Source organism: Mucilaginibacter sp. GW821-FHT07G05 (genome assembly GCF_059418565.1).
In genome coordinates, this window is the sequence record NZ_JBWKQC010000003.1 from 1 (window position 1) to 57,671 (window position 57,671).

Here is a 57,671-nt window from a genome sequence, read left to right on the forward strand (position 1 = left end):
TTAGTTTTTAACACCCCCTTGGATCCCCCATTTCAACAATAGTAATTAGCCTTAAAAGATATTAATAAGACCAAAGGCAGGGCAATGGCCTCGTGCGGCAAAGAAGCCTTTTTGCTGGACAAGCCTTTTTGTTACTTTTGTGGCTACAAAAGTAATGGGGCCCTGCGCCCAAGAGCAGACTAACGTTAATCACAGCACAAGCACAGCCTACGTAGAGATTGCTTCGTTCCTCGCAATGACGACTATGATAGAAAACGGGCTAAAACGGGACGAGATTGCTTCGTTCCTCGCAATGACGACTATGATAGAAAACGGGCTAAACGCGATGAGATTGCTTCGTTCCTCGCAATGACAATAATAACTAAATTAGGCTTAATTTAACTTTATAGCCGTTAACTCCATCGGATTATCCCCCGCCTTTTCACCGTATTTGTTTTGGGCGTATTCTTTATTGAGTGGGGTAACGCGCCATGCCATATCCTTACCAAGCAGATAAGGTTTTTCGCCGGCCTCGTTGCCGTTAACAACGAGGAATGACGCCCGGATGTTTACATGCTTAACATCCAATTTAATAATGGCTTCGTTTTGACTGTTGTACTGAATTACGTGGCCTGTTAAAACAATCGCTTTGTTTGAAGTCTTCCACAGCAGCGAATCGGCAGTTAAGAAGACTGTATTTTTCTCGTCCTTTCCTGGGTTTTTATTAACAGCGCTGTTAAGTTTTGTTGGGTATTGGGGTGCGGTAGAAGAGATCGTCTTATCGGATAGCGCCCCATAAGTAATTGCTGTCTTCATGTTGGTTTTCCAAGTTACCGAATCGGCCCGTAGCACAGTAGTGGAATAAACTTTCTGTGTGGCCGAAACGTTAGTTTTTACAGTGGCCTTTTTGTCTGCGGCGAATGTTTTTACTTCCACCACTCCGTTAATACCTCTTTCTCCAAATACCGGTTGTGCTTTGGCCGGGCCGAAAATAAATACTGTTTGAAGTTTTTGCGCTGACAGCTTTTTTAATTCGTCAAACGTAGTCTCCTTATTATTGATCAGGATTAGCGCGTTTTTGAGCGTCTTCAACGAATCCTCAATTTGGATCACATTTGCCATCAGCCTGATATCGGCGCTGTTGTAAATCGCGTTTCCTACTAAAGTTATCCTGCCTTTTGTTTTATCCGTTATTACAGAATCCTGGGCAATTAATTGGGTAGCCGGCACTGCTTTCTGCTTTACAATGGTATCCGCTTTTTCGGCAGAATCCCTCTTCATCATTACTTTTACAGCTTTTGATCTAAAGCCTTTGTATGATTTGTAAAAGGCCCAAGCCTCTGTATTCAGGCTATCATTGTGGATCGCGGTCGACATGGTAGCCAAAAAATCATAACAACTCTTGCAATTTTTACTCGCTGTTTTACGTAGTCCGATCAGCTCTATCAACGAAGATGGTTTCTCTTTATTAAAAGGATATGCAAAGCGTCTTTCCGCATAAATATAGCCTTGCTTATTAAATTTCAGGCTCACGTGTAAAGTATTGTCTTTACCAACAGTGTAAGGCACAGTTATGTATCCGTCTCCCTCTGACGATGCGTCAACGGGTTTGTAAATGCCCTTTACCTCAACATTAGGTATGGGCTGATTCGTTTCCAAATCGTAAAATATAATGGCGTATTTAATGTTATTGTCGGTAGTGTTTAGCTTGTTGCGACAGGCTAATAGTATCACCGCCAGCAAAGGCAGCACGAACATAAATTTCAGCAGGTGTATTTTGGCGGTTCTTACTTTGTTCATCATCATGATGCGTTTTTTTAAGGATGAAAAATTAAACTGATTTGCAATCCGGTATTTGGGTATCCCCACCACTTTAAGCAGGTGGTATTGATAAGCCTTTTTATCGAGCCCGGCATTAAGCACTTCATTATCGGCTATAAACTCCAGGTTTTGGCGAATGCTATGCCTGATCAGCCAGGCGAAAGGATTATACCAGTTGAGCGCGCACAGGCATTCGCCTATAAAAATATCAATGGTGTGCTTTTGTACCACGTGTACATACTCATGCAGAATAATCTCTTCCAGCTCCTGCTCGGTGTGCATCTCCCGGTTAATGTATATTGACTTGCCGAACGAGAAAGGCATAATCTGCTCGTCCACATGGTAAATAGGCGTATCGCTATCATCATTCAGCAATACTGCCCGCTTTTTTATCCGGTTGAAGGATATCAATTGCATCACTATCCTGATGGCCATTGCAGTGATACCTATAAGTATGGCAGCCATCAACATATCCCAGGCATCCAAATGCAGGCCGGTATCTTGCACAATAGTCCCCGTTTGTTTACCGGCGGCAATATTTTGAATGGCAGGTATATAATTTATCGCTTCCTCCTTTAAGGCCACCTTTTGCACCATGGGCGATACATTGATGAACGGTATGGCAAAGCTTAACAACGAATAACCAGCCAGGTACCAGCGGTTCCAGTTATAGAAGGTTAACCGGCGCAATACCAGGTAATAGAACAGGTAAATGGCGCTCAAACAGAGCGACAGTTTTAAAATATAGGTGATTAATGCAGGCATAATGTTTAGGTTTTATATTTATTTTTTATCGCCCTTTTCAATCATGTTGATGATCTCTTTCAGTTCGTCGGCGCTTATTTTTTCTTCTTTGGCAAAAAACGCGATCAGCTCTTTGTATGAACTTTTAAAGTAATCGTTCACAAAACCCTTCATAAATTTCTGCTTATACTCTTCCGCTTTTATAGCGGGCGAATACCGATATGAGTTGGCCAGTTTTTCGCCTTTTACAAATCCTTTTTTCTCCAGGTTCTTCACGGTTGAAGCGAGGGTAGTGTAAGGAGGTTTAGGTTCGGGCATAATTTCCAGTATATCTTTTATAAAACCCTGCCCCAGTTTCCATATAACCTGCATGGTTTCTTCTTCCTGTTGTGATAATTTTTCCATAGCAATTACTAATTATTCGTAAATCTACGAAAGTTTCGTAATTGTCCAAATGTTTTTTAATTATTTATTCAAAGCATATTATTTAGCTGTATTTAAACCTCGGATGAATCCTATTTATGAAGGGGGCGGTGGTGTTTTTGGAAAATCAGTGCCTGTGGTACTCGTAACCGATAGCCCCGTGATCCGCTCATACGCGCACAAGGCATTAGGCACGGGCCGGTATCCGCTACTCCCGGGTTTAGGTAGGGGAGGGCAGTGCAAATCTACTGGTGTAATCGCCGTGCCATGTTAGTTATGTATTTGCAAATGAGGCATAGGGTAGGTATAGTGTAAAAAAAAGGATAATCCATTTTATTGGTTTTTATTATTACTATATTTATTAACCATTTATACTGAGCCAATTAACCTACTTAAATATTGTTATGTTATGAAGACAAGAAAATTGCTTTTTATACTTTTTTTGATGCAAGTAGCATTCGTAACTGTATCATACATTGCAAAGTTTAATCATATTGAGTACACGCAGTTAATTATATCAGTATCTATAATGGGCTTCGTGGCTTCATTTATACTTTGCCTGCTCATTACCCTACGCAGAATATCGAAACGACTTAACGTTGGCAGTTAAGTTTTTTTAATCAGTATAATCCATTAGGTATAAATTATATTTCTTTTTGTCGACAAACGGATTTGGACAAAAGCGAGCGGAACTTTAGTGCCGGTTGCGCAAATGCGGAGCGGTTTAATAAATGATAAGCATTATAAAAACACACTTGTCATTGCGAGGGAACGAAGCAATCCCATAGTTATGCGTGTTCGCTCTGTATAGTTCGCGATTGCTTCGTGCCTCGCAATGACACGATTTTTAGAGTAAGCCTCGTTCCCCGTCAGCAAAGAGCTTCGGACGAAAGCGGGCAGAACTTTGCAGGCCAGGAGCGCAAAGGCGGGCATAGCGAACTTGTTGCATGTGGGGAGGAAATGAGCGGCGGGGCAAAAGTTCCAGCCCCAAGTTCTGCGCGGTTTGCAGGGCATAGGCCCTGTGTGGCAAAGAAGCCTTTTGCTGGACAAGGGTTTTGTTACTTTTGCCCTCAAAAGTAATGGGGCGCTGCGCCCAAGAGCAGACCAACGTTAATCACAGCACAAACACAGCCTAAGTAGAGATTGCTTCGTTCCTCGCAATGAGGCGGGTTGGATATGACCATGGGCAGAACGCGACGAGATTGCTTCATTCTTCGCAATGACAAGGGGTAATAAAAACAAAAAAGGCTTACCCATTAGGTAAGCCTTAGCTATATCGTTAGCGTATGTTATTAAGCTAATTTACGTTTTACTTCAACATTTTCGTAAGCTTCAACAATGTCACCTACTTCAATATTGTTAAAGTTTTGGATGTTCAAACCGCACTCGTAGCCGGTTGCAACTTCCTTAACGTCATCTTTAAAGCGTTTAAGGGATGCAAGCTCACCGGTGTAGATAACCACACCTTCGCGGATGATACGGATCTTGCTGTTACGGTTAATCTTACCATCCAATACCATACAACCGGCAATTGTACCCACTTTGCTGATCTTGAATGTTTCGCGGATCTCCACGTTAGCAACAATCTTCTCTTCAAAGGTTGGTGCAAGCATACCTTCCATCGCGGCTTTTATCTCGTTGATAGCATCGTAGATGATCGAGTAAAGCCTGATATCAATTTGCTCTGCTTCGGCCAGTTTGCGGGCACCACCTGAAGGGCGTACCTGGAAACCGATGATGATCGCATCAGATGCAGAAGCCAGCAATACGTCGGATTCGGAGATCTGACCAACGGCTTTTGATATGATGTTAACCTGTATTTGCTCGGTAGACAGTTTCAGCAATGAATCTGACAAGGCCTCGATTGAACCATCCACGTCACCCTTAACAATAATGTTAAGTTCCTTAAAGTTACCAACTGCCAAACGACGGCCGATCTCATCAAGCGTGATGTGTTTTTGTGTACGTAAACCTTGTTCGCGTTGTAATTGCAAGCGTTTGTTGGCAATTTCACGTGCCTCCACTTCGCTTTCAAGTGCGTTAAACCTATCGCCCGCTGTAGGTGCGCCCTGCATACCCAATACCTGTACAGGTGTTGATGGTCCGGCAGATTCTACACGCTGACCGCGTTCGTTGGTAAGCGCCTTAACACGACCGCTGTAACAGCCTGCCAGTATCGGGTCACCCACTTTTAAGCGGCCGGCCTGTACCAATATGGTGGTAACAATACCACGGCCTTTATCTAAAGCAGCCTCAATAACGGTACCTACGGCACGTTTGTTAGGGTTAGCTTTCAGTTCAAGCAATTCGGCTTCAAGCAATACTTTTTCTAACAGCAGCTCAACATTTAAACCTGTCTTAGCTGATATCTCCTGGGTTTGGTATTTACCGCCCCACTCTTCAACCAAAATATTCATGGCTGATAGTTGCTCACGTACTTTATCGGCATTTGCTCCCGGCTTATCAATTTTGTTGAAAGCGAAGATGATAGGGGCGCCTGCGGCCTGCGCGTGGTTTATGGCCTCGCGGGTTTGCGGCATCACGCTATCGTCGGCAGCAATTACTATAATAACTATATCGGTTACCTGTGCACCCCTGGCACGCATAGCGGTAAACGCTTCGTGACCCGGTGTATCCAGGAAGGTGATCTTTCCTTTATTTTCAGGCAATGTAACTTCGTAGGCACCAATATGCTGGGTAATACCCCCGGCTTCGCCGCCTATTACGTTGGTTTTGCGTATAAAATCCAGCAACGATGTTTTACCGTGGTCAACGTGACCCATAATGGTTACGATTGGCGCACGTGGTATTAAATCATCCGGATTGTCTTCTTCCTCCAGATTGGCTTCTTCATCCTGCGGCTTAACAAACTCTATCTGGTAACCAAACTCGTCGGCCACTATAGTTAAAGTTTCAGCATCAAGCCTTTGGTTAATGGATACGAACATACCCAGGCTCATACAAGTAGAGATGATCTGTGTAACAGGTACATCCATCATTGATGCCAGCTCGTTAGCGGTAACAAACTCGGTAACCTTCAGTACTTTTGATTGCAGTTCCTGCTCCATTGCCAGTTCTTCGGCACTTGCAGCTACATCATCACGTTTCTGACGGCGGAATTTTGCACGTTGTGCAAATTTACCCGATTTACCTGCACCACTAAGGCGGGCCAATGTTGCCTTAATCTGGTCTTGTATATCTTTTTCTGTAGGTTCCTCTTTCGGGGTACTTGGCGGAGCGTTACGGTTGTTCCTGAAATCGGGACGGTTACCACCACCCTGACCCGGGCCGCGGTTGTTATTGTTGTTCCTGAAATCGGGACGGTTACCGCCACCTTGACCACCCTGGCCTGGTCCGCGATTTTGTCCGCCCGGATGGCCTTGACCACCCTGACCGCCTTGCTGACCCTGACCTTGTTGCTGGTTAGGATTATGTCCCTGGCCGCCTTGCGGTCCGCCCGGGTTATCTTTACGCTTTCTTTTGCGCTTGTGATCTGCGTTAGTATTTGATGATGAAGCTACCGGGTTACGCTTAGGCTCGTTAACAGGCAGGGTAATTTTACCTACAATGTTAGGGCCGGTAAGGCGTTGCGCTCTCGCGCGTATTACATCCGGTTCATCATTTGCCGGTGCAGCAGGTTTAACCGGCTCCTCAGCTTTTGGTGCAACGGGCTCCGGTTTAGGCGCTTCAGCTTTTGGTTGTTCAACCGGTTTTGGCGCTTCAATTTTAGGAGGTTCCGGGGCCGGCACTTCTTTCTTTTCAACCACAACAGGTGCTGGTGTTGGTATCGGTGCAGGCTCTGGTTGTTTTACCTCTGCCTTTGGTTCAGGCTGCGGGGTAACAACAGGTGCCGGTGCAGGTTCCGGTTTTGGCGCTTCGGCCACCGGGGCTTTTTCTGCAGGCGCTACAGGCCTTGCATTAAGATTGTTAAGGTCAATTTTGCCAACAACCTTTACACCCGGCAGGGCATCGTTACGGTCGTCTGTTTTTTCGGGCGCAGGCTCTGCGGCCGGTTTAGGTTTTTCAACCTGCGGCGATGCAAACTGGCCGGCATTCTTGATCAGGATCTCTTCGTTCTCAAACTCGCGTGAGCGCCTGTTTTCAACAGGTTTTTCAGGCGTTTGAACGGTTTCTTCCTTTCTGATCTTGCCGATGCTGATCTGTTTGGCTTCTTCCTTAATAATCTTGTCAACAGCAAATTCCTTCAACAGGGCATCGTACATGTCACCGTCAAGCTTAGCCGCCGGGTTTTTATCAATTTTATAACCCTTCGATCCAAGGAAATCGACAATTGTACCTGTTCCTATATTCAGCTCCTTTGCTGCCTTAAATAATTTTATTGATTTGTCTTCTGACATTTATTACTCTTTTCTCTGCTTATAAGTTGTGCAAAAATACGATTTTAATTCCGGTTAATCATTTTTATTCAAACTCGGCTTGTAATATTGACATAACTTCTTTGATGGTTTCCTCTTCAAGGTCGGTACGCTTCACCAGCTCACCAATTGTTAAGCCCAGTACAGATTTTGCGGTATCTAAACCAACACGTTTAAATTCGTCAATAATCCAGCTGTCAATCTCATCTGAAAATTCTTCAATATCCACATCCTCATCCAATTCATCTGCCTCGCGGTAAACATCAATTTCATAACCGGTTAGTTTACCTGCAAGCTTAATATTGTGCCCGCCGCGGCCAATGGCCAGTGATACCTGGTCTGGCTTTAAGTATACCGCTGCCGTTTTCTTCTCATCATCTAACTTAATAGACATGATTTTGGCAGGTGATAAAGCACGCTGTATATATAACTGAATATTGTTGGTAAAGTTTATAACATCAATATTTTCGTTCTTTAACTCGCGTACAATACCATGTATACGTGATCCTTTCATACCTACGCAGGCACCTACAGGGTCAATACGGTCGTCGTATGATTCAACCGCAACTTTGGCCCTTTCGCCGGGTTCACGTACAATTTTTTTGATAGTGATTAAGCCATCAAAAATTTCAGGCACTTCCAATTCAAACAAACGTTGTAAAAACTCAGGCGCGGTACGTGATATAATAATTTTAGGATTGCTGTTCAGCATATCCACTTTATGTACCACCGCTTTTACGCTGTCGCCTTTTTTAAAGTAGTCGGCAGGTATTTGCTCGGTTTTAGGTAATAGCAACTCGTTACCTTCATCATCAAGCACAAGCGTTTCTTTTTTCCAAACCTGGTAAACTTCGCCTGTTACAATTTCACCTACTCTATCTTTATATTTTTTGAATATTTCGTCTTTTTCAAGTTCTAATATCTTAGAAACAAGCGTTTGGCGTGCAGCAAGTATAGCACGGCGACCAAAGCTTTCCAGCGTGATCAGCTCTACATATTCGTCGCCCACTTCAAGGTCGGCATCAAATTTATGCGCTTCTGCCAGTTCTATTTCCAGGTCATCATCCTCACTAAAGCCATCTTCCATAACTGTGCGCGTGCGCCATATTTCAAGGTCACCGTTATCCGTGTTCACAATTACGTCGCAATTCTCATCAGTGCCATATTTTTTCCTGATCATGCTTCTGAAAACATCTTCCAGAACGCTCATCATGGTAGGGCGGTCAATGTTCTTGAAATCTTTAAATTCCTGAAAAGAATCAATTAAATTAATATTGCTCATTTCTTTACTTGAATGATATTATAACTTTTGTTTCTGTTATTTGATCAAAGGGGATGGCGCTTTCAATATTTTCAGCCTTCTTCCCTTTTTCTTTTACTTTTTCTTCAATGGTGATAGTGTTTTCATCAGCCGCTATCAGCTTGCCTTCTCTTTTGGTACCAACGGTGGTTGTAATGGATAATTGCCGCCCAATGTTTTTGTTGTACTGCCTTAAGGTTGTTAATGGTGTATCGATACCGGGTGATGAAACCTCCAGGTTATAGGGTGTTTCTATCACGTTTTCTTCTTCGAGATGAAAGCCTACGTGTTTGCTAATCTGCACGCAATCATCAATTCCGATGCCGTTATCACCATCAACCAGTACTATAAGTTTGCCACCCGGCTGAAATTTTATATCAACCAGGAACAGGTTGGGCTTATCTGCAATTTTCTCCTCAACCAGCTCGGTAACACGTTTTTCAATATTCATTGTCCGTTTTCCGTTTGATTGGTAAAATAAAAGAGGGGGCTAAGGCCCCCTCTTTTTAATTCGACTGCAAATATAATAATTTTTATCTGTTTTTCAAGTGCTTTAGGGCTTAAAAATCAAATCGGTATAAGGGTGTTGGCCGGGTTTGTTTTTGCGGCTCAGCATATCCCAGCTGGTGCCGCCCTCGCTGTAATGGTAAAAGCGTACAAAATAAGTTTGTCCGGTTACAAAGGCTGTATCGGGAGTGAAAAATACATGGTTTTGCACCAGTTTATACACGCCGGGCTGCTGGGGCTGAAAATCTTTCAGATCGGTATCGGCCGGCATGCGGTAAACCGGTAGGAGGTTTTGCCATTTGGCTATTGTTGTATCACGCTCTATCTCATGTGCCACATCGCCGTTAAGGCCTGCAAACTTTGCCGTTTTATGATCATTGGTCAGGCTTATTTGTATGGTTTGATTGGCCTGCTTTTCGGCACAACCCATGCAGCATAACAATAAAAACGGCGCTATCTTTTTCATGATTTTTACCGCGGCAATTTAGCCAATTAATTATTTTTATACCCATACAACAATAGCATGATACTTACCGGTGCCAATTTTATTTTACGCCGATGGCAAACAGATGATGCCGTCGCCTTACAAAAGCATGCGGATAACCCCAATGTATCGGGTTGCCTGCTTGACAGGTTTCCGTATCCCTATTCGCTTACCGACGCGATAACTTTTATCGGCCTCAAAAAAGATGAAACCCCGATAACCAATTTTCCGATAGTGGTTGACGGAGAAGTAGCCGGTGTGATCGGGCTCGATTTTCGGCATGATGTATATCGTAAAACGCCGCTGTTAGGATATTGGCTGGCCGAACACCACTGGGGTAAAGGCATAATGCCCCAAGCCATCAGGCTCATAACCGACTATGCCTTTCAAAATTTGGACATTATTAATATACTGGCCTTTGTGCTGGGCGGCAATCCAAAATCAATGCGGGTACTTGAAAAGGCCGGGTATAAAAAACAGGGCGTCATCAATCAATCGGTAATTAAAAATAATGTGGTGATGGATGAACATGTTTACGCAGCACGATAAATTATATATATTAAGTATTAAGAAAAATATCATTATTTTTAGACCTTAATAACTATTTTCTATTAACTGACATGAAGAAAACACTTACTTTTTTTGTTATCGCTGTAGCTCTCATCACTCAATTTACAAGTTGCAGTAAAAACAACGATCCGAATGCTAATAAAACATCGATAGTTATATTGGTGCAGGACATCGATACATGGAACTCTGCCAATAATTCATTTCAAGCTGTAACAGGTGCTACTGTTAAATTTTATGACAGCGAGGCTGCTTTAACCAGCGACAAACCGGTTTACACACAAAATACTGATGATGCCGGCCAGGTGGTTGTTGATGTTGCTTTTAAAAGCAAGTATTATGTTAAGGTGATTAAAAACACATCAACAAACATATTTGAAGGTTATCAAATAGCGGGTGTTTTAAAAACAGATGCTGAAATTGCTGAAATAAGCGGTCAGCCGGTTCCGTATATTGGCTGGCCAAAAGCTGCCGATTTAAATGGCGATGGTAGCATTACAACTGCCGATCAGTCTGCCGCCACTATAATTGAGCCTGTAGAAAACAGAGGCGTTGCCGGAACTATTTATATTGCAAAACCTGTAACTGCGCAGAAAGTTACATTGTTAACCGGAACTTACCCTGTAGTAAACAGCAGTATGCAAACACCGGGTACTTGCTTTGGCAGTTTAACCGCGGCCTTTACTTGCCCGGAAAAACTATGGGACAAAAAAACAGGCACCTTATTATTTGTTGATGATAATAAAGCTATACGCCAGATTAACGGCATTATTATAGTGACCGGTACGGGAAATGGTTACACCCTTGATGGCAAGGTAAATGCCGGCACTAATACAGCAGAAGGCAAAATGTTAACATACAGCAATATCAGCACCTCTAAAGGTGTAGTAACCGGTAATGTGAGCGTACTGATAGAGCCGGGCGCTTGTTCTGATACACCTAATTATACCGATACTTACGTACGTACTTTAAAGGCTGCACTTTGCTTCACAACTTTAAATAACGTTATACATGCTACAGGCGGTACAAGTTTTGTTGAAGGCAGTAACGAATTAACTTTAACCAGGAACGACTAAATGAACCGCTAACTTTTATAAGGTTAACAAATAAAAAAAAGGGTTTCGCATTAATCAATGTGAAACCCTTTTTAATTACTGCAATTCCTTTAATTGATCACCCTGCCGGTGATATCAACTTTGCGGGCAAACGGGTTTAAAAACTTGTTAGTTAAGGCCGCGAACTCGTAACGGGTTACCGGTCTGTTTACGTCAAAGTCGGTTTTGAATTTATACTTGGTTTTCCATGTTTTTTGCAGGGTGGCCTGGAAAGTTTCCGGATCGTTCAGCGTGATCTCGCAGATGAAAGACAGCAGGTTACCCAGCGTAAACTTCTCTGCTGTTTTGTTTTTGTTGAACCACAAAAAGGTACGTGTATAAGTTTCGGTAAGTATGGGCTTTATGTCTTCGGTGTTTACCGGGGCATCGGGCTCAAAATAAATTTGCGCGCTGTTGCCGTTTACCTTCTGTATACCTTTTAGTAAACCGGTAACACAAATTTGCTGTATCGAACGGAAATAAGGATCGTCAAACGCCACATCGGCCAGCGGGAATATATAGCCTTTATGATCTAACACCTCGCCCTGTATTATTCTTACGTTTAAGTTTTTAGTATCCGTTTTAAAGAAAGCGAGGTAAGCGGCAGTGGCGCCCACGCCTTGCCCTAAAGTCATTTGTACGGCCGGGTCGGCGGCGGATGCGTTTACAAGGTGTGTTACTGATAGCGCTTTTTCGGTAAGCAGCAAGTTGCTTTGGTTAGCCGCCACTATAGCACCCAAAGGTATAGTATAAGCAGGGAATGGGAGATAGTTAACTGTTAGTCCGTTTGCGCTATAGGCCTGCGTTGGCAGTGCATCGGCCACTGCTATCGCGGTACGGTATAGTTTTGTTGGCCTGTCGTACGGGGTATAAATATCGTTAAGCGTTAACTGGATAATACCCTTCGCTCTTTTATACTCACGAATGATGGGCATATATGGCAGGTGATCTGGTGTTGGGTATTCCTCCAAACTCATATTTTTATAACCCAGCACTGTTTGCAGGTAATACACCATGCCCAAGGTATGCAGCCTTGCTTTGGCAAAAGTGGCGGCTCTGTTTTCGGGTTTCAACGCATCAGCCGTTACCGGGTATTGGTTGGCGCAGCAGTTAAGCAGGTATTTATCGTTCAGGATCTTACTATCGTTTAAAAGCTTTTTTATATCGATGCCTTTTAAGCAGCTGTATGCTTCGGGGTTGTAGCCTTCTGGTTTTTTGATGGTTCTGTCGGCAGCCCGGCCGTTATCTTTCAGTATGGCTAAAAAGTTAATGTTCTGTATTTGGTCTGTCGCGGTTTCGGGTGCTAAACCTTCGCCTGTCGCGGCGCGACTGTCAGTTCCTGTATTAAAGACAGCGCCGGCCATGGTGGCAACGTCGGCGGTTTCGGTTCCATCTATCAGTACGCGGGCTTTTATGGTTACCGGTTTGTTGTCGACCGTAATTTCAACCTCCCAGCCTGTGCCATCTTTTTTTACGGAGGTGAACGGCGTGTTTAATTTTACGGTAAGTCGCTTTACGGTATCTGTGATCTTTTTCAGGATGGCCGCGCCGGTGTATGGCTCAAAGCGGAGAACGGCGTTTTGAGTGGTATCATAACCCGGTGTTTTTTTATAAAAATTAACCACATGTTTACGAAACTCGGCCCAGATGCCGGTTTTAACATTGCGGTTGGCATCCAGTATGCAGAAGCCTCCGCTGGTCATGCTGCCGCCAAGCCATGGGCCTTGCTCTACCAGCATGGTTTTCAGGTTGCTTCGCGAACTTTGTATGGCTGCCGCCACGCCCGCCGCGCCGCCGCCAATAACCAGTACATCGGTTTTAATGGTTTCGGCATAACTGATAGTACATTGTAGAAGGAAACACAGCAGGAGTAACTTTTTTATCATCAGGTTTTAATAATAGATACAAAACGCTAAATTGCTTAAAAGCTTACTTAACCACAAAATATATTTATGGCACTTACCGACGAGCAAATGCGCTACCCCATAGGAAAATTTAGCCCACCTGCATCTTACACCGTTGATGATATACGCAAATGGACCAATGATATACGTATGTTGCCCGGCCTGCTGCGCCAGGCGGTTATTGGCCTTAGTGAAGACGAGCTGAACACCCCATACCGTACCGGCGGCTGGACATTACGCCAGGTTGTACACCATGTTGCCGATAGCCATATGAATAGCATCACCCGTATAAAGCTTGCCCTTACCGAAGATAACCCCACCATAAAACCTTACGAGGAAGCCTATTGGGCACTGCAACCCGACTATCGCCTCGCTGTTGAACCATCCCTGAAAATGCTGGAAGGCATCCATCAGCGCATGATAGCCCTCTTTGAAAGCTTTACCGAAAATGAATGGGAACGCACCTTCATTCACCCCGAAACCGGTGCAAGCAACTCACTCAAAAAAACACTGGCCACCTACTCATGGCATGGCCGGCACCATTTAGCGCACATAACGGAAACGAAGAAAAAGTTTGTTTGAGAGGCAAGAATCGAGATTCAAGAAACGAGATTAAAGAATCAGGACATAAGATTACGCCATTCGTCCTGATTCCTGAATCTTAACTCTTGTTTCTAAACAATTACAGCCCGAAAATATTATACTCCAGCCTGATCAGGTACATATTCTTGCTGTTTCTTTCCATACTATTGTATACAGGTGTACGATACGATAGATCGACCCGGAAGATACTGTTAAAGATGAACTGCACCGATGGAGCTACATCCAAATAGCTTTGGCCGTAACCGGGATTGTTTTTACCTAACAGCTCAACATAAAGGTTGACGTTGGTTTGGTCGTAATCTTTATACGTTTTGGGTAACAAAAGGTAACCGGCAGATAGGGTATAACCTATACTGCTCGCCGCGTTTGCCTGTGGCAGGTGGTAATTACCCCGGTTATCAAATGCCCGCAAATAACTCGCGGAACCCGATATGGCCAGTTTATGTAACAGTTGAGTGAACACCAGGCCGGTTTGGATGCCGGTATTATCACCTTCGAGCGAAATTTCCTGGTTAACAATGGGGTTATTAATGGTAGACGCCTTGGCGAAAACAGCCCCGCGAAAATGCCGTTGCACAGTATCTATCGACAGGAAACGGTATTTGGCATATACGCTGCCACCTTCTAAACGCTGCTTGCTTTGATAATAATCAGAAACATAAGCGGAGCCATGCACCATCAAACTTTTGCTGGCACCGTACATCACTTCGAGCGTGGTGCGATTTTTATAATCGGGTTTAAAAAAGCCCTGGTTCTCTAACCGTATACCTAACGATCGCGTGGCCATATTGCTGGCAGGTTCGGTATTTACATAAAGTTCCTGCGCATGCAGGATATGGGTTAGCAGCATTAACAGGCTTGCTAATAGTATTTTTTTCATGAGGAATGGGGGTAACCAATGATGGGTAGCTCCTTATGAAGCATGAATAAATGTAAATAAGCATCTACAAATCGGTAGCCAATATGAGACAATGTTAAGGGGTTAAAATCGACGATGATTACTCATCCGGTCTTAGCTTCGCTCGACCACCTTCTCTGCTGCGCAAAGAAGGATTTTTGATTTTTTCAACCCTCTTTGCGCTTGCGCAGAGAGGGTCGACCAGCGAAGCGTAGTCGGGGTGAGTTAATTAAAGCGGTTTCAACCTAACAACATTGCCCTTCGGAACAAACCGATACATAATGCAGATAGATTGCGTGCTATATTATATAACCACACAATACACCTTTTTACCATCGCCCACGGCTGGTTTATGCCCCATGTATTTTTTGGCGACCGCGGTTGATGCAAGGCCTTTATCAACAAATGTGATAGCTACCGGGCCATTAAGCTGTTTGTTATCGGCATTAACAAAATGGAAATGATTACCCGAATAGTTGAACATGTTATCGTTAACCTGGGTATTGGCAAAGTTGAATGTAGCTTTTAGGGTATTTACCGCGAAGCCGGCATTTTCTACCTTTTTGCTTAGCATATCAAAGTTTACGGGGGCATCCTTTTTAAAGGTGATCACAAAGATGTTGCGGTTAAGGTCGGGTTTAATATCGCTGATGAAATCGAGCGAGCGCAGGGCTTTTTCGGTAGCTCTTGAACACATGGAGCAGGTAAGGCCGCTAACTTGTAATTCGGCTTTGGTGAATTGGGCGTTGGCCACGCCAACAGATATAGCCATAATGGCTAAAAATATTTTTAGGGTTTTCATTATCAGTAATTTTTAAAATGGAATAAATAGTTAAGCGCATGGCATTATGCCGCGCAAATAATTTTGAGCCAATAAAAATTACTGATCAGATACGGAGATTGCAATTCTTGATGAATACAGGGACTTTTGCTGCTTTGTCGGGCGGGGGAGGGCCGCGGTCAAACAGTTTTTGTGATAATGCTTTTTGCGATGAGAAGATGAAATCTTCAAACGGCAGAGCAGGCATATCGAACGAGAAAAGCTTGGCAAAGATGGAGGTCGACTTTTCGGCCTGGTGTACATCTTTTACTTTAACGTCTATCTGCTTATCCTGGCAGCATTTCATTTTGCTTTTAGCCTCGGTTGGGCCGCATTTTTTGGCAGGCAGATCTATCTTTACAGATGCTATCTTTTTACCGCAATAATGCAAATTCAGGGCAAAGCCGGGCACTGTAGCAATGTACAGCAGCAGCAATAATATGATCCCCGATTTTTTGAGCATGTACAAATTTACTATTATAATAGTTTATAGCAAGTTATTTAACATTTAAATGCAGGTTGTTATACAACAAAAAAGCCCTTGCCAAAATGGCAAAGGCTTCACAATTAACAATGTATTGATTAAAAAGATTATTGACCTGATTGTGTTTTTGCTTCTTGTTTCAAAGCGTCGTTAGCCACAATTACAATCTCTACCCTACGGTTTTGAGCACGGCCCTCAACTGTTTTGTTATCGCCGATAGGCTCGCCTTCACCTTTACCAACTGTGCTTAAGCGTGAGCCCTCAACACCGTTTGATGTAATATATGATTTTACAGCTTGCGCCCTTCTAACCGAAAGATCCATGTTGTGGCTGTCAGAACCGGTATCATCAGTATGACCGATAACCGATATATTGGTTTGCGGGTTGTTTTTTAATGAGGTAGCTAAGTTTTGCAGGTTAGTTTGCGCAGCCGATTTTAAAGCTGTTTTATCTACATCGAACAAAATACCCGAATCAAATTTTACAATAATACCCTCACCTTCGCGGGTTACGGTAGCGCCCGGTACAGTTTGTTTAATTTCGGCAGCTTGCCTGTCCATTTTACGACCGATAAAAGCACCGGCTGTACCACCCACGGCACCACCAATTACGGCACCCAAAGCAGTATTACCTGCCGCTTTACCTATAAATGCACCTAAAGTACCACCGGCACCTGCACCAATGGCCGCACCTTTCTGAGTTTTGGTCAAAGAATCGCATCCTGAGAAAATTACGCCTAATGACGCTAATGCGATGCTATACGTAGCTATTTTTAATCTTAGAGTTTTCATAACGATATATGTATCTGATCTGGTTATTTATACTACTACATTGACAAAGCCAATGCCAAAAAGGTTTAAAAGTCTGTTCAGTATTTATTTTAGGGTATTAAATACTATCACTTTATTTTTTTAATATTTACGATAAACTTTTAAGAGCCTAATGCCTGACAAATTAGCCGTAGCTGAAATTGTGGCTATATTTTAGTACAACATATTAGTTTTTTTAATGCGCCACCAAATTGCGCGGGATGATCAATTTGAATACGCTGCCCTCATTTTTTACAGACGTTACCTCGATCTTTATCTGGTGAAAATCGGCTATGGAGCGTACAATGGGCAGGCCCAAGCCAAAACTATCCTGCTGTAAAGATTGCTTGAGCTTTTTAAAACGGTTGAATATATATGGCAGGTCTTCTTCGCTTATGCCTATACCGGTATCGGTAATGTTAATGCTCAGGCCTTTGCTGTCCATAGTTCCGTTGATGGTGATGCTGCCCCCTTCGTGGTTGTACTTAATGGCGTTATTTATCAGGTTGAAAAATAGGTTGAACAGCAAGAACTTGTTAATATGGTAAAGCACCCAGTTATCGGGTACATCAATATTCAACTGAACATTTTTTTGTTCGAGGCGAATGGAAATCTCTTCATAAACCTCTACCAGCAAATCTTTAACCGGGATGGTATCTTCCTTGATAAACTGCTCGTTCTCAATTTGCGATATCAGCAGCAGCGTTTTGGTGATACTTTTTAAACGGTTGAGGATCTTTTGCATCTCCAGCAGGCGCACTTTCATATCGTCGGCAATGCCTTCCTCATCTACCATGTTCTCAATTTTTGATTGCAGTATAGAGATTGGCGTCATCAATTCGTGCGAGGCATTGCTGATAAATTCGCGCTCTTTCTGAAATTTATCGGCAAGGGTTTCAATCATGCGGTGAATGCTGATATCGAGGTGCTGAAAATCGGCCGTGGTAGTCCTGATCTTTCGGTACGAACCAAAGGACGGGAATTTAGTGCCCACCAGTTTGGTTTTAATAATGAGCCGCAAAGGGCGCAGCACATAGTTGGAGTACAGTTGATCGGCCAAAATAGTCAGCAAGATCATACTCACCAACACCTGGAAAGCGATATTTTGCAGCGGACCGCTGGTGTCGTCGAGCGTGTCCACGCTTTTACCAACTTCCAGCAGGTAGTTCTTTTTATTTACATGGAAGGTGTGGCTTAAAATGCGGTATTGTATGGTATCGCCCTCCACAATGCGGCGTTCGTTTTGTATAGTGTCCATCCGCTGGTCTGGGGCCACTTCATCCAAACTGATGTATTCTTCCTTTAAAAGGGTATAGCTGCCGTAGCTTTCGCCATCGGTAATGTAGTTGCCAATACCAAGGGTGTTTACAATTTGTAATACCTTTTCTTTTTGTTTGATCAGCTTACTATCGGTATAGTTAATGTTGATCTTGGTGATGAGGGTAGGCAGTAAAGCAACAAAGAACACCACTATTACCAGTTTTGATATGGTATTAAACAGGGTGAGTTTGGTGTTCAGCTTCAAGGTGCTACTGGTTTACGGTGATCTTATAACCCAGGCCCCGTACGGTTTCGAGCCAGTTGGGCGGGGCGAAGGCATTTAATTTTTTGCGGATGTTTTTAATATGCGCGTCAATATAATTAGAGTCGTAATCATCATTAACCACGCTGCCCCAAATATGTTCGCTCAACTGGTTACGGGTTAGCGTGCGGTTTTTATGCAGAATAAGGTAAGCTATCAGGTCGAACTCCTTTTTAGTAATGGTGCTGATGGGCGCGTTGTCATAGCTGATCACCCGTTCGGTAAGGTTGATCAAGAAATCGCCCAGCGAAACAATATTATGCTTAATGCCGAATTTGCGGCGGGTAATGGCCTGCATACGGCTTTGCAATTCAAGCAGCGAAAATGGCTTTGGCAGGTAATCATCGGCCCCCAGATCAAGCCCTGTAATGCGGTCGCTGATCTCGGCACGGGCGGTCAGAATAATGCAGGCTGCTTCGGGGTTATTTGTTTTGGCCTCTTTCAGCAGATTCAGCCCCTCATAATCGGGCAAACCAAGATCGAGCAGGATGAAATCGTACAGGTTTACCGCTATCTTTTCAGATGCCGATGCCCCGGTATGGCATATCTCGCAGATATAATTATAATTGGTCAGGAATATTTCGAGCTCCCTGGCCAGCGCTTTTTCATCCTCTACTATCAGTACATTCATCAGCCCTAATAAAACAAATAATAAAAAGTTAAATTAAAAAATGATGCGTGTTTATTCATCAGCATGTTTTCAACATTAACGGGTATTGAGTAGCGGTAGGCGGCCTCAATGGTATAATGGGGCATGTTGTAAGCTATAGGCACTTTTATGTAATAGTTAAGCACCGCGAAACGGCCGTTGTCCTGGTCTTTAGGCGGCCCTTTGGTGCCGTATATGCTTGCCAGGTTGAGCCTGTAAAACCGGTCGTTCGAGTATTTATCTACAAAATTTTGCGTACCGAAAATTACGTTGAACGATGGGTTAATGGTAAGGTAATCGTTATCGCTGAAAATGCTCCAGTTGGGCTCAATCATTTTCGACTGGCTCAGCGTAAGGAAAAAATCATGCGATTTACCGAACAGGAAATCGGCTACTACACTGGTTTTGGCAAACTTCCAATCGTACGAGTTTTTAAAGTTGATATCGTTTGATGCCGACGATTTAATGATACGTGCCGAATTATTGAAGATAAAGCGGGTGTAACTGATAGAACCCGAAAACTTTTTATTGAACTTGTAAAAATATCCGCCACCCAGGTCAATTTCATCAAACAGCGGATCGTAACCTAAAACCTTAAGCCCCGAACCGTAAATAAACAAACCCGACTTATCATTATAAATAACATCGGTAGTTACAAAAGGGTATTTTACAGGGCCGGTACGACCGAAAAATATAGCATCGTTACCATAGCTTACCCCAACAGATATTGATTTTTTGCGGATGATGGTATCGCTGTCGGCAGCAAAACGTACGGTATTTTTTAGAAAAAGCGATGGCTCGGCTGCGGCGTTAGCTGCAACGGTAAAGGTTGTTAATAAGAGTAATAGGCCAAGATGCTTCATCTGTAAAAAAAATGGTTCTGTAATAATTATCAACCTCCGTTACGCCTGATAATTTCTGGCGGACGCTCCATACCATCCGGGCGGCGTTCGCGTTTCTTCTTCTTATCTTCAGTATCGTCATCAACCTTTTCGGGCTTTGTTTGCCGCTTAGCTTTAGCTATCTCCTTAATTTGGTTCTTCTCGTCTTCTTCGCGTTGCTTTTTGGTCTTTTTGTTGATGATTGTATCGCCCCTAAGTTGCTGAGTAAAAAGCAAACGTATGTTATATTCATGTAAAAATGAATGTTTGCTGCCATTTTTAATTTCAGCAATCGATAAACATGGCAGTAATACCAGTAACAGTATAATATACGTAAACCACTTTATCATTCAGGAGGGAGGGAGTATAATTATTTCAAATATCGTTTAAGTTATGATAAAATCAACGACTGATGAGGTTATTTTATGATTAACCGCCATAAGTAATTTACCTATGGCGGTTAAGTATTTGTAACGCTTATTTTAAAGCGGAGTAAACTATTTGCTTACGCTTACACCTTTTGAGGTATAAACGCGGTTATGATCGTCAATGATGATGCAAGCCAGTTGGTTTAACTGGTTAATGAGGTACATGCCTGCATTAATGCCAATGCTTAAAACAGGAGTGGCCATAGCATCTGATAGTTCGGCAGTTGGGCTAATGATGCTTACGCTTTTTATGGCGCTCACCTCAAAGCCGTTTTTAGGGTCGATAGCGCCGGGGATACGTTTGCTGTCAATAACAGCGTATTTATCGGTATTTACCGAAGTGGCTACGGCCATGTTGCTGATCTCAATATCGGCATACGGGCGACCTTCCTGTTCAGGATCGGCAGTGCCAATCGTCCATGGTTCGTTATCAGGCTGTAAGCCCCAGGTAAGTAAATCGCCGCCTGCGTTGATAACGCCGCTGCTAACACCCTGCATTTGCAGCATTACCTTAGCCTTATCGGCCGCGTAACCTTTGCTTGTAGCCGCGAAGCTAATGCGCATACCTTGCTGTGTTAAAAACACGGTTTGTTTAGCGGCATCAAGCACAATGCTTTTATAATTAACCGGGCGTGCAGGTTTATCGCTTGTTGAGTAAGTAATATCGAACGCGCCGTAAGTAAGTTCAGATATTTCAACAGCGCGTTGCACCAGCCTGAAAATTTCGGCATTAACTTTTACAGGTTCAACACCCGCGTTACGGTTAATAAGGTTGATATTGCTATCATCGCCAAAAGTGCTCAGCAGTTTTTCAACGCGGTTAATTTCTCTGATAGCGCTTTCAATATGCTCAGCAGCCCAGGCAGGGTTGCTGCCTACTACACTTATTTCGAAATTATTACCCATTAACATGGCAGTATGCCTGTAAACGGTTAAGTTATTATGGTTATTTACTAATGTTTTTATTGCCAGCATTTTCAGATAAATTAAGATGTACTTAAAAAACTGTGGCGGTTTGTGCCGGGTTATTCACCCTGTAAAAAGCACTTTGCTGCCATTATCTGAAAACGAAGGTAGCCGGGCTTTATGAAATTAAAATGAAAAGCCCTTTTAAGTTAATAAAAGGGCTCCCGTTGAAATATTGTGAGAATATTTTGACAAATAATGCGATAGTATTAAGCTACCGTGCCTTCTTTTAATTTTTCGGCATTTTCTGCAAACTGTAACGATTCCAGTATATCCTGTATACCGCCGTTCATTACTTCGGGCAAGTTGTAAATGGTTAAGCCTATGCGGTGCTCGGTTAAACGGCCCTGCGGATAGTTGTAGGTACGTACCTTAGCCGATCTGTCACCGGTGGAAACCATGGTTTTACGTTTTTTAGAAGTTTCTTCCAAATGCTTTTGTAGCTCCATTTCGTAAACCCTTGAACGTAATACCTGTAAAGCCTTATCGTAATTTTTTAATTGCGATTTCTGATCCTGGCACTGCGCCACTATACCGGTAGGTAAGTGCGTTAACCTAACAGCCGAGTAGGTAGTATTTACCGACTGACCACCCGGACCCGAAGCGCAGAACAGATCTTTACGGATATCGCTTACATGTAACTCGATGTCGAACTCATCTACCTCGGGCAGTACCACTACCGACGCGGCAGATGTATGTACACGGCCCTGGGTTTCGGTATCAGGTACACGTTGTACACGGTGCACGCCCGATTCAAATTTCAGCGTGCCGTAGGCGTCCTCGGCCAGTACGTTAAATACGATCTCTTTGTAACCGCCCGATGTACCTTCGGTATAGTCAACCAGTTCGGTTTTCCAGCCGCGTTTTTCGCAATAGCGCATGTACATACGGTAAAGGTCGCCTGCAAAAATGGCAGCCTCATCACCACCTGTACCACCGCGGATCTCCACCAACGCGTTTTTAGCATCTTCCGGATCTTTAGGGATCAGCATCAGGCGGATCTTTTCTTCCATCTCATCTTGCTGGGTAAGCAGCAGGTCAAGCTCTTCCTTAGCCATTTCGCGGAACTCCTGGTCTTTTTCAGTGGCCAGTATATCCTTGTTGGTATCTATATTGCTCATAATGTTGCGGTATATGTTATACTCATCAACAATTTTGGCAAGGTCTTTATATTCTTTGTTCAACTGGGCAAAACGCTTCATGTCGGCCATGGCATCCGGGCTGCTTAGCTCACCTTCAACAGTTTTCCAGCGTTGATTTATTGCTTCTAATTTATCTAACATAGTATTATTCAGTTAATACGGAGCAAAAAGCCTGCCGTAAAAAGTGCACAAAAGTACGGAATTTTCGGGGAATATTTATGGTGTTATAAAGGCCGGCGACAGCTAAGTTAAATCGGGCTTCTCAAAGTATTGCAGCCGCGCTTCGGTACCGTCAAAAACCACATAACTGTTAAAGTTGAACCACTCGCCCAAGTTAATGTATTGGGCATCATCATCCAGGTTGATCACTACCGGGCGGTGATGGTGGCCGAAGATAAAATAATCGTAATGGGTTGTTTTAAGCAAATCGTTGGCAAAGGTTACCGCCCCGCTGTGTACATGGGTATAATCTTTTTTAAGGTTACCATCCCTGCTATGCTGCGACCATCCTCCCGCTATGCCTATCCCTAAATTAGGGTGCAACCTTGCAAACAACCACTGGCACAGCGGACTGCGGAATACTTTTTTCAGCAGCTTATACATGTCATCGCCCGGGCCAACGCCATCGCCATGGTGCAGGTAGAATTTTTTGCCGCCGCGCTCAATCACCAGTTCGTTGCTGATAATGGTTGCGCCCAGCTCCCTGGTAAAGTAATCGAACATCCACATATCGTGGTTGCCTTTAAAAAAGTAGATCTTTACGCCTAAGTCGGCCAGTTCGGCAAGTTTACCCAAAAAGCGGATATAGCCCCTCGGAACCACCGTTTTATACTCGAACCAAAACTCAAACACATCGCCCATCAAAAAAAGTTCGGCAGCATCATGCTTAATACTATCGAACCAGCGCACCAAACGGGCCTCCCGCTCACGACTGGAGCTAAAGCTATTGGTACCCAAATGAAAATCAGAAGCGAAGTATAGTTTGTTGCGGGTTAACATGCCCGGCAAAAGTACGATGTTATGCTGAAAGGGCAAAGGAGAGTTTTGAGGTGAAAGCTGAAAGGATAAAGCTGAAAGTATGATTGGGATGTTGTGTGTGTAAAAGTTGTATGATTACTTTAGGTGACTTTTTTATTAATTTTGGCTTATGATTTACCCTTCTACAAAGCATAGTATTTTGATTGGTGCGGCTAATGAGCAAATGAAAAAGTTAAAGGATAATTCTGTAAATTTAGTGGTTACCTCTCCGCCATATCCTATGATTGAAATGTGGGACCAAATAATGGCCTCTCAAAATGCTGAGATACATAAAGAGCAATTAAATGGTAATGGTGTTATGAGTTTTGAACTGATGCATCAGGAGTTAGATAAGATTTGGACAGAGGTTGAAAGGGTATTATCGCCGGGTGGATTTGCCTGTATAAATATTGGTGATGCCACAAGAACTATTAACGATCATTTTTCTTTATACAACAATCATTCAAGGATTGTATCCTCGCTTGTTAAGTTGGGTTTTACAAACATGCCTAATATTATTTGGCGTAAACAAACTAATGCTCCTAATAAATTTATGGGATCTGGAATGTTGCCTGCCGGTGCTTATGTAACATTAGAACATGAGTGGATATTAATATTTAGAAAAGGCGGCAAGCGTGTTTTTAAAACGGAAGAAGCAAAGTTACTGAGAAGGGAAAGTGCTTTTTTTTGGGAAGAAAGAAATGTGTGGTTTTCTGATCTGTGGGATTTAAAGGGAGTAAAACAAAAGCTGCAAAATGCAGAATCAAGAAGCCGGAGTGCCGCGTATCCATTTGAAGTTCCTTATCGTTTAATTAACATGTATTCTGTTAAAGGGGATACGATATTAGATCCGTTTTTAGGAACCGGGACTACAACAATAGCCGCAATTGCTTCGGAGAGAAATAGTGTTGGTATTGAGATTGACCCGACTTTTGTACAAACCATTAATGATGGTATTAATAACATAGCGCCGGAACAATTAAATAAATACATAAACAATCGGGTAGAACAACATAAAGTGTTTGTACATGAGCGTAATGCAAACGATAAAAAAGGGGAATTTAAGCATTACAATTTACAACATGATATCCCGGTAATGACTTCGCAGGAGATAGGGATAAGAATAAATTATGTAAAAAATGTGGATAACACTGAAGATGGGTTTAACGTGTTTTATTCAGACTGTATAATTAATAAACAGCACAAAATTCAGCAAAATAAAAAAGCAGAGCCAGCACTTATAAATTTTTAATTATATCGTAGTTCAGTATATTTCCACGGGTATCGGAAATAATATCAAATACAGGTAAACCAAATGTTAAAGTGTATAAATTGTTTTTTTGCTGATTAGCAAAACGAGCTTTATTAATATAGGGGGTGTTATAAGTGTATGATTTTGGTTTTATTTGAAGCCCATATGTTAAATGACCATTTTTGTATACCTCGTAATCAACAGCGTAGGTATAATCAAAATCTCCATCAACTTTTCTAAATTCAGCGTTTGGTAACAACCTTTTTAAAGTGGAAATAGTATTTTTTTCTCTTAAAAGTACACCATTCCAGGTTTCACAAATTACTCTAAAACGAATGCATTCAAAACAGTCGTCAGAGGTTAATCTATAGCCGTTATCTTTTACAGCAGCATACAATATCTCACTCTTCTTTTTAAAATCCTCTTGTGTTCTGCCAAATTGGAAGTTCAAGTTTTTCAGATCCCGGGAAAGCTGTTGTACTTTATTCGGATTGTTTAATATTAGCTGATCGTTATTTAACAGATGCTGTTGTTCAATGCTCAAAGTACCTAATTCTTTATTTCTTGCATCTCCACTATTAAAATAAAATGCCTCCCAGGTTTCTTTACTTGAAAATTCTTCGTGTAAAATTAAACTGGTAACATATCCTACAGACCACGGATCATTCAGCATCAAATCATTCCAGCTTTGGTTGGTTGATCTGAACTTTTTATTATCAATGGGTAAAACAAATTCATCCATTTGGGATAATTGATAGTAATATTATTATCTAATTATTAAATGCTGTTTATTTGTAGGAGGATTTGAATTGTTCCAATTGTTGATCAAAGCACTTCTTCTTTCATTATTACTCCTTGTTCTTTGTTCAAGATTATCTAAATATGAATCTAACTCTTGTTGAGTATTAATAATATAAAACCCAGATGGTCTACCCACTTCAGCACCGATAAGATCTTGATCATGTTCTATACATTCTTTTATAAGGCTTCTTAATCGAGTTTGATTACTGCCGGTGGGGAATCCTATAAGTCGGGCCAGGTCAATTGCTCTAATTGCGTTTGGGCGACCTTTTTTAAGATTTTTAAGTAGGTTTTGTCTGTCTTGATTTGTGAAAGTGATAGGCATATTAGGTCAATTTTTAAATTACAGGTAATTCAAATTCTATTACAATTTCGTTTTTCTTTTTGTCATAAAATATGATAGGAACATCAATTATCTCATTCAGTCCCATTTTTACTTTGTAAGTAATAGGCTTAATACTTACAGCTATATTTCCAATAATTCCATCAATTCCCTTGCTTTCTTCTTCCGGAGTGGCTAAGCGATATTCTAAATTGTATTTGGCAGCTACGGCTTTTAAAATGGCTTGTTGAAATTTTAAACCGGCGAAAGTTTTAACAATTACTAATTCTTCAACCCATTGCTTTACCGTTTCGCGATCAATTTGTTGAATGTTTTCCTGAAATGCTTTTACCATTTCCCATACTTTGTCTGATGCGTCATCAATTGCATTTGGATAGTTTTCAAGATACCAATTTTCCCAATCTGCCATTGAAGTACCTTCAAATTTCTGAATCAAATCGCTCATTTGGCCTACAACCCTGGCTCGTGTTCCTTGTGCATTTTGGTTGGCCAAATTCATTATTTGAGTTACATATTTTAAATAGTTATACTTTTTTCCGGATAATAATTCTTGAACTTGAGCATTAGGTATTCTTATTTTCATTTATAATCCTTGAAATAATTCGCTTAAACTTATTTTGAGAGCTTTGGCAATCTTTTCCAGATTAACAATCGAAATATTTCTTTGCCCGTTTTCAACACTTGCTATATAGCTTCTGTCTAAATCTGCATTATAAGAGAGGTCTTTTTGAGAAATGTTATTTTCTTCTCTTATTGTTTTAATTCGGTTGCCAACTTTGGCTTTAATTTCCATTAGGTAAATATGGTAGAATGTCGACTATGAGCCAAAGACTATAAGTAACATCTGAAGTTTATAATAAAGTTATTTTGTATTACCTCTGTAGTGAGTTTAGCGTAACTCGTGACCCCGCATGGCAAAAGCTTTCAGCTTTCGCAAAAACAGCACAACCACAACCTCCCTAAACCCGATAGCAGCGAATACCGGCCTCGCGCCTAATGCCTGCGGCGTATAAGCGTATAGCGGGGCTGCCGGAACCGGAGCACTACAGGCATTGATTTTCAAAGTGTAAACGGGGCGTATAAACCCACCCCTGCTACGGCACATTTCCGCCCGCCACCTCCGAAGGGGAAATTTGAAAAAACCAAAAACCAGATCCTCGCAAACCGCCCTTCAATTGCCACTTTCGGTGTAAACCGCTATATTAGCCACATACATACCCGACCTTGTAATAATTGATCATGAAGAAATTTATCTTTTTACCGGCCATTGCTGCATTGTTGTACAGCAATACCCACGCGCAAAAAATGACTATAAAAACTTTACCCTACCCGCAAACTAAAAAAGGCGATGTTACGGATACTTATTTCGGCACTACCGTGGCCGACCCTTTCCGCTGGCTCGAAGATGACCGCGCCGAAGATACCAAAGCCTGGGTGCAGGCCGAAAACAAAGTAACGCAAGATTACCTGGGCCATATACCGTACCGCGACGCGATTGCCAAACGCCTTACCGAACTATGGAACTACGAAAAGTACAGCGCGCCTTTTAAAGAAGGCAAATACACCTATTTTTATAAGAACGATGGCTTGCAAAGCCAGTCGGTATTGTGGCGGCAGGTAGGGGATGGGGCACCCGAAGTATTCCTCGACCCTAACAAGTTTTCGGCCGATGGTACCACCTCTTTGCAGGGCATCAGCTTTACCAAGGATGGTAGTATGGCGGCCTACCAGATCTCGGAAGGCGGATCAGACTGGCGCAAGGTGATTGTGCTGAAAACCGGCGATAAAAGCGTTGTTGGCGATACGCTGATAGACGTAAAATTTTCGGGACTGGCATGGCACGGCAATGCCGGCTTTTACTACAGCAGTTACGATAAACCTAAAGAGGGCAGCCAGCTTTCGGGCTTAACGCAATACCACAAGTTATTTTACCATAAACTGGGCACACCGCAAACCGAGGATAAACTGATCTTCGGCGGTGATAAAACACCACGCAGGTACATCGGCGCGGGCCTTAGCGAAGACGAACGTTTCCTGATCATCAGCGCGGCTAACTCTACCAGTGGTAATGAGCTGTACATTCAGGATTTGAGCAAGCCGAACAGCCCGATTGTTAACCTGGTGGATAACTTTGAAAAGGAGCACAGCATTATTGATAACGAGGGCGGTAAGCTGTTCATTTACACTAACCTGAACGCGCCTAATTATAAAATAGTTACTGCCGACGTGGCCAACGCGAAACCGGCTGCCTGGAAAGACCTGATCCCTGAAACGCAAAATGTGCTTACGGTATCAACAGGCGGCGGCAAAATATTCGCCGAATATTTAAAGGATGCTACCTCGCTGGTGCAGCAATATGATATGGCCGGTAAGCTGGAACGTACCATCGCCCTGCCATCTGTAGGTTCGGCGGGTGGTTTTGGCGCTAAACGACACGAGAAAGAGTTGTATTACAGCTTTACATCGTACATATACCCAACCACTATTTTTAAGTATGATATTGCCAGCGGTAAATCAACGCTGTACAAAAAGCCAAATGTTCAGTTCAATCCGGATCTGTACGAATCGAAACAGGTTTTTTATACCTCTAAGGATGGTACCAAAGTACCGATGATTATTACCTATAAAAAAGGTACGGTGCTGAACGGCAAAAATCCAACCCTGCTGTATGCTTACGGCGGTTTCAACATTAGCCTTACACCGGCTTTCAGTACATCGAATATTATACTGCTGGAGCATGGCGGCGTTTACGCGGTACCTAACCTGCGCGGCGGCGGCGAGTACGGCGAAAAATGGCACCGTGCGGGTACCAAACTGCAAAAGCAAAACGTGTTCGACGATTTTATAGCGGCGGCACAATACCTCATTGATAATAAATATACCTCTAAAGAATATCTGGCCGTTTCGGGTGGTTCAAACGGTGGTTTGCTTATTGGCGCTACCATTACCCAACGCCCTGATCTTTGCCAGGTTGCTTTCCCGGCGGTAGGGGTGTTAGACATGCTGCGCTACAATAAATTTACCGCAGGCGCGGGCTGGGCTTTTGATTACGGCACGGCCGAAGATTCGAAAGAAATGTTTGAGTACCTGTATAAATATTCGCCATACCATGCGGTAAAACCAGCCAGTTACCCGGCCACTATGGTTACCACTGCCGATCATGACGACCGTGTGGTACCAGCACACTCTTTCAAATTTGCTTCGCGCTTGCAGGAATTGCAGCAAGGCCCGGCACCGGTACTCATCCGCATTGAAACCAAAGCAGGTCACGGCGCCGGTAAATCAACTGCCCAGGTAATTGCCGAGCAAGCCGATAAATGGGCTTTCATGTTCCAGAATATGGATGTGAAATGGTAGTTTGGGTTGTGAGTTGAAGGTTGCGAGTTGTGAGTAGGTAATAGTGAATGTTGAGTTGGGAGAGGGATAGTGATTGGGCTTAAATTTGCCTGCTTGAATATATGCGAAGGGCTTCCCTGGTTGGGGAAGCCCTTTTGCTTTATCTAAACTATCAAATCAATTTGTTGTATTAGTCGCGGTGTTTGCCGCCTTTGTCGTGGCCGCGGCCTTTGTCTTTTTTGTCCCAGCCTTTGTGTTTGCCGTTGTCGTGTTTTTCAACATATTTAACGGTTCTTACTTCCGGCCTTCTGTCGCGGATGATCACCTGATCATGGCGGCCCCTGTAACCTGAGTATTTCTCGCGGATCACGGTGTTGCGTACCCACGGGGTGCGTTCGTTTACCACTACCTTATAGCTTTTGTACGGATCGTATCCGCGGTAGCGTGATGGTAATGCTGAACGGTGTACCCAAACATTGTTTTCGTATACTACGTATTGTTTGGCAGGTACATCATAGTAGGCATCAATATCGGGCAGGTAGTAATAATCTACATGGTTATATCCTACTGGTCCCCAAGCTGGCTGGCTACCTAAATTAATGTTTACACTTATTTGCGCACTGGCACTTTGTATAGTTAATGCACTTATTGCTATGGCTGCGGTTAATATTATCTTTTTCATGTTCATATCGTTTTTGTACAGTTATGACAGGGCTAACTACGTAATAGTTTAACGGAACGATTGTAACAGGTTTATGTATTTCGGATGTTCGATTTCGGATTTGTGAGATAATCTGCTGTGCAAATCTCAAAAGCGACTCAGCCTTATGGCTTCGCTCGCCAAGTGTTGGGGTATTAACTTTTGTCATTTCGAACGAGGTACGAGGAGAAATCTTCTTCATCAAGCAAGTAGCAGACTTACAGGACGAAGAAGATCTCTCACTGCGTTTCGAGATGACACCGTTTTTTCCAATATATGTAGTCACCTCTGCTCTGAGAGTACTTATTTTATTTAGCCCTCTTTGCGCAGCAGAGAGGGAAGTCCAGCGAAGCGTAGACAGGGTGAGTTAACTTTGCTATTTGCCATAGAAGCCATTCCTATAACAAATTTATCCCACAAAAAAGGGCCTGTATTACTATACAGACCCTCTCAAAAAATCATCACAATAAAATCTTTTTATTATTGGGTATACCTGTTAATGATATCAATGATCACTTTATTCTGCTGCAATTGCGGCAGGTATTCAAACAGGATATAATGCTTCTCCGGATCGGATGTTAATGCCATTTCGAGGTGACTTAGCGCTTCGTTATAATCGCCTTTGGCAAACAGGTACGCCACCATTCGGTAGTATAGTTCTGCTGCTTCGGGGTTATTTTTGATAGCCTGGGTCATGATCTCTATGGCGCTTACCAAGTTATCCTGCTCGTATAATATCGACGAATAATCCAGCCAGGCATCTACATCCAGCGGGTTCAGCTCTACCACTTTTTCGTAAGCCTGTTCGGCCTCCACAATATGACCCAGCTTGTACTCGGCATCGGCAATGGCAAACCAGTAGTCGGCATTGGCAATATCAAGATCGAGTGCTTTTTTGTAAAAGTGCAGGGCCTCAAAATAGCGCTCTTCAAAATCAAGTGTTACACCGATACCGAACCAGGCATCCGCCAGTTTCGAATCCATCTTAACCGATTTTTTGTAGAAGGCGCGCGCGTCGTCCATTTGCTCCAGCTTCTCGTAGCACTCGCCAATGGCACAATAAGTATCGGCATTGGGCTGCTCGTACTCAAAGGTTTGGCGGTATACTTCAATAGCCTCGGCATATTTTTCGAGGTTCACCAGCGCGTTACCTTTATTAAAGTAGGCCGATGCAAAGCTATCCTTAATTAATATGGCATAGTCATAAGCATCAATAGCTTTTTCAAACAGGCTCAGCTTGGTGTAGGCGTTGCCCAAATTATACCATGCGGCGTAGCTATACGGTTCGTTATCAATGTATTGCTGATAAAACTGTACGCTTTCCTGCTGGTTATCAAGCACATCATAGCAAAAAGCCAGCTCGTATAAAGCGTCCTGGTTTTCCATGTTCTGCTCAAGGCACATTTTCAGGTATTTTATGGCCTGGTCATAATCGCCCATGTTTTGATGCACGTAAGCGATATGCAGTAATACCTCGTCGGTTTCCTCGGCCATGTCGAGTGCTTTTTCGTAGTTTTCGAGTGCCTCGCTGTAGCGCTCCATGCTTTCGTACAGGTTACCGCGAATAATATAAATATCCGGGTCTGACGCTTCCAGCATAGCCGCTTTATCCAATGCCGCGAATGCTTCGCTCGCGCGGTTGGTTACCACCAAAAGCTGGGCTTGTTTTATTAAAAATACAGCGGCAAAAGGGTGTTGGTTACGGGCATACTCTACAACTTGCAGTGCCTTCGGCGGATCGTTCTTTTCGATATAGTAGTCGATAATGTTCTCAAACGCCTGGGCATCAAAAAAGTACTGATCATGATTCCGAATCATCTCTTCGTACCGTTCTACCGAGAATTTTGGGTCTTCGGTAAAACCAAATTCAAATTCTTCTTCCATTCATTTTTGTTTGCAGAACACCATGCTAAATGCAATTATAATACTGTATTTAGGCTTAACTGCGTTTAAATTACATACAATAAATATCGATATGGCAATTAAGTTTTCAACATTCGCACATTATTAACAGATGTTAAATACAACTGCCTGATAATAAATATGAACCAATTAGCCGGCAAAAGGTGGGTTGCTGATGAATTGCCTTAAAGATTTTTACCTTTGACAAATTTACATATTATGAGCCTCGATATTGCAAAGATTTTGGATCATTTACATATAAACGACATTAACCATGCGTTTAGTACAGGCGGCGAGTGGGGAAGCAGCGCGGGTGCCGAAGTGAAAAATATCACCTCGCCGGTTGATGGTAAAACCATTGCGGCAGTAAAATTTGCTACCGCTGCCGACTATGATAAGGTTGTGGAAAAAGCGGCCGGAGCATTCAAAAGCTGGCAGAAAACACCTGCCCCAAAACGCGGAGAAATTGTAAGGCAAATAGGCGATGCCCTGCGGGCCAACAAAGAGAATCTCGGCGCCTTGGTATCCTACGAAATGGGCAAAAGCTTACAGGAAGGCTACGGCGAAGTGCAGGAGATGATTGATATATGTGATTTCGCGGTGGGGTTAAGCCGCCAGTTGTATGGCCTTACCATGCAGTCTGAAAGGCCAAGCCACCGTATGTACGAGCAGTACCACCCGCTGGGTATTGTAGGCGTAATATCGGCCTTTAACTTCCCGGTAGCGGTATGGAGCTGGAATGCCATGCTGGCCTGGGTTTGCGGCGATGTATGCATTTGGAAACCATCTGAAAAAACACCGCTTACGGCCATTGCCTGTCAGCATATAGCACAAAAAGTATTTAAACAGAATAATATTCCTGAAGGGGTATCATGCCTTATTATAGGCGATCGTACTATTGGCGAACTGATGGCTAATGATAAACGCCTGCCGTTGATTTCGGCCACCGGTTCTACCCGTATGGGTAAGGCTGTGGGTGCTGCCGTGGGCGCGAGGTTAGGCCGTAGTTTATTGGAGCTGGGTGGCAACAATGCTATCATCATCACCGAAAATGCCGACCTGGATATGTCATTGATAGGCGCGGTATTTGGCGCGGTGGGTACTGCCGGGCAACGTTGCACCAGTACGCGCAGGCTCATCATTCACGAAAGTGTTTATGATGCCTTTAAGCAAAAACTGGTGAACGCTTACAAGCAGATACGCATTGGCAACCCGTTAGACGAGCATAACCATGTAGGCCCGCTGATTGATCAGGATGCGGTGCAGCTATACCTTAACGCCATTGAAAAGTGCAAAGCCGAAGGTGGCAATTTTGTGGTAGAAGGCGGTGCTTTAAGCGGTGGCGATTATACATCGGGCTGTTACGTTAAGCCCTGCATTGCCGAGGTGGAAAACCATTTCGAGATTGTACAACACGAAACCTTTGCGCCTATATTATACCTTATAAAATATACCGACTTGGATGATGCCATCGCTATGCAAAATGGTGTGCCACAGGGCCTGTCATCTGCCATCATGACCAATAATTTACGCGAGGCCGAACAATTTTTATCGTCCGTTGGTTCTGATTGCGGTATTGCCAATGTTAACATAGGCACCTCGGGTGCCGAAATTGGCGGCGCTTTTGGCGGCGAAAAAGAAACCGGCGGCGGTCGTGAATCGGGTTCGGATGCCTGGAAAGTATATATGAGGAGGCAAACCAATACTATAAACTATTCAAAAACGTTGCCTTTAGCGCAGGGAATAAAGTTTGACCTGTAACCAAAACTTAAAAAAGAGAGTAAACAAAATAGTACAACAAAATTTAATACATGTTTAATATCCGCAAATTCATAATAGCGCCTTTAATTAGCAGCGCGCTGTTCATCAGCATTAACACGTACGCGCAGGTAGCGCCGGTTGCCCCGCCAGCAGAAACCCCTAAAGACTGGCACCTGCTCGATCTTAAAAAAGACGGATATTTTGGCATTAGCTTAGGCCCCGCTTACGAATTTTTAAAGGGTAAAAAAAGCAAAACGGTGGTAGTAGCTACTATTGATAGTGGTATTGATACCGCCCAAACCGATTTGAAAGCCATATTGTGGACCAACCCCAAAGAGAAGCCCGGCAATGGTAAAGATGACGACAAGAACGGTTTTATTGATGACGTACACGGCTGGAACTTTTTAGGCGGTCCGGGTGGCAAAGCCGATTATACCGAAACTACCGAGGAGGTGCGCGAGTACAATCGCCTTAAAACAAAATACGCCACGCTTACCGAAACTACCGCGCCCGATAAAAAGGAATACCGGTATTGGGTTAAAGTACGTTCAACGCACGATACTACCGTTACCAAATCAAAAACCGAATTTGATCAGCTACAACCGGTAATGAATGTGCTGATGACCACCAGCGGTTATCTTAAAAACGAATTGAAGCTAAAGGCGGATGCCGGTTTCACTAAGGCCGACCTGGCAAAAATCAATACCACTAACGATACCGTAATGCAAAGCAAGCAAATATGGGAATCGATATTTACACAGGAGGGCGGTGATAACGATAACGTTAAAACCATTAAAGACCTGAGCGAATACCTGGCCAAGTTGAACAACGATATCAACCCCGACCTGGAATCGCGCAAGCGTATTGTGGGCGATAACCCGGATGTGAACGACGGCAAACCTTACGGCAGCAACATCACCAAATTTCCTGATGCATCGCACGGTACAGGTGTGGCCGGTTTGATCGGCGCTATTCGTGATAACAATTACGGCATCAACGGCGTGGCCGATAATGTACGCATTATGGGTATTAAAGCCGTGCCTAACGGCGATGAGTACGATAAGGATATTGCCAATGCCATCCGCTACGCGGTGAACAACGGTGCCAAGATCATCAATATGAGCTTCGGTAAAAAGCTGTCTCCGCACAAAAAATGGGTGGATGATGCCTTTAAATACGCGGCCTCAAAAGATGTGCTGTTGGTACAGGCAGCAGGTAATGATAACAGCGATGTGGATGCTAAACCGCAATTCCCGAACGATACCTTTGAAGATGGTTCATCAACCGATGCCGATAACGTGATTGTGGTAGGCGCTTCAGGCGCAAAGAACGACGAAACGCTTGCAGGTTCTTTCAGCAATTACGGTAAAAAGAATGTGGATGTATTTGCACCGGGTGTTAAGGTAACCTCTATTGATATGGATGCCGAATTTAACACTGCCGATGGTACCAGTTTCGCTTCGCCAATTGTAGCAGGTGTGGCCGCTTTGGTGTTAGAATATTATCCTAAACTAAGCGCTAAACAACTGAAACAGGTAATACTGCAATCGGCAGCGCCGCTTAACGGCACCATGGTTTTAAAACCGGGCAGCAAAGATGAAAAAGTTGATTTTGCAACCCTATCAAAAACCGGCGGTATTGTAAACGCTTTGAAAGCGTTAGAAATAGCCGCTACTTTAAAAGGTGAGCGGAAGAACTAAGAGTTTATATATTTGAGATAGTAAAGCGGGCCAAAAGCCCGCTTTTTTTTGTTAATAGGCTATTTGCTACCAATCTTCTTTTTTAGCAGGTATATACCTGTTACCTGTGTTGGTATTATTGCTTTATCTGCATCATAGCTAAATCCAAAACCGCTTAGTACCAGTGTTACGGTGTAAGTTTTGCTTTCTTTTGTTAGTGTTAAGTATTGAGCCGGGATGGTATAGCTCAAGATCTGCCTGTCAACATCGTCGGCATTTGTGCTGGTATCGGCAGCCGCAATTTTTTTATTGGCTATTAATTCTTTGGCAATAGCTGTAGCATCAAAAGAAAACAGCTCATCATTAATCCATAAGTTATATGTTTCTTGAAGCTTGTTGCTTTGCTTAATTACCATTCCCTTTTCTTTAACGGTGCTTGCAACATCGCTGCCGTATATATTTAAGTTAAGTATATAATCAAACCCTTTTACGTTAACTAAGCCATCCTCATTAGTAAAATAAAAGTGCTGCGCATCCTCGTTTACTACTGTTCTATTGGCAAGGGTGTCGTTATATAAATACCCTGAGTATTTACTCAGTCCCAATTGTTTTTTCACCCAGGTGAGTTTTTTATCGCGCAGCTCATACCTGCTAACAATAAAACCCGTGTTCCATTTACTTTTTTTGATGCTTAACGAATCATTCACCTTGCCGAGGTCGGTATTAAAATAGGGCTGCAACGAGTTAAAATCGTAATGTTCAATCAAGTAATCGAGTGTGGCTACAGTCCGGCTGCCATCTAAATCCTTTATCTTTTTACCTTTCAGGCTTATCAACTTTCCGTTTTTATAGGCATCGTACTTTTTAAAGTGTTTAACCAGTATTTGCTGCTGCGAATACCGTGCGATGGAAAAGCCGCTTTGCGGTCCGTATATAGTTAGCAAGGTAAGTATGCACAGCGATATAGGGATCAGCTTGATGTTTTGCTGCTTAAACAGCAGGAAATACGCGGTGATAAAGGCCAGCCAGCAGGTGAGCAATATTAAAAAGTACCGGTATTCGGTAACGCCGTATTTGTTTACCCTTGCACCAACCGCTAAAAACAACAGCACCAGCAGCGGGATAAGCAAGAAATAAAAGCTGCGGGTATAGGTTTTAAGCCACTTATTTTCTTCCTGCTCGCGAATGGGGTATACCAGCAATAACGACAATATGCCAAATACCGAATAGCTTAATATAAGGTACGATACCACGCCTTTGGGCAGGTTCCACTCTACCAGTATCTTGGTTTCGTAAGCCAGCAATATCAGCACGTAAACAGTGGCCAAGGGGATCAAAACATATTGGGTGAAAATTTTAAGTCCTTTCGGGTAGCTAAGATCTTCGTTGAGCGCTTTAAAATCGGCAGGCACACCGGCTAAAAAGAAAACGGGGCTGAACATGCCGATGATCCATGTCCATAAAATGGTATAAGTATCCCACTCAAATTTAAAGTTGAACAAATAATTGGTAGCTGCAATAGCGGCGGATATACCCAGCGCAAGTGCTATGCTATATAACACCGAGGTTAGTATCCGCAAAAACAGGGTTTTGTTAAATTGCCAAAAGCCCTGCACATGTCCCGGTGCTGTAAAGGCGGCAAAAGCGACCAACAAGTGAAACGAGAGGCTGAGCAGCGTGAAGCGTATATAATCGGCCTGTCGCTCGCCGGGATTGAGCAGGAATATAAAGCCCACGGCTATAACCGCGGCACCAAGCCGGAATAACAACTTGGTATTTGTAGCTAAAGCCCGGCTTTCGGCATATAATGTTACCGAAAGGCTTAGCAGAAAACCAAGGTTAGCAATCATCATGGTGCGGTAACACCAGTTTTCATTTGCCGGGCTAATATCGCGCAGTTCAATCCGCACGGTGGCGGCTATAGTACCTGCCAGAGCGAAAAGCACCTCTAAAGGAAAGCGTTTAATGGTATTTGCAGCACCTTCTGCCAGGGTTTTAACCGAAGGAAATTTCATAGCGATAAAGTTTTGTTGGCGTAATGTAACAAACTTATAAATAAGCCGGGTAATTTTTTAGTAAGCTAAGCAGTACAGGTTGTATTATAAACATTAGTGATTATATTTGCGACCGTAAAAAACATCTTTTTTAACGCAATGAGAGAAATACAATTCAGAGAAGCGCTTCGCGAGGCAATGTCAGAAGAAATGCGCAATGATGATACAATATACCTGATGGGTGAAGAAGTAGCCGAGTATAACGGTGCTTATAAAGTTAGTCAGGGTATGCTTGATGAGTTTAGCGCTAAACGTGTAATAGATACGCCAATCTCTGAATTAGGTTTTGCCGGTATAGGTATCGGTTCGGCCATGAACGGCTTAAAACCGATTATCGAGTTCATGACGTTCAACTTTTCGCTGGTAGCTATTGATCAGATCATCAACGGCGCGGCCAAAATGATGTCAATGAGCGGTGGCCAGTTCTCTGTGCCTATCGTATTCCGCGGCCCAACAGGTAACGCGGGTATGTTAAGCTCACAGCACAGCCAGTGTTTCGAAAACTGGTATGCGAACTGCCCGGGCTTAAAGGTAGTAGTACCTTCAAATCCTTATGATGCAAAAGGTCTGTTAAAATCAGCTATCCTTGATCCTGATCCGGTTATCTTCATGGAGTCAGAAGTAATGTATGGCGATAAAGGCCAGGTTCCGGAAGAAACCTATTATATTGAAATTGGTAAAGCCAAAGTAACTAAAGAAGGTACTGATGTAACCTTAGTTGGTTTTGGTAAAATAATGAAAGTGGTTAATGCCGCTGCCGAAGAGCTTGCCAAAGAAGGCATCAATGCTGAGGTTATCGACCTGCGCACTGTACGCCCTATTGATTACGAAACCATCATCAACTCGGTTAAAAAAACTAACCGTTTGGTAATTGTGGAAGAAAGCTGGCCTTTGGGCTCTATCGCTACCGAGGTTGCTTTCAAGGTACAAAAAGACGCTTTCGATTATCTTGATGCGCCTATTCAACGTATTATGGGTGGCGACGTGCCATTGCCTTATGCGCCTACTTTGATACAAGAGTACCTGCCAAACCCGGAGAAAGTGGTTAAAGCAGTTAAACAAGTAATGTACGTTACTAAATAATTGTAAGTAACATTTATAAAATACCGAAAGCCTGCCCAACAGCAGGCTTTTTTAATATAATAGCATGAGCGACGATAAAGTAATAGTAAAAGATAGCAACGGTAACCAGCTTAACGATGGCGATTCGGTAACGCTGATAAAAAGCCTGAAAGTAAAAGGCGGCGGCACCACGCTAAAGCAAGGCACCCTCGTAAAAAAGATCCGCCTTACTGATGACCCCAACGAGGTTGATTGCAAAGTTGACGGTATGAGTATCGTACTGCGTACCGAGTTTTTGAAGAAGCGATAAAGCTGATCCTACGTCATTAACACGTTTTATATACAAAACTTAAAGAGACATCGAAGCCCGACCCTGAATCTCAAAACTACTCCACCAAAATATTCTCGCCGAATTTTTGCGAAACGGTGGTATTCTCGCGATCAGCAATACGGATCACCAGTGAATTGTCATAGCTGATCTTTTCTACCAGCGCTATGGTAGTACCGATGCCTATTTCGAGCTTTAGCAGGTATTGCAGAAAAGCGCTGCTGGTATCTTTAACGGCGGCTACGCGGCAGGTGGTGCCGGTTTTCATATCGGCCAGGGTTACCGAGTAAGGCTTGGCCATTTTGCCGTTGGCTTTAGGTATCGGGTCGCCATGCGGATCATAATCCGGGAAACCAAGGAATTTATCGAGCCTGTCGGCAAGGGTGGCATCGTTAATATGCTCCAGTTCTTCGGCAATATCGTGGATCTCGTCCCAGTGGTAACCCAATTTTTCCAGCAAAAAAACTTCCCACAGGCGGTGGCGGCGTACTATGAGTACCGCATTTTTTTGCCCTTGCGGGGTGAGCTCAACACCTTTCTTTTTATCGTACTCAATAAGTTGTTTATCAGTTAGTTTCCTGATCATATCCACTACCGAAGCCGGATTATTGCCCAATGATTCGGCAATGGCTGTGGGGGTAATTTTCACACCCTCATCCTGCGATAGCCGGTAAATGGCCTTTAGATAGTTCTCCTCTGATAAAGTATACATCCTGATATCTTATTTGAAACAAACATAGGCAATAGTCACAATAAATAAAATTAGGCAAACCTAATTTTATTTATTGTGTTAACTAAATAATTTTATATGTTTGTCCAAATTAATTTATGATGCGTAACCTTACAATCTGCCTCCTGATATTATTATCAACTTTAGCCAAAGCCCAGCACATCAGCATTAAAGGCACCGTAATGGCCGATACCGTGCCCGTGTCGCACGTATCGGTAACTATTAGCGGTACCCGTTTGGGCACCCGTACCAATGCGTCTGGTTATTACGAAATACGGGATGTACCGGCGGGAAATTACCGCATAACATTTTCAAGCGTTAACTATGAGCAGGAGAAAAGCGCCGTAACCATCAGCAGCGACAAGACTGTAATTTTGAACTCCAATCTCAAACCCTTTACCTCTAAACTGAACGAAGTGGTAGTAACCGGGGTGTCGCGGGCCACTACGCTGCGCAAAAACCCGGTGCCGATAGCAGTGCTCTCCAAAACCAATCTCGATCAAAACATCAGCACCAATATTATCGAGAGCATTGTAAAAGGTGTGCCGGGAGTAAATGCCGTTACTACCGGGCCTAATATTTCCAAACCCTTCATTCGTGGCTTGGGATATAACCGGGTGCTTACGCTGTACGATGGCATCCGGCAGGAAGGGCAACAATGGGGAGACGAGCACGGTATTGAGATAGACCCTTATGGCATTGGCCGGGTAGAGGTAATTAAAGGCCCGGCGAGTTTAACCTATGGCTCTGATGCGCTGGCCGGGGTGATCAATATGATTCCATTCACGCAACATGATACCGTCGGATTTAAAGGCGATTTCACCAGCGATTACCATACCAACAACGGCATGATCTGTTCGTCGTTAGGTTTATATTATAAAAAGAGCGACTGGAAATACATCTTCAGGGCAACGGCAAAAGGCGCGCACGATTATCGTAACAGCGTGGATGGTTATGTATATAATTCCGGCTTCCGCGAGGTTAACTTGTCGGCCATGGCACGCACCGATAAAAAATGGGGATATACCCAAATAGCGACTACTTTATACAATAATCAGCAAGAAATACCCGACGGCAGCCGCGATTCGCTTACCCGCCGTTTCACCAAGCAGGTAGCCGAAGCCGATAATATAAAAGACAGGCCGATAGTGCCCGATAACGAGTTGCGTTCGTACTCCATAGCACCGTTAACGCAAAGTATTAAGCATTACCGGGTATACTCGCAAAGCAAGTTCAACGTTGGTGAGGGCAGCATTAACGCTATTTTGGGTGTGCAGCAAAATCTTCGCCGCGAATACACGCACCCAACTATGGTAGAACAACCTGCTTTGGATATCCAGCTGAATACGCTCAATTATGAGGCGAGGTATAATCTGCCAATTTTTTCGGGCTTTGAAACTACTGTTGGGGCTAACGGCTTTTACCAAACCAACCGCAACAAAAACGCCACCGACCTGCCCATCCCGGATTATAACCTGTTCGACATAGGCACGTACCTGTTCGCTAAAAAAAGCTTTGGCAAGGTTGATGTATCGGGAGGGATCCGTTATGATAGTCGCAATATAAAATGGAATGATCTGTACGTGGGGCACGATCCGCAGACGGGTTTCGGCAAGCAGGTGCAGGCCAATACACCCGGTGCCAACTTACAGTTTCCGGCGTTCAGGCATACGTATACCGGCCTCTCGGGAAGCCTGGGTTTAACCTATAACATTACCGATAGGCTATTGCTGAAAGCCAACATAGCCCGTGGTTACCGTGCGCCAAACATTACCGAAATAGGCTCCAACGGGCTTGATCCGGGTGCGCACATCGTTTACCTGGGTAACCGCGATTTTAACCCCGAGTTTAGCTTGCAACAGGATGTCGGTTTTATCGCCTACCTGAAAAATCTCGACATAGTGATGGAGGTTTTCAATAATAACATCAACAACTACATATACCAGGCAAAACTAACCGATGCCAACGGCGATCCGGTGGTGATAGTGCCCGGCAACAGTACATACCAGTATCAACAATCTAAAGCGCGCCTGTACGGTGCCGAGGTTACACTCAACCTGCACCCCGAGGCTATAAAGTGGCTTAGCTTTAACAATAGCCTGGCCTATGTACGCGGCATCAATAAAAACGAGGAACTGATAGAGCGATCAAACGGCGCGGCTAAATACCTGCCATTTATACCGCCGCTGCATGTGCGTTCCGAATTACGGGGCAAGCTGAGCGGTACTTACGGTATCTTCTCAAAAATATATGCTGCTGTTGAAGCCGACATGTATTCGGCGCAAGATCATTTTTACGCGCTTGATAATACCGAAACTTATACACCCGGCTATACCCTCATTAACCTGAGCGCGGGCACCGCCATTAAACCCAAAGCCGCCAAAACATGGTTCGAGCTATTTGTACAGGCCGATAATATTTTCGATAAGGCTTATCAATCAAACCTTAACCGCTTAAAGTATTTCGAGTACTACACCGCATCGCCCAATGGCCGTTCGGGCATCTATAACATGGGGCGAAATGTGAGTATGAAGGTGGTGTGGCATTTTTAACTTAGTGCTTTTAAAGTTTAATAGTTGTTTTTTAACCGCAGAGTTAGCAGAGATTTCCACGGAGTTACGCGGAGTTTTTATTGAGGGGAGCATTACGCATTGAACGAATATCTTTGTTGTCGCTAGGGTTAAATAAATTCTCCAACCTCTGTGTAACTCCGTGGAAATCTCTGCTAACTCTGTGGTTAAAAATAATTCGTTGAATTACTAAAACCTCCCCGTCCCCAGCGCAAGCCTCTGCTAACTCTGCGGTAAAAAAAACTGCAAATGCTTTAAATCTCCACAATACTTTGATTTCTGCTTAAAGTATCTCAACTTCGCATTCCGAAAAAACAGATACCTATGGTTACTCATTTCAAAAAGATCGCTGCCGAACTTTCCATTACCGAAAAACAGGTTAACGCTACTGTTAATTTACTGGATGAAGGCGCTACCGTGCCCTTTATTTCCCGTTACCGTAAAGAGCTTACCGGCAGTTTAGATGAGGTAGAAGTGGCCGCCATCCGCGATCGTATACAGCAGTTGCGTGATCTGGATAAGCGCCGCGAAGCTATACTGAAATCGCTTACCGATATGGGCAAACTTACTCCCGAACTGGAAGCGAAGATCAATGAGGCCGAAACTATGGTACTGCTGGAAGATATTTATCTGCCATACCGCCCTAAACGTAAAACCCGTGCCACTACAGCCCGCGAAAAAGGGCTGCAACCGCTGGCCGATGTAATTATGGAGCAAGGCCGTTTTGATGTAGATGCCGAAGCCGAAAAATATATCGATACCGAAAAAGGTGTAAAAGACCTTGCAGAAGCTTTGGGCGGCGCCCGCGATATTATTGCCGAAACCATCAGCGAAAATGCCGACGTGCGTACCAAAATGCGCGAGTTGTTTATTGAGAAAGGCACTTTTCAATCAAAGGTAGCCGATGGTAAAGAGGAAGAGGGAATTAAATATAAAGACTATTTCGACTGGACGGAGCCTGTAAAATCGGCACCATCTCACCGTATACTAGCCATGCGCCGCGGCGAAAAGGAAGAAATTTTGTGGCTGGATATTAAACCGGCCGAAGATGAAGCCATCGCTTTGCTGGATGGTACGTTTATAAAAGGCAACAATGCCGCGTCAGACCAGGTGCGTTTGGCCATTGCCGACGGTTACAAGCGTTTGCTGAAACCATCAATGGAAACCGAGGTACGCCTGTTCACCAAAAAGAAGGCCGACGAAGAAGCCATCCGTGTATTTGCCGAGAATGCCCGTCAGCTATTGCTCGGAGCGCCGCTTGGTCAAAAAAGGGTGATGGCTGTAGATCCGGGCTTTCGTACAGGCTGTAAAGTGGTGTGTTTGGATGAGCAGGGTAAACTGCTCGAAAACGCTACCATATACCCGCACACCGGCGCAGGTAATGTTAAAGAAGCCGAGAAAACAGTTAAGCACTTAACTGAAAAATTCAATATCCAGGCCATCGCTATTGGTAATGGTACCGCAGGGCGCGAAACCGAGGTGTTTATCCGTAACCTTAATTTGCCGGGAGTTACCGTGGTAATGGTGAATGAAAGCGGCGCGTCAATCTATTCCGCTTCAGATGTTGCCCGTGAAGAATTTCCGGATAAGGATGTTACCGTGAGGGGCGCCGTATCTATCGGTCGCCGGTTGATGGATCCGCTGGCCGAACTGGTGAAGATCGACCCAAAATCAATAGGTGTTGGCCAGTACCAGCACGATGTTGACCAAAATAAACTGCAAACATCATTAGATGATACGGTAATCAGTTGCGTAAACGCCGTTGGTGTGGAACTGAACACGGCATCGAAACAAATACTGGCCTATATATCGGGCCTTGGGCCACAACTGGCACAAAACATTGTGGAGTACCGCGACCAGAACGGGGCTTTTAAACGCCGTGATCAGCTGAAGAAGGTAGCCCGTTTGGGTGATAAAGCTTACGAGCAAGCGGCAGGATTCCTGCGTATCCGCGATGCTGAAAACCCGCTGGATACCAGCGCCGTGCACCCGGAAAGGTATACTTTGGTGGAGCAAATGGCCAAGGATCTTAATTGCTCGGTAAAAGAACTCATGACCAGCGACAAGCTGCGCAAAAGTATTCCGCTGCAAAAATATGTGTCAGAAACAGTGGGTTTACCAACCCTTAACGATATTATAGCCGAACTGGCCAAACCAGGCCGCGACCCGCGCGAGCAGTTTGAAACTTTCAGCTTTACAGAAGGAGTAAACGCCATTGGCGATCTTAAGGTGGGCATGAAACTGCCGGGTATAGTTACCAATATCACCAACTTCGGCGCCTTTGTGGATATCGGCGTGCACCAGGATGGTTTGGTGCATTTGAGCCAGATCACCAACCGCTTTATAAAAGACCCTAACGAGGTGTTAAAGGTAGCTCAAAAGGTAGAGGTAACCGTTACCGAAGTTGATGTGAACCGCAAGCGGATCTCGCTATCAATGAAAGAGAACGAAAAACAAGCGCCGGCTAAAAAGCATACCGACCGGAATGTGGCAAACAGGCAAAGCAAGCCACAACCCGAAACGGATATAGCAATTAAACTGGCAGCGCTTAAAAATAAATTTAAGTAAGAGGTTTATCCCTTATTCGAGGGTTATTTGGCGTTTGATGCTCTCTTCCAGTGATATAAAGGTTTCGGTACGTTGTATGCCTTTTACGCTTTGGATGTTCTCATTAAGCACCTCGCGTAAATGATTGGTATCATGGCATACTATTTTAGCAAAAATACTCCAGCTGCCTGTAGTATAATGCAGCTCAACAATTTCGTTGATCTCCTTAAGCTGGGTTACAGCTTCCTGGTATTGCGAGCCCTTTTCAAGGTAAATACCCAGGAACGCGGTTATGTCGTAGCCTAACTTTTGGGGGTCAACCTCAAGGCTTGCTCCTTTTATAACTCCCATCTCCTCAAGCTTTTTCATACGTACGTGTATGGTGCCGCCGGAAACAATTAATTCCTTAGCGATCTCGGTATAAGGAGTAGTCGCGTTCTTCATTAAGATTGATAATATCTGAATATCAAGATTATCAATTTCTAAATTTTGGGCTTTTCTGTGGGGCATAAATTTAAAAATCTATATTTTAATACAAGTTTAATTAAAATCTGAATAAAAATAAAATATTTTTGTTGAAATATTTGCAAGAAAGTGCCAAGTCCTTTAAATTTGTATCAAGCAAATGACAAAATGCTTATCGTTCATTAATATAAAACACAATGTTGGGTGGTGAAACTTTTGGCAGACACACCTCCTTGTCCCGGTGGCGGAGATCATAGGAAACCAGCAATGGCTAACTACTCTGTGGAGGTTCGAATCCTTCCCCAACAGCAATTCCAATGGCTTGGAATTAATAACAATACTGTAGGATGGTGAAATTTTTGGCAGACACACCTCCTTGTCGCGGTGGCGGAGAAACTGGGAAACTCTTAGCAATAAGAATAACCACTCCGTGGAGGTTCGACCCCTTCTCCTACAGCTCTTCTCATAATTTAGGTTTATAATTGGTTAGTAAAGGCCCCTGCCCATCAGGGGTCTTGCTATTTTAAGGCCTTTTTTCTTTTCAGGTTTCTATCAGGTTTCAGGGTTGGGGTTCGAGGTTTCTGTGTATTTGCAGATCGTAAAGATTCCCCTTGGTAAGTAGGAAGTTACTTGGGTGCAGTTTGAGGCTTCTACGAGGTTTCTACATTACAAGTTACGAAGAGTACATACACGCCGTATTCGGCTCGACGTGTAATTTTAACAATAATAGGTAAAGCAAGGCTATTATAACTCATCGTAAGACATGTTATACTTATAAAACGAAACAGTTACATACCTTGCAATTACATGTAGATGCAGCCTTCTATAGGCTATTCATCATCCTCATCAACCGCTTCATCTTTTTTATCATCAGCCTTTTTTGCCAGTTGTGCGGCTTGTGGTTTGCCGATGGTTTTGTAAGTGCCCTGTCCGGTTAATATGGCGGTAAGCTGGGTTTGATCCTGCATGGTTTTAATAGCGCGGGCAAGCTCTTTATCGTATTTGAAATGGGTTTCGTAACGGCCCTTTTCATAATAGTAGCGCGATACTATCTCATTTTCGAGCAGTTGCTTTATCTCTTCTTTATGCTGTTTAACGTCGTTCTTTTTACTGGTGAGCAGTTTGTTCTTTAACACATCATACTCAGCCTGAATCTCGTTGAATTGCTTTTCTTTAGTAGCCTCCGTTTTTAGCGTGTTCAGCAATTTTTCGGATGTGCTGGTGTAGCTGTAGTTCTTATCGGCAAGGTATTTCACAAACTCATCGTACTCGGCATCGGTAAGGCTAAAGGTTTTCGCGTCGGCAATTTTGGGGTGATTATCGTGATATTTAGTAGCATAATCAAACACCAGCAGCTTGCCTACCAAAGCCTGGGTAACGTTAGCAAATTTATCGCGCGGAATAACAAGATCAGGAGTTACACCACTGCCATCATAAACCGAGCGGCCATTTTTTGTTTTGTACTCGTGGATCAATGAGTCGGCCACCTTTACTACGCTGCCATCATCTTTACGGTGGGCGTAATCCAGCTCCTGTACGCAACGACCGGATGAGGTATAGTATTTGGCCACAGTGATCTTAACTAAACTGTTATAAGGCAAGCTGAACGATTGTTGCACCAAGCCCTTACCAAAGCTGCGCTGACCAATAATCACAGCCCTATCCAGATCTTGCAACGAACCCGCCACTATTTCAGATGCCGAAGCCGAGCGGCTATTCACCAATACCGTAAGCGGCAGGTTAGGCTCGGCAGGGGCGCTCATGGTGTTATAAACAAAGTTTTTTTCCTTTATCTTGCCAATTTGCGATACCACCTTTACATCCTTAGGTACAAACAGATTAACTATTTTAACGGCCTCCTGCAATATACCGCCGCCGTTGGAACGCAGATCGAGTATGATACCCTTAGGATTATTCTTTTTTACCGCGGCAAGCGCAGCAGCAACTTCATCAGATGAACGCTCCAAAAACTTATCAAGCTTAATGTAGCCCATATTGCCATCAACCATACCGTAGTAAGACACGTTAGGCTGCTTTATCTCATCGCGGATCAGGTTTTTCACTACCGGCTGGGCAGCGTTTTCATGCTTTATCAGCATTTTTATGGTGGCTCCTTTAGCGCCTTTCAGCAGTTGACTTACCTGGTCGCTGTTTTTGCTGGTGAGTTCAATATCGTTGATCTTGACAATTTGGTCGCCTGCGCGGATGTCGTTTTTTTGAGCCGGGTAGCCCTCAAATACATCAGACACATATACTTTATTATTGCGCGAGAATATGGTAGTGCCTATGCCGCCGTATTGCGTGCTTACGTAGTGCAGTTTATAATCTTCAATTTCCGATTCGGGTACAAATTCGGTGTACGGGTCGAGGCCGCCGAGCATGGCATCGGCACCGCTTTTGATCATTTTTGATGAATTGATATCATCAACGTAGTTAATGTTTACCTCTTTATATAGGGATGCGAATACGTCGAGGTTTTTCGATATCTGGAAGAGGTCGTCCTTAAAGCTCCATGTAGTAATGGCTATAAGCGATAGCGCCGCGCCAACAATAAAAACCCTCACCCCTTTTTTGGTAGCCTTTCCCGTATTCATCTTTTTCGTATTTAAAAAATAAATATACGAAAAAGCCCCTTATATAGTATATGAAGGGCTGCAAGGTTTTTAAAGGCGGTTATTATCAATATTAACCAAAGCCTTTTTAAGGGTAAACACCACATATTTGCGATCGCGGTCAACCAGCTCCATTATTTTGCTGATCAGGCTGTCTTCCTGTCCTTCGGTATATTGTAATTGCGAATCGGTAAGGTGATTGTACTTGCGTTGCAACTTTATCTTAACACGTTCCCAATCTTTATTTGAAATGGTTATCTCTGCCATGTTTTGTACTGTTTGTTGCAAAAATATAAAAATTACTATAGCGTCGCCCTAATATATTTAACACAAAATGTATTAAACTATTGTTAAGTATCATCATCTAAACCGATGTTGAACCAAATTTAATAACACGATGAAAAAGTTAATTTTATGCATAACCCTGCTTACAGCAGGTATTATTAGCGCTAAGGCCCAGGTAACTGTAGGCGCCAAAGCAGGTGTCACCTTTTCAAAGATCAATACCGACCAATTAAAAGAGTCGAGCGTTACCGGTTACCAGATAGGCGCGTTTGCCCGTGTGGGCGATAACTGGTTCCTGCAACCCGAGCTTTACTTAGGCAGCAGCGGCGGTAAATTCAGCAGCAGTAATAACGGTACTGACTACAGCGCCAAAGTACGCTTCACTACCCTTAACCTGCCTGTACTGGTAGGTAAAACCTTTGGCAGCGAAGATTTGAACCTGCACGTAGTTGGCGGTCCGGTTTATTCTTACATTTTAGACGACAGCAAAAGTTTCAGCAGTAACATAGGCGGTGCAGTAAGCGACTTTAACGACTACAAAAAAAGCACGCTTGGTTACCAGGTAGGCGCAGGCCTTGATATTGGTAAAATTACTGCCGACCTGCGCTACGAAGGTGGTTTAACCAAGGTAAACGAACGCTTTGGTCAGCGCCAAAACCTTTGGGTAGTAAGTGTTGGGTTTAAATTTTTATAATAGTGAAATATTGATGTGGCGATAGTAGTATTGCTTCATTGCAGATCCCTCTTCCGGTTTAGGAAGAGGGATTTTTTGTTTGTGGATTGCCCTACCCGTCAGCAAACAGCTTCGGGCGAAAACGGGCAGAACTGTGGCGGCCATGAGCGCAAAGGCGGGCATAGTGAACTTGTTGCATGTGGGGAGGAATTGCGCGGCGGGGCAAAAGTTCCAGCCCCAAGTTCTGCACGTTTTGCAGCGCAGAGGCCTTGTGCGTAAGAAGCCTTTTGCTGGACAAGGGTTTTGTTACTTTTGCCCTCAAAAGTAATGGGGCACTGCGCCCAAGAGCAGACCAACGATAATCATAGCACAAGCTCAGTCTAAGTAGAGATTGCTTCGTACCTCGCAATGACGATAGTGATAGAAAGCGGACTAAAACACGCGCGATTGCTTCGTACCTTACAGCAATGACGATAGGATACAGACTATTGTTTACTTCTTCACTTTCCCTACACCCGCTACCCTGTTGGCGTTATCCTTAACAAAGGTATCCCAGCCGGAGTATGATTTTTTGCTGCCTCCGCTGCTGCTGCCTCCTGTTATGTTGCGTTGAAAGGCGTGGCAAACCGCTACGGCCAAACCATCGGTAGCATCCAAAAAATCGGGTGTTTCGGTGAAGTTGAGCAGGCGTTGTATCATCCCGGCTACCTGTTCTTTAGTGGCGTTACCGTTGCCGGTGATGGCTTGTTTTATTTTGCGGGGAGCGTATTCGGTGATAGACACATTGCGCGATAAGGCTGCCGACATGGCCACGCCCTGCGCCCGGCCCAGCTTAAGCATTACCTGTATGTTTTTACCGTAGAATGGGGCTTCAATGGCCAAGCAATCGGGATGGTAATTATCAATAAGGGCTACTGTTTTTTCGAAAATGCGTTGCAGCTTCAGCATGTGGTCGTCAATCTTTTCCATCTTAACCACCCCTAAACTGATCAGTTCTATTTTTGAACCTACCTCCTTAATCAACCCATAACCCATTACGGCGGTGCCGGGGTCAATCCCTAATATGATACGTTCTTTTGTGTTTAATTGCTGCATTTGTTAATGCAAAGGTATTGTATAGTTGCGGTTTATTTACGTAGTTCGGCCATATATTGCTGGCGCGATATCATTTTCGCCCCCATCGATTCGAGGTGTTCGGTGTGTACCTGGCAGTCTATCAGGTTATAGTTGCCTGTTTGGCATAAGGCGATGAGCGCTATTTTTGAGGCATTACTTACTTTACTGAACATGCTTTCGCCGCAAAACACCAAGCCTGCATGTACGCCGTATAAGCCGCCTGCTAATTCGCCCTGCTCCCATACTTCAAGCGAATGAGCATAACCTTGCCGATGCAATTCTATGTAGGCGTTGATCATATCGTCGGTGATCCAAGTACCATCCTGCCCTTCGCGCGGCACTAAGGAGCAGGCTTTTATCACATCCGCAAAGGCAGTATTCATGGTAACGGTAAACCTGCCCGAACGTAGCACCTGCCGCATGCTTTTAGAAATTTTGAGTTCAGCGGGATGCAGCACAAAACGCTCGTGCGGTGAGTACCACAATATAGGCGTATCATCACTGTACCACGGGAATATGCCATGCTGATAGGCCAACAGCAAGCGTTCGGTTGAAAGATCGCCGCCTACTGCCAGCAAACCGTCCTCATCGGCCAGTTCAGGATCCGGAAATACTAAGCGTTCATCAAGCCTGAAGATCATCAGGCAAATTTACGCCTTACGTTTTATTACCAGTTTTTTATTTTGCGCTTTTGCTATGGCATCCATGTATTGCTGCATTTCGGTGTATTTGGCAGCCGGTATTATATGTGAGTTCAAATTGAATTTGGTAACGCTGTTCACCTGGTTTTTAGCGGCATCGTAACTGTAAGTTACATCATAGTTGCCGTAGGTGAATTTGAGGCTTTGATTTGCCGGCAGGGTTTCTACCTCAAAACCTTCGGGCAGGTCGATCACAGTATTACATACCTTTTGCATCGGGATGCTGAAATAATAATCAGACCGGCGTTTTTCAAGTACCGGGCAGGTATAACGCCAGATATCAAATATACGCGGGCGATAAAATTGCTTGTTACCCGATGCTATATCATAAAGCTTATCGTATTCCAGTTCAATGTTGAGTTCTTTTGTACCATCCTTATCATCAGTAGCTTTAAATTCAAAAGCGCTTGGCTGCTTTATGTTCATCACCCGCTGAAAAAATTCTTTCTGGTCGTCGGTTTTCATAGCGGTAACGCCTATGTAATCGCTGCGGTATTCGCCTGTGCCCATAATTTTCACTTCCGCCTTAGCGCTTCCATCGGCACTTAGTTTTACATGCACCTCGCTTTTGAACTGGTTATCTTCGGCCTTGCTTTTTGGTGTATTAACCAATACACCGCCATTTTCGGTTATCAAAAGCGCGTTACGATTTTCGGTAAAGTTGCCTAATTTGCCAAAAGGCTGTGTATTGCTGGTACATTCCAGCCAGGTGGTGTCACCTTTAAAAGGCACACATAAAACAATGTGGTTAAAAGGATCGCTTGGGAACGAAGGCTCGGCAGGTTCACCGTTTTCGCCGCCGTAAATAATGGCGTAATATGATGGTATATTAACCGCTTTTAATAAAGCGCCCATGTAGTTTGACAGCGCCTTGCAATCGCCATATTTTTTTTGATCAACAAACATGGCCGGGAAAGGCTTTAAACCGCCAATACCCAATTGGATGCTCACATAGCGCATATTCTGTTGCAGGTATTCGTATAAAAATTTGGCTTTCTCTTTATCCGTTCTCAGGTTGGCGGTCATCTGGCGGATCTCTTCGGCCCGTTGCGGACTAAGCGAATTTACATCGGCATTAAGTGTTTGGTACCATTTGCCATAATTTTGCCAGCTGCTGATATCGCCAGGGCGGCCATCAAACTCAAAGTTATTGGTGTTAAAAAAAATACGCTGAGAAACCTTCCATGCAGGTACATCTTCTTCGGGCTTTATGGCCTTTAAGTTTTTAACGCTCCAGGTATAAACTTCATTGCCATCGGCATTGGTTTTAACAGGCTGTACTTTAGTGTTTTTGTTAAGATACCTGAACCCAACAGTCGATGGTGCCGTCACCTTACAAACAGAGTTTTGAACCGCCTGATCCGGCTTTTGTATGTACCAGGCACCCAGATCGAGGTAGCTGTTCATGTTTACCTCCACCGTTATTTCAATAGTAACCGGGTAACTGGTAATGGTATGGCGGGCAGCTAAAAAACGGTTATCGGTTACTATCGATATACCATCGGTAGCGGCACCATCATACATATCGCTGCGCTTGTATTTCTTTATTAGCTTACCATCAGCATCATAAGCTATCATTTCTATCCTGCTGATGCTGTTAAACTTTTTATCGTAAGGCACCTGTATCACCGCCTCATTATCATCCTTTTCGTTTAATATGGTGGTAACGGTATGCATCTTATTCACCGCTCTTCCCGGACCCTTTACCACATATTCTTCCATAGCATATCGCACTACCGAGTTTGCATCCTGCTTTAAAGAGTCGGGGAGGGTAGATGCCTTATACAAATCGGCAGGGATATCCTGGGCATTAACAAAATTGCATACTGCCAACAGCAGTATGCAATACATCAGTACATTTTTTCGCATAATAAATATTATCAACCCTTCTTCAATGCTATTGGCTCGTTTAGCATTTCGTACATCTGCTTGCTAAACTCGCGGAAATTCTGGTATTCTTCTTTAAAATAAGTAGTTTTTGCATGATCAATTATATAACGTACTGTAATGGTTTGATCCTGCTGCACCAACATCCTTTTAAAGGAGATGCTTTTATCGGGCATTACAATGGTCATGCTTTTAGGCAACACATCAACTTTGTACCCGGCGGGTATCTTGTAAACACCACTTACACTGTAATTATCGCGGTAGCCAAATTCAATGTCGGTAAAACGGTTCTCGCTCAAAAATGGATTGGTGTGTAATGAGGTAAACTGGTTAGGGTTGAAGTAAATATAATTATCATCAGACCCGGTGAGGTCAAAATCAAAGTTCATTTTTTGCACCAGCGGCAGCGTGTCAACATCCATATTATCAAACTTAAGTTCGGATATTTTGAAGTTGTTATCGTTATGCCGTAAATAGTCAATATACTTAGTTTCGCCATCCGTTTTGTACTTGGAGGTACTATTGATCTTATTGTAACTAAAGCTGCTTATTTGTACCGAACCTGTCATTTTACCATCGGGCTTAATTTCAGCATTAATGAAATAGCTTTGCCTTATCGGTTCGTTGTTTTTTAGAAATACCAGGTCATAAGCTTCGCTTTCTTTATCAATATATAAACCGGTGGAGTTTAACAAATTATCGGGCACCTCGTTATACAGATTATATTTGTTTGTAGCATCAAGCACGTAGCGTTTGGTGCTATCAACAGGTATATATACCACAGCTCTGTTAAACTGGTAAAGAAACGGAGTATACGGGTTTACACGACCATTACTGCGGGTACTCACCACCATTGGATAGGCTTTAACACCCGATTGTTTAAGCAGGTGAAACAGTATCAGGTTAACTTCTGATGAGTTTCCTGTCTTCTTTTCCCAGGCTTTTACCGTACCATCATAAGTATACCAGCTGTCATCCCCGTTCCATTTCATGGCATTTCTAACTTCCCTGAAAAGGTAGGCTATCTTGTCATCATCTTTGGCAAAGGCCTTTGCCTTGGTGATCAATGCTTCTTCACCGGCCAATTTTCTTTTCAGCTGTTTGCCAAAATCCTCATCATCGGCCAGTAAACCGCCAATTTTTGGCCATGTATCGGCACCGCTTTGTACAAAGCCTTGTGGCGGCCTTATAGATGTAAGCGTGAAGTGTACACAATCCAAATTGTCCGCATCCGAGCTCATGTAAGGTTCATCGGGCAGCGAATGTACATTGGCCAGCGCCCTTGCTGTAGTTTCATAGCTATAGCTAAGTGTTTCGGTACCATAACCCAGGCTTTCCGAACCATTTTCTGTTTTGTTTTTAGCAAACATTTGCTTGGTACGAAACTGCGGCTTGTAATAAAACCACTCCGGTATTTTGGTGGTAAGTTCACTATATCTTACCGGGATCTTTTTTTGATAATACCAGCTCGGGAAACGGTATATTGAGTTGTGGGTAAGTTTGTACTTATATTCTATAACGCTGCCCGGTTTTACATTAGGCAACGAGAACACCGTTGCAGAAGTAGCCTTGTCAACTACCTGGGTAAATATCTGCTTCTTGTCTATCTTGGTAATCTCCGGCTTACCATCTACCAAATTTATGGTTTGGGCTTGCAGTTCGGTAATATATTCCAGGCGGTTAGCGCTTACATAGGTGATACGGATATCGGCACTTTTTTTACCGTTATCGTTAAATATTTTAATACGCGTATGCCTTTCGGTAACTATATTGAACTGACGGTCAATGTATACATCGCCCTTGTCGAAAAGCACTTCGGCATTGGCATCAGGTTCAAATTCACAGTTTTTTAGTTCGAGGTCTGCCTTGTCAATTTTCCCGAAAGGCATAATTGGGGTTACAGTTTGTGCGCCGGCAGCTATTGTTGCCACGGCTAAGCATAAGCTTAAGTAGAGTTTTTTCATGCAATAAGGCTGGGTATTAATCCAATAGTTTGGCATGAAAATAACTAAAACAATTGGATTGCCGAAAAAATATGAAAATATTTTAATTAGCACTCAATTAGCTGTAAATCAAATAAATAATTATACGCTTGCATATTTTGATTGCTTTGTGTAAGTTCAGCCTTTCACTTATTACAATGACCACCATTGCAGCAACCACTAAAAAACGTATTGAGTCGATTGATATTCTTCGCGGAATAGTAATGATGATCATGGCACTCGACCATGCCCGCGATTTTTTCACTCATAACTCGTACGATCCTACCGATCTTACTAAGGCATCAACAGGACTATTCCTTACCCGTTTTATAACGCACTTTTGCGCGCCAACCTTTGTTTTTTTGGCAGGCACAGGCGCTTTTTTATCGCTCAACCGCGGTAAAACCAAAGGCGAAGCATCCGTATTTCTGTTAACAAGGGGCTTGTGGCTGGTGCTGCTGGAGTTAACCGTAGTGGGAATAGGCTGGAGTTTCGATCCCGGTATTCATTTCTTATTTGTACAGGTAATATGGGCATTGGGTATCAGCATGGTAGTATTATCACTATTGATTTACCTGCCTGTGCCAGCCATTGCGGCGGTAGGCCTTATCATGATATTCGGCCATAACCTGTTGGATGGCATCAAACCCGAAAACTTTGAGGGTGGTAAAGCAGCCTGGCATTTTATACACGTAATGGGCATGGCCGACTTAAGTAAAGATTACCATGTTTTTGTATTATACCCGCTTATTCCATGGATTGGTGTAATGGCCGTAGGCTACAGCTTTGGTAAGTTATTTAAGCTGGAGCCCGATAAACGGCAGAAATTATTTTATACCATAGGTGCATCAACGCTGGCCTTGTTTGTTATTGTACGTGCCTACAACCACTACGGCGACCCTAACCAATGGACCGATCAGGGTGTTTGGTACCGTACTATTCTCTCGTTTGTAAACGTGCAAAAATACCCGCCATCGCTCGATTATTTGCTGATCACTTTAGGTACTTCCATCACCATGCTGGGCGTGCTGGAACATGTGCAAAACCGCTTTACCAATATAGCCCTGGTATTTGGCCGTGTGCCGCTGTTTTATTATATATTACACCTGTACCTGCTGCATACCATGGGGGTGATCGCTTACATTGTTGTTAAAAACCATGCACCAAATAGCTCAATTATGCAGAATGGCGCGCCGCTGTATTTTGTATACCTAATGTGGGCACTCGCTTTGTTCATCTTATACTTCCCTTGCCGCTGGTACATGAAATATAAAATGACGCATAAGCAATGGTGGCTGAGTTATTTGTAAGATGGAGAAAGTAACAATCTTTACTTATCGCAATATTTAAGCAAAAACACATCGGCGCGGGTGCTGCCTATGTTGCGGATGAACGTCCAGTCGTCGCAGGCGCTTTCGGTGTCGCCTTGTTTGAGTTTCTTTTTGGCACGGCTTAGTACGTCGTCAATATAGTCGTCATCAAAGCCTAATTGGTCTTTCAGGCCTTGTACCTGTTTTTCGGCATTGGCATCAGCCTTGCCCTCTCTTTTGTTTTTGTAATAGGTTATAACGGCATCCTCCAGGCTTTGGCGCCTTTGGTAAGCGGCAATGGCATTTTGTATATCGGCCCCGGTTACGCCTGTGCATTTTGAAATATCGGCAGTGAAAGTTACCGGTAATACAATATTGCTTGAATGATCGTATCCTGCCGGGATTGTCCATTTACCTGAGGTGAGTTTTACTACGCGTTTGGCTTCGGCATCCAGATCGATCCCCATACCTTTTTGAACTTTCACATTGGTTACCCTGCCGCTGCTATCTAACCGGAAAGCAACCTGCACCATACCCGATATGCAGTTTTCGCTTGAATAAGCCGGGTATACTATTTTGCTTTGTATAAAATTATTGAGCGCGTAACGACCGCCTTTAAAGGTTGGCTGTGGCTGCGCCGATGCCATACTTAAATCCAGTACGAATGCGGTGATGCAAAGGATGATCCGTTTCATAACAGCTAATATAGCACTAATAACTAATTGCTTAGCTTTTAGGCAGTATCCTCAACCTGTAAAGCTCACATCCCAGCCGAAGAATTAATCAGCCGGCCTATCGTGTTAAACAAAGTTTCGACAGGCCGGCTGATAAATGTTTTATATATGGAGATTCGGTTAGTCCAGTAATCCCGCCGGGATTTTTCCATCCACTTTAGGGAACGGGATATCCAATAGCTTGATCATAATAGGCGTCATATCGCGAAGGTTCATTTCTTCAATCACAGCGCCTTTATGTATTCCCGGGCCATGGGCTATGAGGCCGGTGCGGATATTTTTTGTATCAGGAAAATGCCCGTGCGTACCGCCTTTGCCGGGTTTAACGGCATTGCCGGTAACAGAGCCGCTGAATGAGGCATCGTGCTCGCCGGTAAGGGCGAAAGCGACATTCGGGTTATAACCACCTTTGGTTAGTTGTTCTTTGCTGATGATGCGGTAATATTGTTTTACGCTATCTGGCTGTGCCTCTAATAATGTTTTTACCTTATTGGCGGTAGCCTTATCAGATGGATCTTTCAGGTACAGGTAAGCAGATCCGCCAACTGAGTTGAATTGCGCTTTCCAGTCGCCTGTTTTAAGGTCGGTGATCAAGCCGGCTTCTTTCAGCCATACATTGGGCGATATGGTTTTCTTTACATCATAAAATCCATGGTCGCCACCAACAAGCAATACGGTACTGTCCCATATGCCTGCTTCTTTCAGGGCAGCTACGATAATGCCTACGGCTTCATCAGCATCGGCTACAGCTTCCTGTACGCGTGCTCCGTAACGGCCTTCACCATGTTCCGCGCCATCTACAGAAAATACGTGAATGGTCATCAATCCCGGTTTGCTTTTCTTTATCACATACGCTGCAATTTTGGCTATGTTCTGGTTTTTTCCGTGGTCGATCTTGTCAACTCCGCCGAACACTTCTTTTTTCACATCGGCATAAAAGCCTTGTGGTAAAGAATATTGCTTGCGAACCTCATCGCCCAAACCGCCTATGTCAGGAATATTATAATCTACAGGCGCGTTGGCAGATACCGGCCAGTAAAGCGAAGCTACCGTCATGCCTTTTGCTTTAGCCGCTTTCCATATAGTAGGTACGTGAATAGAGCTATCCTGCCAGTAAGGCTGTTGGGGTGCCCCGTCCGGTGTAAATATGTTGTTGTAAAATATACCATGCTTCGCCGGCTGCACACCCGTAACTATGGTGGTATGCGAAGGATAAGTCATTGATGGGAATACGCTGTTTACGCCTTTGGCATAAGCGCCATCTTTCATCAGCTCGCGCAGGTTTGGCGTTTTCCATTCGCTGTCCAAATAAAAATCAGGGCGAAAGCCGTCAATAGTAAGGAAGATAACATGCTTGGCTTTC

General features: G+C 43.7%; 49 protein-coding genes and 1 tRNA gene (1 of these 50 running past the window's edge). 14 read left to right on the forward strand and 36 right to left on the reverse strand.

All coding sequences use genetic code 11. From position 1 onward, the window contains the following. Nucleotides 1-372: 372 nt before the first annotated feature. The 6 genes from AC07NA_RS08090 to AC07NA_RS08115 all read right to left on the reverse strand — a co-directional run bounded on the left by AC07NA_RS08090 (nucleotide 373) and on the right by AC07NA_RS08115 (nucleotide 9,616). The gene (locus tag AC07NA_RS08090; RefSeq protein ID WP_494897134.1) at nucleotides 373-2,565 is read right to left on the reverse strand and encodes a M56 family metallopeptidase; all 2,193 of its coding nucleotides are present in this window, start codon (nucleotides 2,563-2,565) and stop codon (nucleotides 373-375) included. A gap of 18 nt (nucleotides 2,566-2,583) precedes the next feature. Continuing rightward, a complete protein-coding gene (locus AC07NA_RS08095; protein WP_494897135.1) occupies nucleotides 2,584-2,949 on the reverse strand; it encodes a BlaI/MecI/CopY family transcriptional regulator in 366 nt (121 codons plus the stop codon). Between the two features lie 1,310 nt (nucleotides 2,950-4,259). Beyond that, the gene (gene infB / locus AC07NA_RS08100; protein ID WP_494897136.1) at nucleotides 4,260-7,325 is read right to left on the reverse strand and encodes a translation initiation factor IF-2; all 3,066 of its coding nucleotides are present in this window, start codon (nucleotides 7,323-7,325) and stop codon (nucleotides 4,260-4,262) included. Nucleotides 7,326-7,389: 64 nt separating this feature from the next. Next, the gene (nusA, locus tag AC07NA_RS08105; protein ID WP_345212345.1) at nucleotides 7,390-8,625 is read right to left on the reverse strand and encodes a transcription termination factor NusA; all 1,236 of its coding nucleotides are present in this window, start codon (nucleotides 8,623-8,625) and stop codon (nucleotides 7,390-7,392) included. Nucleotides 8,626-8,629: 4 nt separating this feature from the next. Continuing rightward, nucleotides 8,630-9,094, reverse strand: coding sequence for a ribosome assembly cofactor RimP (gene rimP, locus AC07NA_RS08110; RefSeq protein WP_345212346.1), 465 nt, complete (start codon nucleotides 9,092-9,094; stop codon nucleotides 8,630-8,632). 102 nt (nucleotides 9,095-9,196) lie between these two features. Beyond that, nucleotides 9,197-9,616 (reverse strand): hypothetical protein, encoded by a 420-nt coding sequence (locus AC07NA_RS08115; RefSeq protein WP_494897137.1) that lies wholly within the window; start codon nucleotides 9,614-9,616, stop codon nucleotides 9,197-9,199. Nucleotides 9,617-9,673: 57 nt separating this feature from the next. Here AC07NA_RS08115 and AC07NA_RS08120 point away from each other — a divergent pair, with 57 nt between their 5' ends. Together AC07NA_RS08120 and AC07NA_RS08125 are read left to right on the forward strand one after the other, a co-directional pair. Further along, the gene (locus tag AC07NA_RS08120; RefSeq protein ID WP_494897138.1) at nucleotides 9,674-10,183 is read left to right on the forward strand and encodes a GNAT family N-acetyltransferase; all 510 of its coding nucleotides are present in this window, start codon (nucleotides 9,674-9,676) and stop codon (nucleotides 10,181-10,183) included. 71 nt (nucleotides 10,184-10,254) lie between these two features. After that, entirely contained in the window at nucleotides 10,255-11,277 is a 1,023-nt protein-coding gene (locus tag AC07NA_RS08125; RefSeq protein ID WP_494897139.1) for a hypothetical protein, read from the forward strand. An 89-nt stretch (nucleotides 11,278-11,366) separates the two neighbouring features. Here the strand turns inward: AC07NA_RS08125 and AC07NA_RS08130 are convergent, their stop codons facing one another. Beyond that, nucleotides 11,367-13,181, reverse strand: a complete 1,815-nt coding sequence (locus tag AC07NA_RS08130; protein WP_494897140.1) for an FAD-dependent oxidoreductase — start codon at nucleotides 13,179-13,181, stop codon at nucleotides 11,367-11,369. A 66-nt stretch (nucleotides 13,182-13,247) separates the two neighbouring features. Between AC07NA_RS08130 and AC07NA_RS08135 the strand changes: the two genes are divergently transcribed. After that, entirely contained in the window at nucleotides 13,248-13,781 is a 534-nt protein-coding gene (locus tag AC07NA_RS08135) for a YfiT family bacillithiol transferase (RefSeq protein ID WP_494897141.1), read from the forward strand. A gap of 100 nt (nucleotides 13,782-13,881) precedes the next feature. On the opposite strand, the gene AC07NA_RS08140 is transcribed toward AC07NA_RS08135, so the two are convergent. The 11 genes from AC07NA_RS08140 to AC07NA_RS08190 form a co-directional block, all read right to left on the reverse strand. Further along, nucleotides 13,882-14,682, reverse strand: a complete 801-nt coding sequence (locus AC07NA_RS08140) for a hypothetical protein (RefSeq protein ID WP_494897142.1) — start codon at nucleotides 14,680-14,682, stop codon at nucleotides 13,882-13,884. A 322-nt stretch (nucleotides 14,683-15,004) separates the two neighbouring features. Further along, nucleotides 15,005-15,502 carry a heavy-metal-associated domain-containing protein gene (locus AC07NA_RS08145; protein WP_494897143.1) on the reverse strand — a complete coding sequence of 166 codons (498 nt, stop codon included), beginning with the start codon at nucleotides 15,500-15,502 and terminating at the stop codon, nucleotides 15,005-15,007. 85 nt (nucleotides 15,503-15,587) lie between these two features. Continuing rightward, on the reverse strand, nucleotides 15,588-15,983 hold the full coding sequence (locus tag AC07NA_RS08150) for an HYC_CC_PP family protein (protein ID WP_494897144.1): 396 nt from the start codon (nucleotides 15,981-15,983) through the stop codon (nucleotides 15,588-15,590). 128 nt (nucleotides 15,984-16,111) lie between these two features. Further along, complete coding sequence (locus AC07NA_RS08155; protein WP_345212355.1) at nucleotides 16,112-16,795, reverse strand: YiaD family glycine zipper/OmpA-like lipoprotein; 684 nt, start codon at nucleotides 16,793-16,795, stop codon at nucleotides 16,112-16,114. 214 nt (nucleotides 16,796-17,009) lie between these two features. After that, nucleotides 17,010-18,338: a sensor histidine kinase gene (locus tag AC07NA_RS08160; RefSeq protein WP_494897145.1), complete on the reverse strand. Its 1,329-nt coding sequence runs from the start codon at nucleotides 18,336-18,338 to the stop codon at nucleotides 17,010-17,012. Between the two features lie 4 nt (nucleotides 18,339-18,342). Then, the gene (locus tag AC07NA_RS08165) at nucleotides 18,343-19,026 is read right to left on the reverse strand and encodes a response regulator transcription factor (protein ID WP_345212357.1); all 684 of its coding nucleotides are present in this window, start codon (nucleotides 19,024-19,026) and stop codon (nucleotides 18,343-18,345) included. 5 nt (nucleotides 19,027-19,031) lie between these two features. Beyond that, nucleotides 19,032-19,907, reverse strand: a complete 876-nt coding sequence (locus AC07NA_RS08170; RefSeq protein WP_494897146.1) for a hypothetical protein — start codon at nucleotides 19,905-19,907, stop codon at nucleotides 19,032-19,034. Nucleotides 19,908-19,936: 29 nt separating this feature from the next. Then, nucleotides 19,937-20,275 (reverse strand): hypothetical protein, encoded by a 339-nt coding sequence (locus AC07NA_RS08175; protein WP_345212359.1) that lies wholly within the window; start codon nucleotides 20,273-20,275, stop codon nucleotides 19,937-19,939. Between the two features lie 147 nt (nucleotides 20,276-20,422). Then, the gene (locus AC07NA_RS08180) at nucleotides 20,423-21,328 is read right to left on the reverse strand and encodes an FAD:protein FMN transferase (protein WP_494897147.1); all 906 of its coding nucleotides are present in this window, start codon (nucleotides 21,326-21,328) and stop codon (nucleotides 20,423-20,425) included. A 200-nt stretch (nucleotides 21,329-21,528) separates the two neighbouring features. Then, nucleotides 21,529-22,602, reverse strand: a complete 1,074-nt coding sequence (gene prfA, locus AC07NA_RS08185; protein ID WP_345212361.1) for a peptide chain release factor 1 — start codon at nucleotides 22,600-22,602, stop codon at nucleotides 21,529-21,531. Between the two features lie 102 nt (nucleotides 22,603-22,704). Beyond that, nucleotides 22,705-23,460, reverse strand: a complete 756-nt coding sequence (locus AC07NA_RS08190; protein ID WP_494897148.1) for a UDP-2,3-diacylglucosamine diphosphatase — start codon at nucleotides 23,458-23,460, stop codon at nucleotides 22,705-22,707. A gap of 148 nt (nucleotides 23,461-23,608) precedes the next feature. Here AC07NA_RS08190 and AC07NA_RS08195 point away from each other — a divergent pair, with 148 nt between their 5' ends. After that, nucleotides 23,609-24,730: a DNA-methyltransferase gene (locus AC07NA_RS08195; RefSeq protein WP_494897149.1), complete on the forward strand. Its 1,122-nt coding sequence runs from the start codon at nucleotides 23,609-23,611 to the stop codon at nucleotides 24,728-24,730. Here AC07NA_RS08195 and AC07NA_RS08200 read toward each other — a convergent pair. The 5 genes from AC07NA_RS08200 to AC07NA_RS08220 form a co-directional block, all read right to left on the reverse strand. Continuing rightward, the gene (locus AC07NA_RS08200; protein WP_494897150.1) at nucleotides 24,717-25,472 is read right to left on the reverse strand and encodes an MjaI family restriction endonuclease; all 756 of its coding nucleotides are present in this window, start codon (nucleotides 25,470-25,472) and stop codon (nucleotides 24,717-24,719) included. The genes AC07NA_RS08195 and AC07NA_RS08200 overlap by 14 nt on opposite strands. Before the next feature lie 24 nt (nucleotides 25,473-25,496). Next, entirely contained in the window at nucleotides 25,497-25,856 is a 360-nt protein-coding gene (locus AC07NA_RS08205; RefSeq protein ID WP_494897151.1) for a hypothetical protein, read from the reverse strand. 13 nt (nucleotides 25,857-25,869) lie between these two features. Beyond that, nucleotides 25,870-26,457 carry an MjaI family restriction endonuclease gene (locus tag AC07NA_RS08210; protein WP_494897152.1) on the reverse strand — a complete coding sequence of 196 codons (588 nt, stop codon included), beginning with the start codon at nucleotides 26,455-26,457 and terminating at the stop codon, nucleotides 25,870-25,872. Continuing rightward, entirely contained in the window at nucleotides 26,458-26,667 is a 210-nt protein-coding gene (locus AC07NA_RS08215; RefSeq protein ID WP_494897153.1) for a helix-turn-helix domain-containing protein, read from the reverse strand. It abuts the gene before it with no gap. 96 nt (nucleotides 26,668-26,763) lie between these two features. Next, nucleotides 26,764-26,937 (reverse strand): hypothetical protein, encoded by a 174-nt coding sequence (locus AC07NA_RS08220; protein WP_494897154.1) that lies wholly within the window; start codon nucleotides 26,935-26,937, stop codon nucleotides 26,764-26,766. Between the two features lie 176 nt (nucleotides 26,938-27,113). Here AC07NA_RS08220 and AC07NA_RS08225 point away from each other — a divergent pair, with 176 nt between their 5' ends. After that, on the forward strand, nucleotides 27,114-29,231 hold the full coding sequence (locus AC07NA_RS08225) for a prolyl oligopeptidase family serine peptidase (protein WP_494897155.1): 2,118 nt from the start codon (nucleotides 27,114-27,116) through the stop codon (nucleotides 29,229-29,231). Between the two features lie 169 nt (nucleotides 29,232-29,400). Here the strand turns inward: AC07NA_RS08225 and AC07NA_RS08230 are convergent, their stop codons facing one another. Next, complete coding sequence (locus AC07NA_RS08230) at nucleotides 29,401-29,892, reverse strand: hypothetical protein (RefSeq protein ID WP_494897156.1); 492 nt, start codon at nucleotides 29,890-29,892, stop codon at nucleotides 29,401-29,403. Nucleotides 29,893-30,390: 498 nt separating this feature from the next. Further along, nucleotides 30,391-31,794: a tetratricopeptide repeat protein gene (locus tag AC07NA_RS08235; protein WP_345212391.1), complete on the reverse strand. Its 1,404-nt coding sequence runs from the start codon at nucleotides 31,792-31,794 to the stop codon at nucleotides 30,391-30,393. A gap of 237 nt (nucleotides 31,795-32,031) precedes the next feature. Here AC07NA_RS08235 and amaB point away from each other — a divergent pair, with 237 nt between their 5' ends. Both amaB and AC07NA_RS08245 read left to right on the forward strand, forming a co-directional pair. Then, nucleotides 32,032-33,573, forward strand: a complete 1,542-nt coding sequence (gene amaB, locus AC07NA_RS08240; RefSeq protein ID WP_494897157.1) for an L-piperidine-6-carboxylate dehydrogenase — start codon at nucleotides 32,032-32,034, stop codon at nucleotides 33,571-33,573. Nucleotides 33,574-33,623: 50 nt separating this feature from the next. Continuing rightward, complete coding sequence (locus tag AC07NA_RS08245) at nucleotides 33,624-35,273, forward strand: S8 family serine peptidase (RefSeq protein ID WP_494897158.1); 1,650 nt, start codon at nucleotides 33,624-33,626, stop codon at nucleotides 35,271-35,273. A gap of 59 nt (nucleotides 35,274-35,332) precedes the next feature. On the opposite strand, the gene AC07NA_RS08250 is transcribed toward AC07NA_RS08245, so the two are convergent. Next, nucleotides 35,333-37,267, reverse strand: coding sequence for a DUF4153 domain-containing protein (locus tag AC07NA_RS08250; protein ID WP_494897159.1), 1,935 nt, complete (start codon nucleotides 37,265-37,267; stop codon nucleotides 35,333-35,335). 138 nt (nucleotides 37,268-37,405) lie between these two features. Here AC07NA_RS08250 and AC07NA_RS08255 point away from each other — a divergent pair, with 138 nt between their 5' ends. Beyond that, nucleotides 37,406-38,389 carry a pyruvate dehydrogenase complex E1 component subunit beta gene (locus AC07NA_RS08255; protein ID WP_345212387.1) on the forward strand — a complete coding sequence of 328 codons (984 nt, stop codon included), beginning with the start codon at nucleotides 37,406-37,408 and terminating at the stop codon, nucleotides 38,387-38,389. A gap of 64 nt (nucleotides 38,390-38,453) precedes the next feature. Continuing rightward, nucleotides 38,454-38,678 (forward strand): zinc ribbon domain-containing protein YjdM, encoded by a 225-nt coding sequence (locus tag AC07NA_RS08260; RefSeq protein WP_494897160.1) that lies wholly within the window; start codon nucleotides 38,454-38,456, stop codon nucleotides 38,676-38,678. Nucleotides 38,679-38,754: 76 nt separating this feature from the next. Here the strand turns inward: AC07NA_RS08260 and AC07NA_RS08265 are convergent, their stop codons facing one another. Next, nucleotides 38,755-39,408: a metal-dependent transcriptional regulator gene (locus AC07NA_RS08265; protein ID WP_345212392.1), complete on the reverse strand. Its 654-nt coding sequence runs from the start codon at nucleotides 39,406-39,408 to the stop codon at nucleotides 38,755-38,757. Between the two features lie 116 nt (nucleotides 39,409-39,524). Here AC07NA_RS08265 and AC07NA_RS08270 point away from each other — a divergent pair, with 116 nt between their 5' ends. Together AC07NA_RS08270 and AC07NA_RS08275 are read left to right on the forward strand one after the other, a co-directional pair. Further along, on the forward strand, nucleotides 39,525-41,978 hold the full coding sequence (locus tag AC07NA_RS08270) for a TonB-dependent receptor (RefSeq protein ID WP_494897161.1): 2,454 nt from the start codon (nucleotides 39,525-39,527) through the stop codon (nucleotides 41,976-41,978). 342 nt (nucleotides 41,979-42,320) lie between these two features. Then, complete coding sequence (locus AC07NA_RS08275; RefSeq protein WP_494897162.1) at nucleotides 42,321-44,564, forward strand: Tex family protein; 2,244 nt, start codon at nucleotides 42,321-42,323, stop codon at nucleotides 44,562-44,564. A gap of 12 nt (nucleotides 44,565-44,576) precedes the next feature. Here the strand turns inward: AC07NA_RS08275 and AC07NA_RS08280 are convergent, their stop codons facing one another. Continuing rightward, nucleotides 44,577-45,053 (reverse strand): Lrp/AsnC ligand binding domain-containing protein, encoded by a 477-nt coding sequence (locus AC07NA_RS08280; protein ID WP_345212395.1) that lies wholly within the window; start codon nucleotides 45,051-45,053, stop codon nucleotides 44,577-44,579. Nucleotides 45,054-45,206: 153 nt separating this feature from the next. On the opposite strand from AC07NA_RS08280, the gene AC07NA_RS08285 reads away from it, so the two are divergent. Next, nucleotides 45,207-45,317 (forward strand) — tRNA-Asp (locus AC07NA_RS08285). Nucleotides 45,318-45,838: 521 nt separating this feature from the next. Here AC07NA_RS08285 and AC07NA_RS08290 read toward each other — a convergent pair. Both AC07NA_RS08290 and AC07NA_RS08295 read right to left on the reverse strand, forming a co-directional pair. Continuing rightward, the gene (locus AC07NA_RS08290) at nucleotides 45,839-47,602 is read right to left on the reverse strand and encodes a S41 family peptidase (protein ID WP_494897163.1); all 1,764 of its coding nucleotides are present in this window, start codon (nucleotides 47,600-47,602) and stop codon (nucleotides 45,839-45,841) included. Between the two features lie 69 nt (nucleotides 47,603-47,671). Further along, nucleotides 47,672-47,887: a hypothetical protein gene (locus AC07NA_RS08295; RefSeq protein WP_345212366.1), complete on the reverse strand. Its 216-nt coding sequence runs from the start codon at nucleotides 47,885-47,887 to the stop codon at nucleotides 47,672-47,674. 130 nt (nucleotides 47,888-48,017) lie between these two features. Between AC07NA_RS08295 and AC07NA_RS08300 the strand changes: the two genes are divergently transcribed. Beyond that, nucleotides 48,018-48,599: a porin family protein gene (locus tag AC07NA_RS08300; protein WP_494897164.1), complete on the forward strand. Its 582-nt coding sequence runs from the start codon at nucleotides 48,018-48,020 to the stop codon at nucleotides 48,597-48,599. 471 nt (nucleotides 48,600-49,070) lie between these two features. On the opposite strand, the gene ruvC is transcribed toward AC07NA_RS08300, so the two are convergent. Genes ruvC through AC07NA_RS08320 form a run of 4 tightly spaced genes read right to left on the reverse strand, consistent with a single transcriptional unit; the run spans nucleotide 49,071 to nucleotide 54,246 of the window. Beyond that, a complete protein-coding gene (gene ruvC, locus AC07NA_RS08305; RefSeq protein WP_494897165.1) occupies nucleotides 49,071-49,673 on the reverse strand; it encodes a crossover junction endodeoxyribonuclease RuvC in 603 nt (200 codons plus the stop codon). A gap of 32 nt (nucleotides 49,674-49,705) precedes the next feature. Then, nucleotides 49,706-50,335 carry a leucyl/phenylalanyl-tRNA--protein transferase gene (gene aat, locus AC07NA_RS08310; RefSeq protein WP_494897166.1) on the reverse strand — a complete coding sequence of 210 codons (630 nt, stop codon included), beginning with the start codon at nucleotides 50,333-50,335 and terminating at the stop codon, nucleotides 49,706-49,708. Between the two features lie 9 nt (nucleotides 50,336-50,344). Beyond that, on the reverse strand, nucleotides 50,345-52,264 hold the full coding sequence (locus tag AC07NA_RS08315) for a DUF3857 domain-containing transglutaminase family protein (RefSeq protein WP_494897167.1): 1,920 nt from the start codon (nucleotides 52,262-52,264) through the stop codon (nucleotides 50,345-50,347). 11 nt (nucleotides 52,265-52,275) lie between these two features. Next, nucleotides 52,276-54,246, reverse strand: coding sequence for a DUF3857 domain-containing protein (locus AC07NA_RS08320; RefSeq protein WP_494897168.1), 1,971 nt, complete (start codon nucleotides 54,244-54,246; stop codon nucleotides 52,276-52,278). Nucleotides 54,247-54,422: 176 nt separating this feature from the next. On the opposite strand from AC07NA_RS08320, the gene AC07NA_RS08325 reads away from it, so the two are divergent. Next, nucleotides 54,423-55,574 carry an acetyltransferase domain-containing protein gene (locus AC07NA_RS08325; protein ID WP_494897169.1) on the forward strand — a complete coding sequence of 384 codons (1,152 nt, stop codon included), beginning with the start codon at nucleotides 54,423-54,425 and terminating at the stop codon, nucleotides 55,572-55,574. Nucleotides 55,575-55,594: 20 nt separating this feature from the next. On the opposite strand, the gene AC07NA_RS08330 is transcribed toward AC07NA_RS08325, so the two are convergent. Together AC07NA_RS08330 and AC07NA_RS08335 are read right to left on the reverse strand one after the other, a co-directional pair. Next, complete coding sequence (locus AC07NA_RS08330) at nucleotides 55,595-56,269, reverse strand: energy transducer TonB family protein (RefSeq protein WP_494897170.1); 675 nt, start codon at nucleotides 56,267-56,269, stop codon at nucleotides 55,595-55,597. A gap of 159 nt (nucleotides 56,270-56,428) precedes the next feature. Then, on the reverse strand, nucleotides 56,429-57,671 hold the 3' portion of the coding sequence (locus AC07NA_RS08335; protein ID WP_494897171.1) for an alkaline phosphatase family protein. 65 nt of this gene lie beyond the right edge of the window; 1,243 of the gene's 1,308 nt are visible here — the last part of the coding sequence; the start codon falls outside the window, past its right edge; its stop codon occupies nucleotides 56,429-56,431.

What these genes read in the sequence shown, in the direction of transcription:
- AC07NA_RS08270 (WP_494897161.1), top strand. Translation starts at nt 39,525, where the DNA reads ATGATGCGTAACCTTACAATCTGCCTCCTGATATTATTATCAACTTTA.
- AC07NA_RS08180 (WP_494897147.1), bottom strand. Translation starts at nt 21,328, where the DNA reads ATGCTGGCAATAAAAACATTAGTAAATAACCATAATAACTTAACCGTT.
- rimP (WP_345212346.1), bottom strand. Translation starts at nt 9,094, where the DNA reads ATGAATATTGAAAAACGTGTTACCGAGCTGGTTGAGGAGAAAATTGCA.
- AC07NA_RS08255 (WP_345212387.1), top strand. Translation starts at nt 37,406, where the DNA reads ATGAGAGAAATACAATTCAGAGAAGCGCTTCGCGAGGCAATGTCAGAA.
- AC07NA_RS08170 (WP_494897146.1), bottom strand. Translation starts at nt 19,907, where the DNA reads ATGAAGCATCTTGGCCTATTACTCTTATTAACAACCTTTACCGTTGCA.
- AC07NA_RS08315 (WP_494897167.1), bottom strand. Translation starts at nt 52,264, where the DNA reads ATGCGAAAAAATGTACTGATGTATTGCATACTGCTGTTGGCAGTATGC.
- AC07NA_RS08215 (WP_494897153.1), bottom strand. Translation starts at nt 26,667, where the DNA reads ATGGAAATTAAAGCCAAAGTTGGCAACCGAATTAAAACAATAAGAGAA.
- AC07NA_RS08150 (WP_494897144.1), bottom strand. Translation starts at nt 15,983, where the DNA reads ATGCTCAAAAAATCGGGGATCATATTATTGCTGCTGCTGTACATTGCT.
- AC07NA_RS08130 (WP_494897140.1), bottom strand. Translation starts at nt 13,181, where the DNA reads ATGATAAAAAAGTTACTCCTGCTGTGTTTCCTTCTACAATGTACTATC.
- AC07NA_RS08135 (WP_494897141.1), top strand. Translation starts at nt 13,248, where the DNA reads ATGGCACTTACCGACGAGCAAATGCGCTACCCCATAGGAAAATTTAGC.
- AC07NA_RS08090 (WP_494897134.1), bottom strand. Translation starts at nt 2,565, where the DNA reads ATGCCTGCATTAATCACCTATATTTTAAAACTGTCGCTCTGTTTGAGC.
- AC07NA_RS08325 (WP_494897169.1), top strand. Translation starts at nt 54,423, where the DNA reads ATGACCACCATTGCAGCAACCACTAAAAAACGTATTGAGTCGATTGAT.
- AC07NA_RS08175 (WP_345212359.1), bottom strand. Translation starts at nt 20,275, where the DNA reads ATGATAAAGTGGTTTACGTATATTATACTGTTACTGGTATTACTGCCA.
- AC07NA_RS08115 (WP_494897137.1), bottom strand. Translation starts at nt 9,616, where the DNA reads ATGAAAAAGATAGCGCCGTTTTTATTGTTATGCTGCATGGGTTGTGCC.
- AC07NA_RS08190 (WP_494897148.1), bottom strand. Translation starts at nt 23,460, where the DNA reads ATGTTAACCCGCAACAAACTATACTTCGCTTCTGATTTTCATTTGGGT.
- AC07NA_RS08260 (WP_494897160.1), top strand. Translation starts at nt 38,454, where the DNA reads ATGAGCGACGATAAAGTAATAGTAAAAGATAGCAACGGTAACCAGCTT.
- AC07NA_RS08225 (WP_494897155.1), top strand. Translation starts at nt 27,114, where the DNA reads ATGAAGAAATTTATCTTTTTACCGGCCATTGCTGCATTGTTGTACAGC.
- nusA (WP_345212345.1), bottom strand. Translation starts at nt 8,625, where the DNA reads ATGAGCAATATTAATTTAATTGATTCTTTTCAGGAATTTAAAGATTTC.
- AC07NA_RS08330 (WP_494897170.1), bottom strand. Translation starts at nt 56,269, where the DNA reads ATGAAACGGATCATCCTTTGCATCACCGCATTCGTACTGGATTTAAGT.
- AC07NA_RS08210 (WP_494897152.1), bottom strand. Translation starts at nt 26,457, where the DNA reads ATGAAAATAAGAATACCTAATGCTCAAGTTCAAGAATTATTATCCGGA.
- AC07NA_RS08165 (WP_345212357.1), bottom strand. Translation starts at nt 19,026, where the DNA reads ATGAATGTACTGATAGTAGAGGATGAAAAAGCGCTGGCCAGGGAGCTC.
- AC07NA_RS08205 (WP_494897151.1), bottom strand. Translation starts at nt 25,856, where the DNA reads ATGCCTATCACTTTCACAAATCAAGACAGACAAAACCTACTTAAAAAT.
- ruvC (WP_494897165.1), bottom strand. Translation starts at nt 49,673, where the DNA reads ATGCAGCAATTAAACACAAAAGAACGTATCATATTAGGGATTGACCCC.
- AC07NA_RS08295 (WP_345212366.1), bottom strand. Translation starts at nt 47,887, where the DNA reads ATGGCAGAGATAACCATTTCAAATAAAGATTGGGAACGTGTTAAGATA.
- AC07NA_RS08250 (WP_494897159.1), bottom strand. Translation starts at nt 37,267, where the DNA reads ATGAAATTTCCTTCGGTTAAAACCCTGGCAGAAGGTGCTGCAAATACC.
- AC07NA_RS08155 (WP_345212355.1), bottom strand. Translation starts at nt 16,795, where the DNA reads ATGAAAACTCTAAGATTAAAAATAGCTACGTATAGCATCGCATTAGCG.
- AC07NA_RS08245 (WP_494897158.1), top strand. Translation starts at nt 33,624, where the DNA reads ATGTTTAATATCCGCAAATTCATAATAGCGCCTTTAATTAGCAGCGCG.
- amaB (WP_494897157.1), top strand. Translation starts at nt 32,032, where the DNA reads ATGAGCCTCGATATTGCAAAGATTTTGGATCATTTACATATAAACGAC.
- AC07NA_RS08230 (WP_494897156.1), bottom strand. Translation starts at nt 29,892, where the DNA reads ATGAAAAAGATAATATTAACCGCAGCCATAGCAATAAGTGCATTAACT.
- AC07NA_RS08145 (WP_494897143.1), bottom strand. Translation starts at nt 15,502, where the DNA reads ATGAAAACCCTAAAAATATTTTTAGCCATTATGGCTATATCTGTTGGC.
- AC07NA_RS08195 (WP_494897149.1), top strand. Translation starts at nt 23,609, where the DNA reads ATGATTTACCCTTCTACAAAGCATAGTATTTTGATTGGTGCGGCTAAT.
- AC07NA_RS08200 (WP_494897150.1), bottom strand. Translation starts at nt 25,472, where the DNA reads ATGGATGAATTTGTTTTACCCATTGATAATAAAAAGTTCAGATCAACC.
- AC07NA_RS08265 (WP_345212392.1), bottom strand. Translation starts at nt 39,408, where the DNA reads ATGTATACTTTATCAGAGGAGAACTATCTAAAGGCCATTTACCGGCTA.
- AC07NA_RS08095 (WP_494897135.1), bottom strand. Translation starts at nt 2,949, where the DNA reads ATGGAAAAATTATCACAACAGGAAGAAGAAACCATGCAGGTTATATGG.
- AC07NA_RS08290 (WP_494897163.1), bottom strand. Translation starts at nt 47,602, where the DNA reads ATGAATACGGGAAAGGCTACCAAAAAAGGGGTGAGGGTTTTTATTGTT.
- AC07NA_RS08275 (WP_494897162.1), top strand. Translation starts at nt 42,321, where the DNA reads ATGGTTACTCATTTCAAAAAGATCGCTGCCGAACTTTCCATTACCGAA.
- prfA (WP_345212361.1), bottom strand. Translation starts at nt 22,602, where the DNA reads ATGTTAGATAAATTAGAAGCAATAAATCAACGCTGGAAAACTGTTGAA.
- AC07NA_RS08125 (WP_494897139.1), top strand. Translation starts at nt 10,255, where the DNA reads ATGAAGAAAACACTTACTTTTTTTGTTATCGCTGTAGCTCTCATCACT.
- AC07NA_RS08300 (WP_494897164.1), top strand. Translation starts at nt 48,018, where the DNA reads ATGAAAAAGTTAATTTTATGCATAACCCTGCTTACAGCAGGTATTATT.
- AC07NA_RS08320 (WP_494897168.1), bottom strand. Translation starts at nt 54,246, where the DNA reads ATGAAAAAACTCTACTTAAGCTTATGCTTAGCCGTGGCAACAATAGCT.
- AC07NA_RS08140 (WP_494897142.1), bottom strand. Translation starts at nt 14,682, where the DNA reads ATGAAAAAAATACTATTAGCAAGCCTGTTAATGCTGCTAACCCATATC.
- aat (WP_494897166.1), bottom strand. Translation starts at nt 50,335, where the DNA reads ATGATCTTCAGGCTTGATGAACGCTTAGTATTTCCGGATCCTGAACTG.
- infB (WP_494897136.1), bottom strand. Translation starts at nt 7,325, where the DNA reads ATGTCAGAAGACAAATCAATAAAATTATTTAAGGCAGCAAAGGAGCTG.
- AC07NA_RS08280 (WP_345212395.1), bottom strand. Translation starts at nt 45,053, where the DNA reads ATGCCCCACAGAAAAGCCCAAAATTTAGAAATTGATAATCTTGATATT.
- AC07NA_RS08120 (WP_494897138.1), top strand. Translation starts at nt 9,674, where the DNA reads ATGATACTTACCGGTGCCAATTTTATTTTACGCCGATGGCAAACAGAT.
- AC07NA_RS08235 (WP_345212391.1), bottom strand. Translation starts at nt 31,794, where the DNA reads ATGGAAGAAGAATTTGAATTTGGTTTTACCGAAGACCCAAAATTCTCG.